Consider the following 57,539-nt stretch of genomic DNA (forward strand, 5'->3'; position numbering starts at 1 on the left):
GCCTGCCGGTGGAGCTGCTGCTCTACCTCTTCGGCCGGGAATCCCGTGCGGATGTGGAGGTGAAGGAGACGGATCCGCTGACCACGGACGACGACGCCCACGTGGAAGGGGCCACGACGGCGGAGATCGCGATCGTCGAGGAGGACCTGGGACAGGACGCGGAGGGCAAGCAGTGGCCGTCCTTCCTCTCCGGTCCCGGTGCCGGCAGGAAGGGGCCGCGCCGAGGGCCCGTCGTCACTCCGCCGGAGGGCTGAGCGGCTTCCGCTGGCTTTCCGCTGGCCTTCCGCCCATGTCTCACTCCACGTCGGTGAATGGCCCATTCGTCGACGTGGAGTGAGACATGAGCGGACGCTCTGCCCGGAGCTCGCCGTCCGTCATGGTGAGCGTCCGGTCGAACAGCGGCAGGAACTCCACATCGTGAGTGACCAGCAGGGTCGCCGTGCCCAGGGTGCGCGTGACCTCCAGGAGGAGTTCGACGATCTCCCGGCTCCGCGCGCTGTCCAGCGCCGAGGTGGGCTCGTCGACGATCAGCACGTCCGGTTCGCACATGAGCGCGCGGGCGATGTTCACTCGCTGCTGCTGACCTCCGGAGAGCGCATGCGGGCGGGCGCGGCGGTGGTCGGCCAGCCCCACGAGCTCCAGCAGCTCCTCCGCCCGGGTCCGGCGTGCGCGCCGTCCGGCTCCCCGTCCGCGCTCGCGGCCGTCCTCCTGTGAGCTTCTGCTTCCGCAGCCGCGTCCGAGCCCGTTTCCGCGCCCGTGCCGCTCTCCGCTTTCGCCGTTGCGCTCGCTGTTGCGATTGTGCCGCTCTTCGCCGCTGCGCCCGTGCCTGGCTCTGCCGTCCGCCCCCGAGGCCGGGGTCAGTTCCGCCATGACCCTCACCTGCTCCGCCGCGGTGAGGGAGGGCAGGAGGTTCGCCTGCTGGAAGACGATCCCCACCTTCTCCCTGCGCAGTGCGGCGGTCTCCGCCGGTGAGAGCCCGGTGGTCCGGATGCCGGCGATGCTCACGCTGCCGGAGTCCGGAGTGACGAGTGTGGACGCGAGCGCCAGCAGGCTCGACTTCCCGGAGCCGGAGGGCCCGGTGACCCCGGTGATGGTGCCGGAGGGCACCGTGAGCGAGGCGCGGTGCACGGCTGTCACGCGGGAGGCGCCGTCGGGGAAGGTGAGGGTGACGTCTGAGAGTGCGAGCATGAGGGCTCCTTGGATGAGGGGAGGAAGGACTCAGGGGCGCCTGTTGCGGGCAGGTGCCGTGGACGGCCGGGCGGATGCCGGGGACGGCCGCGCCCCCGCGTGGGGTTGCCGGCCGCGCAGCCGTGCTGAACTACCGGGCGCTGCCCAGCGCGGTGAGGGGATCGACGCGGGTGACCTGTCGCAGCGCGAACGCCGCGCCCGCGGCTCCCAGGACGACCATGAGCGCGGCCGGCAGCGCGGTCGTGTACCAGGTGACGACGAAGGGCACCGCAGTGCTGATCACCGTGCCGAGGGCCGCAGTGATGCCGATCCCTGTGAGCACACCGGCGACAAGCACCACGAGCGACTGCCCGAGAGCGTCCCTCAGCAGCGCGGAGGCGGGCGCTCCGAGGGCGCGCAGCACCGCCACGTCGGCCTGACGCTGCATCGTCCAGACGGTGAAGAAGGCGCCGATCACCAGCGCGGAGATGCCGAAGAGCATTCCGGCCATCATCAGCAGCGAGCCGATCTCCGACCGGAACGAGCTGATTGCCAGCAGAGCATTCAGCGGCGTGACGGCCTGGGTCCCGGTGGTTCGCTCCAGGTCCTCGATCCCGTCCTCGGCTGTGGCCCCGCCTTCCGCCGCCGTCGCCGAGCCGATCACCAGAGCGGTCGCCGCGGTCTCTGGCTGCCCCAGGCGCAGCTGCATCTCCTGCCAGTCCTCGAGGGTGAGATAGACGGCGGGAGTGTGCGCGTACCAGCGCTCCTCGTCCATGACGGTGACGCGGAGGTCGAGGCCCAGCACGGTGATCGTGTCGCCGTCGGAGGCGCTCAGGTCCTCGGCGGCGCCGGAGCTGAGGACGGCGCGGCCGCTGCCCGCGGGGGAGTCCGCGGTGCCGCCCAGCAGGGCCACGGAGCTGCCGGTCTCCCCGTGTTCGGCGGCGAACTGGGTGATGCCCACCGCCCGCACCCCGGACACGGCGCGGGCGTCCTCCCACGTGCGGACCTCATCCGCGCTGATCCGGGACTCGGAGAAGGAGGCGGGTTCCGCCTCGGCGGCGTCGCCGTCCGCGCCCGAGGCCGTTCCGGCGAGCACGATCCGTTCTCCGCCCAGTGCCTGCACGGCGGAGATGTTCTGCTGGGCGAGACCGCCCGTGAGCCCGGCCAGCAGTCCGATGAGGAGGGTGATGAGCAGGACCACGGCCGTGATGAGGGCGAAGCGGCCGCGGGCGAACCGCATGTCTCTCCAGGCGATGAACAAGGGAGCTCCTTCTGAGTGGTGCTGTCTCCGTGTGATGCCGTCGCAGTGCTGCGCCTCCGGCGTTGCGCTTCCGGCTCTGCGCCGTCGGCTCTGTGCGATGCGGTCGGGGCGAGGTGCGATGACACCATCCAGCTTCGTCGCCGGGCGGTGCCGGCACATCGGAGAGGGGATGGGTTCCCGGGCGCCGAGAGGCGGAGGCGCAGTCGTACTTTCGATGGATCTCCACGGCGTATCGCGGTCCTGCGGGGTGATCCCGCACCGCGACGCGGTGCAGCCCGCTAGCGTGGAGGAATGGTCTCCCCTCTCCGTTCCGGCAGGCGCAGCCGCGTCACGACCGGCGCGCGCAGTCAGTTCCTGCACGGCACTCCGCCCGAGGCGCTGCATGCGGAGAGTGCGTCGCCGCACGCTGCCGGAGCACTCGCCCCGATCTTCGCGACGATGAGCGCAGGACTGCACCTGCTCGTCGCGGGTCTGGGCGTGCTCGTGGTGGTGCGCGCTCTGGAGGGGGACGCGGTGAGCCCCGGAGCGGCCGTCGTCCTCACCTGCCTCTTCGAAGCCCTCTACTTCGCGGGGGTGCCGCTGCGTGCGCGGTTCGAGCGACGGGCCGCGGACCCCCGGGGAACACGGGGCATGCGAGCCGGGCTCCTGTGGCTGAGCGGTCTCGCAGTGCTGTGGGCGGTCCTCGTCGCGCTCGCCGCGGACGCGGCGTTCCTCGTGTTCCCGCTCTTCTTCCTCTGCCTCCACCTGCTGCCGGGCGGGTGGGGCCCGGTCGCCGTCCTCGTCTCCGCGCTCGTCTCCGTGGGCGCGCTCGCCGCCCACCGCGGTCTCACGGTGGGCGGCGTGACCGGACCGCTGGTGGGAGCCGCCGCCGCGATCGTGATCGGGCTGGGGTACCGGGCGCTGTTCCGGGAGGTGCACGAACGCCAGCGGCTGCTGGACGAGCTGCTGGCAGCGCAGTCGCAGCTGGCGGAATCGCAGCGCCGCTCCGGCATCGAGGCCGAGCGGACGCGCATGGCGGCGGAGCTCCACGACACCGTGGCTCAGGGCCTCTCCAGCATCCGCCTCCTGCTCAGTGCCGCGGAACGGCGCATGGACGTGGCAGCGGCACCGCATGCGGCCGCGGCTCAGGCCGGGACTCAGGAGGAGGCGCGGCCTGCGCCCCCGTCCGGGGACGGGTCTGAGCCGCGGCCCGAGCTCCGGCCCGAGTCCCGGCCCGATCCTCGGCCCGAGTCCCGATCCGCCGCTCCGGGCAGGGAGGAGATCGCACTCGCCAAGCAGACCGCGGCGGAGTCGCTCGCCGAGACCCGCGCCTTCATCCGTGCACTGGCCTCGCCGGCACTCGCGGTGCGTGCGCTGCCTGCCGCGCTGGAACGGCTCTGCGCCTCGGCGGATGCGACGGCACGCGCACAGGTGCTCTTCCGCACGGACGGCACCCCGCGGGAGCTGGCCCGTGCGGCTGAGACGACTCTGCTGCGCATCGTGCAGGGAGCACTGGGCAACGCCGTCGCACACGCGGAGGCCGCACGCATCGTCGTCACCCTCACCTATCTGTCACGTGGGGCTGCCGTGGACGTCGTCGATGACGGCATCGGCTTCGACCCGGCCGCGGTGCGCGTCCCGGCGGAGAGCGGTTCCTTCGGTCTGGGCATGATGCGGCAGCGCGCCGAGGAGGCCGGGGGCCGGCTGGAGGTGGAGTCGCGTCCGGGTGCGGGCACCGCCGTGAGCGCTGTGTTCGAGGACATGCCCACGACGGAGGCGGACGGGGCTGCGACGGAAGCGGGCGAGGGCGCAGCGGAGGCGGGCGAGGTCGCGGCAGGAGCCTGCGACCGCACCGCCCGTCCCACTGACGGGAGGAGGAGCGCATGAGCGTGAGAGTTCTGATCTGCGACGACCACCCGGTCGTGCGTGCCGGCATCGTCGCGCTGCTGGCCACGGCGGATCACATCGAGGTGGTGGGGCAGGCCGGTGGCGGCGAGGAGATCGTCCGCATGGCCGCCGAGGTCCCGGCCGACCTCGTACTCATGGACCTGCAGCTGGGGAACGCTCCCGGTGCCGTCCACGGGCCCGAGGCCACCCGCAGGATCCGTGCCGCTGCCGGTGCGCCCCACGTCCTCGTCCTCACCAACTACGACAGCGATGCGGATGTGGTGGCCGCCGTGGAGGCCGGTGCCGCGGGGTACCTCCTCAAGGATGCTCCCCCGGAGGAGCTGCTGGCCGCCGTGCGACGGGCGGCTGCGGGGGAGACCGCGCTCGCCCCGGAGGTGGGGTCCAAGCTCCTCGCCCGGATGCGTGCTCCGGAGACATCGCTCAGCCAGCGCGAGCTGGAGGTGCTGGACGCGGTCGCAGAGGGCCTGGCGAACGCGCAGATCGCCGCGCGGCTCTTCGTCTCGACCTCGACGGTGAAGACCCACCTGGTCCACATCTTCGAGAAGCTGGGAGCCCGCTCGCGCACGGACGCGCTGGCGAAGGCACGGGCGGCCGGCCTCATCCGCGGGTGAGGCCGTGTGCGCCTCGCGCTTGGCCGGCCGATCTCTGCCCGGCCGGTGACCGCGCCGGGGGAACGGGCAGATGCGCCGGCGGGCCGAGCCGCCGTACATCGGCGCAGAGAGAAGCCCGGGGGTGCCGGTGTGCGGCGCCCCCGGGCATGCTGCCTTCTCAGGCCGGGGTCAGCGGTCCTCGCCGGCGTCCTTGGCCCCGCCGATCAGCCCCTCGGCCTTGGCCTTGAGCCCCTCGGCGCCCTCCCTGAGCGAATCCGCGGCGTCGCCGGCCTTCTCGCGGACGGAGTCGGCGGCCTGACGGATGCCGGACTCGGTGCGGTCGCGCACGCCCTCGCCCTGCAGATCCGCGTCACCGGTCTTGTCGCCGATGAACTCCTTGGCCTTGCCGGTGGCTTCCTGTGCCTTGTTCCGGATGTCGTCTCCGATGCCCATGGGGCCTCCCTTCGTCCGGTGCGCATCCTCTGATGCGCGCGCAGCCTCCACGCTAGCGGCGAAGGCGGGCGAGGGGAACCGGCCTTGACGAACTCACGCCGCGCTGTCATCCGCGTCTCATTCCACGTCGCCGATCCGCCGGGGCGGCGACGTGGAACGAGACATGAGCGGCCGCTCTGCTCATGCTGAGGCACTGAGCCTGTCCGGAGCCGGACCGGCCCCTCAGCGACCGCCCGCTATGGCCTCGGCGACCGCCGCACCCAGCGCCGCGGTGGTGCCGCGGCCTCCCATGTCCGGGGTGAGCACCTCCGCGTCCCCACCGGCCAGCACGGCCTCGAAGGCGGCCTGGACGGCAGCGGCGGCCTCGGCCTCGCCCAGGTGATCGAGCATGAGCGCGCCGGACCAGATCTGGCCGACCGGATTGGCGATCCCCCTGCCCGCGATGTCCGGCGCGGAGCCGTGCACGGGCTCGAAGAGCGAGGGGAACGCACCCTCCGGGTTGATGTTGGCGCTGGGTGCGATGCCGATCGTGCCGGTGCAGGCCGGCCCCAGGTCGGAGAGGATGTCGCCGAACAGGTTCGACGCCACGACCACGTCGAACCAGTCCGGGTGCATGACGAAGTTGGCCGTGAGGATGTCGATGTGGTACTGGTCGACCTCCACCTCCGGGTAGGACTCCGCCATCGCGGCGACGCGCTCGTCCCAGTAGGGCATGGTGATGGCGATGCCGTTGGACTTGGTCGCGGAGGTGAGGTGCCTGCGCTGCGGCCGTCCGGTGCTGCCGGGCCCGCCGCTGCGCCGGTCCGCGAGCTCGAAGGCGTACCGCAGCACGCGGTCCACGCCGGTGCGGGTCATGACGGTCTCCTGGATGACCGTCTCCCGGTCCGTGCCCTCGAACATCTTCCCGCCCACGGAGGAGTACTCGCCCTCGGTGTTCTCGCGGACCACGAAGAAGTCGACGTCGCCGGGCCTCCGGCCGGCCAGCGGGGAGGGCACCCCTGCGAGCAGCTTCACCGGGCGCAGGTTCACGTACTGGTCGAAGTGGCGGCGGAACTGCAGCAGTGAGCCCCACAGGGAGACGTGGTCGGGCACGACGTCCGGCCAGCCCACCGCACCGAAGAAGATGGCGTCGAAGCCGCTGAGCGTGTCCTTCCAGTCGTCGGGGAGCATCGCCCCGTGCGCCTGCCAGTAGCCAGCCGAGGCCCAGTCGAACTCCTCGATCTCGAGCCGGAACCCGAACCGGTCCGCGGCGGCGCGCAGCGCGCGCAGGCCCTCCGGCATGACTTCCGTGCCGATCCCGTCGCCGGCGATGACCGCGATCCGGTAGGTGCGGTCCGCTGCCCTGGACGCCGGTGCTGCAGCGCTCTCTGTCATGGGGCTCCCTGTCATCTGGTCCTCATCCTCGGTTCTCGTGGGGTGGTGTGGTCGGGTGTGTGCCGTTCGCGTCTCACTCTGCATCGTTCCGCGGGCGGATTCTCGATGCGGGGTGAGACACGAGGGAGCGAGGGTCTATGCGGGCGAATCGTCCTCGCCGGGCCTCTGTTCCCCGGTCGGGTCCTCGCCGGACTGTTCGGCCCTGTACCTGCGGCGCTCCTCCTCGAGCAGGCGCTGGTCCTGCATCTCCTCGTAGCGTCTGCGGGTGGCGGCGCCGATGCGGGCCTCGGGATTCCGCACCGCCCGTACGATCAGCCAGCCGCCCAGTGCGAAGCACACCGCGAACGCCGCGACGATGACGAAGAAGACGAGGATCTGCGGTTCCTGCATGACTGCTCACCTCATCTCTTCTCGATCCGCCGCCGGTCGAACCAGTTGGCGTGGCGGACGGTGAGCGATCCCATCCCCATCTTCCCGCTCAGCCGGATGCGCGGCCGGCCGGGCTGCGGCAGTTCGCTCACCCTGCTGGTGACGGATCCCCACGACTTGCTGACCCCGTTGACGTCTGCGCCCCAGCCCTCCGGGACGACGATGACGAGCGTGCCCATGTCCCCGGAGACCTCGACGGAGATCTCCTGCGGCACCTGCGCCACCTCGAGGAAGTTCAGCTCGATGGTCCCCATCCCGGACTCCACGCGCAGATACGGCGGCACCCGCCAGTTGCCCCGGCGGTACTCCGTGTCCCACCCGCCCTTGAGGACGAGCGGGTCGTGCGGCTCCCAGCCGGGCTCGCCCTGGTAGGTGGGCACCAGAGGGCCTCCGCCCCCTGCCGGCACCACCGCGCCCGAGGCCGTCCCCGGTGCGGAGGGCCCCTCCACCGCGGCCGAGGGGCGGGGGACGGGCAGATCCTCGACGAGCGGGTCCAGGTCCGCGTAGGTCTTCGCCGCGGCGGCCAGCTCCATCCGCTCCGTGAGCTCCTCCACCGTCAGCCGGCCCTCTCCGGCGGCGGCGCTGAGCTGTTCGATCACGGCGTCGCGCTCGGCGTGTCCGATCCGCAGGCGGCGGGCCGGGATGTCGGGTTCCATGAGCGTCCTTACCTGTCTGTGCCTGATGCGTGGTGCCTGGTGCGTGGAGTCCCGGGCGGTGCCTCGCGCCGCCGGGCCCGCGGGTCCGTGCCTCCGCCGCCGGGGTGAAGCGGCGCGGCCGAGGGACACGTGTGTGCGATCGCACGGGGGCGGGGCACCGGCTCCGTGTTCTGTGTCCGTGCCTGACTATAGGCTGGGGGACGTGTCCACCGCACTGTACAGACGCTACCGCCCGGAGACCTTCGCAGAGGTCATCGGCCAGGAGCACGTGACCCGTCCGCTCTCCGCTGCGATCGATAGCGGGCGCATCAACCATGCCTATCTCTTCTCCGGCCCGCGCGGCTGCGGGAAGACCACGAGCGCCCGCATCCTCGCCCGCTGCCTCAACTGCGCGGAGGGGCCCACCTCCACGCCGTGCGGTCAGTGCCCCAGCTGCCGGGACCTGGCCAACGGCGGCCCCGGCTCGCTGGACGTCGTGGAGATCGACGCGGCCAGCCACAACGGCGTGGACGACGCCCGGGACCTCCGGGAGCGTGCCGTGTACGCCCCTGCGCGCGACCGCTACAAGGTCTTCATCCTCGATGAGGCCCACATGGTCACGGCGCAGGGCTTCAACGCCCTCCTCAAGCTCGTCGAGGAGCCGCCTCCGCACGTGAAGTTCGTCTTCGCGACCACGGAGCCGGAGAAGGTGATCGGCACCATCCGGTCCCGCACGCACCACTACCCGTTCCGGCTGGTGCCTCCGGAGGTGCTCACGCATCACCTCGAGGACCTGTGCGAGCGCGAATCCGTGCCCGTGGGCAGGGGCGTGCTGCCGCTCGTGGTGCGTGCGGGCGGCGGATCCGTCCGTGACACCCTGTCCGTGCTGGATCAGCTCATGGCCGGTTCGGACGCAGGCGGGATCGACTATGCCACGGCGGTGGCGCTGCTGGGCTACACGGATGATTCGCTGCTGGGAGACATCGTGGACGCCTTCTCCGCCGGCGACGGCGGGGGAGTGTTCCGCGTGGTGGAGCGCGTGGTGGAGTCCGGGCACGATCCGCGCCGGTTCGTCGAGGATCTGCTGGAGCGCTTCCGCGATCTCTTCGTCATCGCCGCCGCCCCGGACTCCGCGCAGGCGTTCCTGCCGGAGGTGCCCGCGGACCGCCTCGAGCGGCTCATGGTGCAGGCGCGTGCCTACGGCCCGGCGGAGCTCTCACGTGCGGCGGATCTGCTCAACGTCGGCCTCTCCGAGATGTCCGGGGCGACCTCGCCGCGGCTGCAGCTGGAGCTCATCTGCGCACGCATCCTCCTTCCCGCCGCAGAGGACTCCCGCCGTTCCGTGCTCTCCCGTGTGGAGCGGCTGGAACGGCGCGTGGGGATGAGTCAGTCCGGTCGCGTGCCGGAGGGGGCTGCTCCGCTGCCGGCACAGGCAGCCGCGCCCGAGGCCCCCGGGGTCACCGCCGGTACCCGTCCGGGTGCGGGTGACGCAGGGGTGAGCGCTCCTGGCGCGGGTGTTCCTGGCGCGGATCCTCAGGTCTCCGGCGGTGCAGGGGCGGACGGTCCCGGCGCGGGGGCAGCGGCGGGAACGCCGCAGGGCAGTGCCCCGCAGGGTGGTGCTTCGCAGGGCACAGGCGCCGGCGCCGCAGCACTCAGTGGGCGACCGTCCGGTGCAGGCAGCGCCGGTGGGGCCGGGATGGGCGGTGACCGCGGCACTGGTGCCGAGGACCCGTTCGCCGGTATGGCGGATGCGGTGGCGTCCGCCCGCTCGGTGCTGGGCGATGAGCCCGGGCGCGCTCCGAGCGCGCAGCGCCCTGGGGCCCCGGTGCCTTCGCAGGAGCCCGCGCAGGCGGACGAACGGCCGGAGCAGGCTTCCGCCCAGCAGACTGCTGGCGCAGAGATGCAGTCCTCTGCCGAGGCCCGGAACGCGGGGCCCCAGCAGATGCCGGTTCGTCCGGGCGGATCTGCGGGCCAGGGCGAAGCTGTGCGCCTGGACGGACCTACCGGCCAAGACGGATCTGTGCGTCAGGACGGACCGGTGCGCCAGGATGCTCCGGCACCGGAGGGCGGTGCCGTCCGAGGGAACCCGCCGGAGCAGGCTCGGCGCGGCCAGCACCCCGGTCAGATCTCGCAGCCGGGGCAGCCTCAGACATCGGTGACGGCCCAGACGCATGAGGGAGCACCCGCCGACGGCGGCGCACCGACGCCGGCGCAGTCTCCGGCAGCGCAGGCGCAGGCTCCGGAGGCACAGGCTCCGGCGGCGCAGACCTCGCCGACGGGTTCAGCTCCGGTGCATTCCTCCGCCCCCGCAGAGCCGGCTGGCGTGCAGAGCGCGGGTGCGCCGGCCACAGACGGCCCGGCCACGGGAGTCGGTGCGGAGATCGATGCCATCCGGCGAGGCTGGCCGGATGTCCTCTCCCGCCTGCAGCAGCTCCGCCGCCTGTCACACGCCATCGTGAGCGCGAACGCGTTCCCGCAGCGCTTCGCCGACGGTGTGCTCTACCTGGCGTTCAACAACCCGGGCTCCGTGCAGGGCTTCCAGCGAGGACCGCACGCGCAGTTCGTGTCCTCGGCGCTGGAGGACTCGCTCGGCATCCGTGCCCAGGTGCAGGTGGGCGACGACAATGCCGGTCCCATCCCGCCCGTCGGCGGAACGAGCGGCCCCGGCGCTCCGAGCGGCCCCGGCGGTCCTGGCGCTCCGAGCGGCCCCGGCGGTGCTGGCAGCTCAGGCGCTCCGGGCAACGCGGGCGGTCCCGGTTCCTCGAGCGGCCCGGGAGCCTACGGCGCTCCGGACCTCTCCGCGCCCGCGGACGGTTCCGCAGGCTTCGACGGTCCCGCTGCCGGTGGGCGCCCCGGCGGCGCAGCCTCCGGCAGCGCCGCTCAGCGCACGTCTCCTCGTCAGCCCACGCAGGAAGAGATGGATCGGGTCGTCGGCCCCCGTGAGGCGGACAGGGCGCCCGTCGACCACGAGCGGTTCTGGCAGACCGACGACGCCTCGCAGGCTCACCACGGCGGCCGGGAAGCCGCCGGCGACCAGGAGGCGGACAGTCCGGCGCCGCTGAGCGGTGGAGCAGGTGAGAGCACGGTCCCGGCCGTCGCCTCGGCTCCTGCCGCCGCCTTCGCACCCGCATCCGGGTACGCGGCTGCCTCCGAGCCCCTCGTCACCTCCGCAGAGACGGCGGAACCGGATCCCTGGGCTCCTGCGCCCGGGATCGAGAGCTGGCAGCCGGATCCGTCCGTCTCCGGGGAGAACGGGGAGAAGCACCCGGACGGTTCTGGACCTCTCGCGGATGCACCGGAACGGCCTCCGGCGGATGCAGGTGCCTCGGACCGGGAGCCGGAACGAGGCTCGTCCCACGCTCCCACACCGCGGTCCGCCGTGGCGGAGGACGAGGTACGGCAGCCTTCCCCGGAGGCCGCACCGGCTGTGCGGGAGCCCGTGGGTCCGGCAGCCGGTGAGGCGGAGAGCGATCCGTTGCAGGAGACCGCGGCCGGGGACGGTGCGGTGGACCTCGGCGCCGTCGTCGTACCTCCGCCGGTGGACCTCGAACCCGGCGGTCATGCAGAGGAGGCCGCACAGCCGCGTTCCGCGGTGGAGGACTTCGCGCCGGGTGAGCCTCCCTACGACCCGGAGTACGACGGCTACCGGCCGTACGAGGACGTGCAGTCCTTCGCGGACTATCCGACCCCCACAGGAGAGCGGGACAGGGGAGACCGGGCTGCGGCCCCGCACCCCTCGGATCAGGAGGAGCCCGGCCCGCAGCAGAACTCCGGCGGCACAGGACCGGCGGCAGCGTCCGGCGGTGGGAACAGCGGCGGCAGCCTGGACTTCCTGGGCGCCTACGCGGACGTGTCCATCGCCTTCACCGACAATCCGGGTCTCTCCGGCGCGTCCGAGCAGTCGGCCTCCGGGCAGTCCGAGGCGGACGGGGGTCTGGGGAAGTACGCTCATCTCGCACAGCGGCACAGCTCAGACGCCTCCGGCAGCGGCCCGAGCTTCGCGCCGGAACCGGTGGTGGAGGAGCACGTCCCTGACCCTGTGGAGAACTACGCGGACTACGACACCGCGGGCGACGCGGACCTGGACACGGCGGTGGAGGTCGGCCCCGCGGTGGTCGAACGGCTGCTGGATGCCAAGATCATCGAGGAGATCCACGAATGAGCCTGCTCTACGAAGGCGCGCTGCAGGACCTGGTCGAGGAGTTCGGCCGGCTGCCGGGCATCGGCCCCAAGTCCGCGCAGCGCATGGCCTTCTACATCCTCCAGTCCGATGCCGCGGACGTGGAGGCCCTCGCCACTGCGCTGCGCGAGGTCAAGCGCCGTGTGCACTTCTGCACGATCTGCGGCAACGTCGCGGAGGACGAGAAGTGCGTCATCTGCAAGGACGAACGCAGGGACAGGACGATCATCTGCGTCGTGGAGGAGCCCAAGGATGTGGTGGCGGTGGAGCGGACGCGGGAGTTCCGCGGCCTGTACCACGTGCTCGGAGGCTCGATCGATCCGATGGCCGGGATCGGCCCGGACGATCTGCGGATCAAGGATCTGCTGCCGCGCCTGCAGTCCGGCGAGGTCACCGAGGTGGTCATCGCGACGGACCCCAATCTCGAGGGCGAGGCGACCGCGACCTACCTCGTCCGCCTGCTCAGCAGCGTGGGACTGACCGTCACCCGGCTGGCCTCGGGGCTGCCGGTGGGCGGTGACCTCGAGTACGCGGACGAGGTCACCCTGGGGCGTGCCTTCGAAGGCCGCCGCATCGCGGTCTGAGCGGCTCAACCGGGCCCTGAGCGTCCGTCACTCCGCACACCCCTCGTCTGCACCCCTTGACTCCTTATCGTTTATCGGCAAACATGTTGTTTATCGATATATCGAAGAACGATAAGCGCAGGCCCGTGAGGCGTACGGTCTTCCGGGCCTGGGCCCAGGCATGAATCGCAGAGGAGTGATCGGAATGAACGCCGCCGACGAGGCCGGGACCACCGCGGCACCCGGGAGGAAGCGCCGCACCGGCAGCGAGGTCTTCCTCGTCTTCCCGCTCATCGCCCTCCTCAACTTCGCCGCCTCGCCTCTGTTCAGCATCTGGCTGTCGAAGACTGTGCCGGTGTCGCTCGACTTCTCCGAGCGGATCGAGGTGGAGCTGGCCGGCAGCCCGCTGTACGTCGAAGGTCTCTCGACGCTCACCGTTCCCGTCGAGGAGCTCAGCAGCTGGGCGGTGGGCCAGTTCATCGCCGCCAAGGTCGTCTGGATCGTCGGACTCTTCGTCGCCACCTGGTTCGCCGCTCGCGCGGTCTCGGAGCTGACGAAGGGGCAGCAGTTCTCGGACAGGATGTCCCGGAGTCTGGCGGGGCTGTCGTGGACCCTCGTCGCCGTGGGCCCGCTGTATGCGCTCGCACAGGTGCCCGCGGACAACCTCGTCATCCGCGATCTGGGTCTGCGCGACATGGGCGTGGACAACGGCGTGACCATGATGCTCGTCTACCTCTGGCTGGGCGGTGCCATCCTCGTCGAGATCCTGCGGCGTGCGGTCAAGCGCGGCCGTGCTGTCCAGGACGAGCTGGACGGTCTGATCTGATGAGCGAGATGCTTCCCGGGGCAGGGGGCTCGAACGATTCCTCGCTGCGAGTGGTCTGCCATCTGGACGCCGTGCTCGCCGCCAGGGGAATGACCCTCACAGAGCTGTCCAAGCAGGTCGACATCACGCTGGCGAACCTCTCCGTGCTGAAGAACAACAAGGCCAAGGCCGTCAGGTTCAGCACGCTCATCGCACTCTGCCGCGCGCTGCAGTGTCAGCCCGGAGACCTCTTCACGGTGCAGTGAGGGGAAGGGCCGCGAGCCTGAGGCATGGACGTGCTTCCGCCCCAGGCCCAGGCGGCCGGATGACGGGCCGCGCGGCGTGCGGCGGATCACGCCCCGTACAATGAACAGCGGCCCGGCGGCCCCGGCACGCCCCGCACGCGCGGGGACGTCCTGACCTCTCACGGTCGGGAGCGGGGCGGACGAGGATGCTCCGCACCTGCGGGATGTCCGAGTGCCGGGGCTCCTGAACGGGAGCCCCGACGTCGGCATGACAGCAGCGCCCGCGAGAGAAATGAGCTCATGAGTCTCGTTGTACAGAAGTTCGGAGGGTCCTCTGTCGCCGATGCCGAATCGGTGAAGAGGGTCGCGAAGCGCATCGTCTCCTACCGCGAGTCCGGTCACGACGTGGTCGTGGTCGTCTCCGCGATGGGCGATCAGACGGATGACCTCATCGACCTCGCCCAGCAGGTCTCGCCGGTGCCGCCCCCGCGAGAACTGGACATGCTCCTCACCGCGGGAGAACGGATCTCGATGGCCGTCCTCGCCATGGCGATCGCGAACCTCGGCTTCGAGGCGCAGTCGTTCACCGGCTCACAGGCCGGTGTCATCACGGACGAGTCGCACGGTCGCGCGCGGATCATCGACGTCACCCCGGGACGCATCCGCTCCGCCCTCGACGACGGCAACATCGCGATCGTCGCCGGTTTCCAGGGCGTGAGCCAGACCGCCAAGAACATCACGACGCTCGGCCGCGGCGGCTCGGACACCACCGCCGTCGCACTCGCCGCAGCGCTGAATGCCGACGTCTGCGAGATCTACTCCGATGTGGACGGCGTCTTCACCGCCGATCCCCGGATCGTGCCCTCGGCGCGCAAGATCGACCGGATCGGCTACGAGGAGATGATGGAGATGGCCGCCTCGGGCGCCAAGATCCTCATGCTCCGCTGCGTGGAGTACGCCCGCCGCTCCGGCGTGCCCATCCACGTCCGCTCGTCCTTCTCCCAGCACACCGGCACGTGGGTCACGGACGCAGAGATCCCCGAGCCCTTCAGGACAGAAACGCTCAAGGAGTCCCCAGTGGAACAGCCCATCATCTCCGGAGTCGCGCACGACCGCTCCGAGGCCAAGCTCACCATCGTCGGGGTCCCGGACGTCCCCGGCAAGGCGGCGGAGATCTTCAACCTCGTCGCGGAGCAGGAGATCAACATCGACATGATCGTGCAGAACATCTCCACGCGTGATCCCGGCCGGACGGACATCTCCTTCACGCTGCCCATGACGGACGGCGGCAAGGCGATCGAGGCGCTGGAGGCCCGCAAGGACACCATCGGCTTCGACCACCTCCGCTACGACGACCAGATCGGCAAGCTGTCCGTGGTGGGCGACGGCATGCGCTCCCACCCGGGCGTCACCGCGACCCTGTTCAAGGCGCTCAGCGACGAGGAGGTCAACATCGACATGATCTCCACCTCGGAGATCCGCATCAGCGTGGTGACCCGCAGCGAGAACCTGGACCGGGCGGTCCGCGCGGCGCACAGGGCCTACGGGCTGGATTCCACGGAGGAAGAGGCAGTGGTCTACGGAGGGACCGGACGATGAGCGCACGCAGCACCGGCACCGCACAGCAGGGCGTGCACCTCGGCGTCGTCGGCGCCACCGGCCAGGTGGGCGGCGTCATGCGTACCCTGCTGGAGGCCGACCCCGGCTTCCCGATAGCCTCGATCCGCTTCTTCGCCTCGGCGCGTTCCGCCGGCACCACCCTCCCGTTCCGCGGTGAGGACATCACGGTCGAGGACACCGCCGTCGCGGATCCCGCCGGGCTGGACATCGCACTGTTCTCCGCGGGCGGGGCCACCTCGCGTGCACAGGCGGAGCGCTTCGCCGCTGCCGGGGTCGTCGTCATCGACAACTCCTCGGCCTGGCGCGGCGATCCGGACGTGCCGCTCGTGGTGAGCGAGGTGAATCCGGAGGCGCTGCGGAACCTGCCCAAGGGCATCATCGCGAATCCCAACTGCACCACCATGGCCGCGATGCCCCCGCTGAAGGCGCTCCACGACGCCGCCGGCCTCGAGCGGCTCAAGGTCGCCACCTACCAGGCGGTCTCCGGCTCCGGCCTCGCCGGTGTGCGCGAGCTCTCCGGGCAGGCCGCCGCGGTGGTCGCGGACGCCGAGGCCCTGGTCACCGACGGTTCCGCCGTCGCCTTCCCGGAGCCCGCGGTCTACAGCGAGCCGATCGCGTTCAACGTCCTCGCGCACGCGGGGAACTTCGTGGACGACGGCGAAGGGGAGACGGACGAGGAGAAGAAGCTCCGCAACGAGTCCCGCAAGATTCTCGGCCTGCCGGAGCTGCTGGTGGCCGGCACCTGCGTGCGGGTGCCGGTGTTCACGGGGCACTCGCTGTCCATCCACGCGGAGTTCTCCCGTGACATCACGCCGGACGAGGCGCGTGAGATCCTCGCAGCGGCCCCCGGCGTGAGCCTCGACGAGGTGCCCACCCCGCTCAAGGCGGCCGGCCGGGACGCGAGCTTCGTGGGCCGCATCCGCCAGGACCAGTCCGTCCCCGGAGCCCGCGGTCTCGTGCTGTTCGTCTCCAACGACAACCTGCGCAAGGGCGCCGCGCTCAACACGGTGCAGCTGGCCGGGCTGGTCGCGGAGGCCAAGCTGGCCTGAGGGTCTGCTCCACGAAGGCTCGGGGCGCTCATGCAATTGCGTGACCGCCCCGAGCCTTCGTGCGTGCCCGCCGGGCGCGTGCACGAAGCCTCCGCCTGGGCGCGCAATTGCGTGTGCAGCCGGCGCTTTCGTGCACAGCCGTGAACGCATCGACATATCTGCATTAGTGCACATCGGTTCCGGGTCGTACTGTGAACGGCGTCCAGTCCACCCATCCGAAAGGGGCCCGGCATGCGCCGCCTGCCTGTCATCGCCACAGCTTCCCTCTCCGCGCTCGTCCTCGCCGGCTGCGGGACGGGTTCCGGGGATTCCGCGGAGGGCGGTGACGGCGTCACGGTGGTCACGTCCACCAACGTCTACGCCTCCCTCGCGCAGGCCGTGGCCGGAGACGCGGCGGAGGTCACCCCCATCATCTCCGATCCGGCGCAGGACCCCCACGAGTACGAGGCCACGGCGCATGACCAGCTCACGCTCTCCAAGGCGGACCTGGTGCTCATGAACGGCGGCGGCTACGACAGCTACATGACCACCATGCTCGAGGCGGTCGACGGCGAGCCGGAGGTCATCGACGCCGTGGGCATCTCCGGACTGCCCGGATCCGAGGACGCCTCCGAGGGTGCGCACGACCACGCACACGGTGACGAGGACGCGCACGCCGAGGACGAGGGCCACGACCACGCCGAGGGCGAGGGTCACGACCACGCCGAGGACGAGGAGGCCTCGGGCGCGGATGGGGACGGCCACGACCACGCGGACGGCGAGGCGGCCTCGGGCGCGGGTGAAGGCGACCACGCGGAGGACGGCCACGACCACGCTGAGGGCGACGACCACGCCGAGGGCACCGAGGCCGGCCACGAGGGCCACGACCACGGCGCCTTCAACGAGCACGTCTGGTACTCCGTGCCCACCATGGTGAAGGTGGTCGACGAGGTGGAGACGCACCTGAGCGAGCTCAGCCCGGAGGACGCGGACACCTTCGCTGCCAATGCGGAGACGGTGCGCGGCGAGCTCGACGGGCTCACCGGCCGCCTCGCGGAGATCAGGGACGCCCACGAGGGTGAGCGTGCTGCGGTCACGGAGCCCGTCGCGCTCTGGCTCTTCGAGGACATGGGGCTGGAGAACGCGGTGCCGGAGGAGTTCGTCTATGCGGTGGAGGCCGGATCGGACGTCTCGCCCATCGTGCTCCGCAATGCGACGGCCGCCCTGGAGGACGAGGACGTGAAGGTGCTGGCCTACAACACGCAGACCTCGGGCCCGGAGGCGGAGAGCCTCAAGGACAAGGCGGAGGAGCTGGACATCCCGGTGGTCGAACTCACCGAGACCGCGCCGGCGGATCAGTCGTACAGTGAGTGGATGTCCGCCAACATCGACGATCTGGAGCAGGCACTCTCGTGACAGACACCGGCGCACCCGTGCTCCGACTCGACGATGCGGAGCTGCGGTTCGGGGACCGGGTCGTCTGGCACCATCTCAGCCTCGCCGCCGAGGCGGGGGAGTTCATCGCCGTGTTGGGGCCCAACGGCACCGGCAAGACCTCGCTGCTCAAGGTGCTGCTGGGCCAGAACCGGCTGCACGCGGGCACTGCACGGGTCAACGGCCACCTGGCCCGTGCCGGTGACGACGACATCGGCTACATCCCCCAGCAGCGCGGACTCGACGGCTCCACGCCCATGCGCGGCCGCGATCTGGTCAGGATGGGGCTCGACGGTCACCGCTGGGGCCCCGGCCTGTTCAGCCGGAAGCGCCGGGAGCGTGTGGACGAGCTGCTCGAGGCCGTGGGCGCGCAGGAGTATGCGAACGCGCCTGCCGGCCTGCTCTCCGGCGGCGAGCTGCAGCGCCTCCGCGTCGCCCAGGCCCTCGTGGGCGAGCCCAGCCTCCTCCTCTGCGACGAACCGCTGCTCTCCCTCGACATGAACCACCAGAAGCGGGTGGCTGCGCTCATCGACGAGATGCGCCGGACGCGCGGCACCGCCGTCCTCTTCGTCACCCACGAGATCAACCCGATCCTGCCCTATGTGGACCGCGTGCTGTACCTGGCCGGGGGCCATTACAAGGTGGGCACGCCGGAGGAGGTCATCACCTCGGAGTCCCTCACCGAGCTGTTCGGCAGTCCCATCGAGGTGGTGGAGGTGGGCGACCGCCTCGTCATCGTGGGCGGCGACGACCACCCGCACCACCTGGAGCCGGAGCCCGCGGGCACGGACGGTCTCGGCCTCCTCAGCGGCCCGGGCGCGGCGAGCAGGGCGGCGATCTGACATGGACCTCCTCACTCAGTTCTTCACGTTCGAGGACTACGGCGAGCTGGTCGTGCTCCTGCGCAATTCGATCCTCGCCGCCGCGCTGCTGGGCGTGGTCGGCGGCCTCATGTCCGTCTTCGTCATGACGCGCGACATCGCCTTCGCCGTGCACGGCATCGCGGAGATGTCCTTCGCGGGAGCCGCGCTGTTCCTGCTGCTGGGCTTCGACGTGGTCAACGGGAGCTTCGTGGGCTCCGTCATCGCGGCTCTGCTCATCGCAGTGGGCGGGGTGAAGGACTCGCAGAAGAACGCGGTGATCGGCGTGCTCATGCCGTTCTGCCTGGGCCTGGGCATCCTGTTCCTGGCCCTCTACGACGGGCGCGCGGCGAGCAAGTTCGGTCTCCTCACGGGCCAGATCGTCGCGATCAGCTCCGATCAACTGCGGCTGCTCGTGGTGTGCTCGCTGGTGGTGCTCGCCGTGGTCGCGGTGGTCTGGCGCCCGCTCATGTTCTCCAGCCTGGACCCGGACGTCGCCCGCGCCCGAGGCGTCCCCGTGGGGGCGCTGCACATCGTCTTCATGCTCATGCTGGGTCTGGCGGTCGCGCTGTCCGTGCAGGTGGTGGGCGTCCTCCTCGTCCTCGCCCTCCTCATCACGCCGGCCGCGGCGGCCAGCCAGGTGACGGCCTCACCCGTGCTCACCCCGCTGCTGTCCGTGCTCTTCGCGGTGGTCTCCTCCGTGGGCGGGGTGCTCATCGCGCTGGGTTCGCCGGTGGTGCCCATCAGCCCCTTCGTCACGACCATCAGCTTCCTCATCTACCTGGTGTGCCGGATCGTGGGCAGACGCAGGATCACCCGTCATGTGCGCGCCCGCACCGCGCGCGAGGCCGACCTCCACGAGCACCCCGCCCTGGTGCGCTGACGGGAGGCCCTGACGCGGGAGGGCGTCGGCCTCGGCGAGGTGGGGGAGCACCTGCAGAGTTCAGTGAGGGGGCCGGCCTCGGCCGCCTGACATAATCAGGCGCATGTCTTCAGCCTCCTCTCCCGGCGTCCGCCTGCCCGGCACCCGTCTGCTCGCGGCCTCGGCGGCCGTCGCCGCTGCGGGTGCCGCCGGGCTCGCTTGGTCCGCGTACGTGGAGCCGCGCACGTTCCGGATCCGCCGCCACACGCTCCGGATCCTTCCGGCCGGCAGCGCACCCGTGACGATCCTGCACCTGTCCGATCTGCACCTGGCGAAGGGCCAGGAGTTCCGTTCGGACTTCGTCCGCTCACTGGCGGACCTGCGGCCGGACCTCGTGGTGAACACGGGAGACAACTTCGGTGGGGACACGCTCCCGGAGGTGCTGCACGCGCTGGACCCGCTGCTGGATGTGCCGGGCGCGTTCGTGTTCGGCTCCAACGACTACTGGGGTCCCACGCGGAAGAACCCTGCGCGCTACCTCCGGAAGCACACCACTCGGAACGAGGACAAGTCGAAGCACCCCACCCTGCCGGCGGCGGAGCTGGCAGAGGAGTTCCAGGCACGGGGCTGGAAGCGCCTGGACAATGCGCAGGCGGCGGTCGAGGTGAACGGGGTGCCCTTCGACCTCAGCGGGCTGGGTGATGCACACATGGACGCGGACAGGATCGACGAGACGCGCCCGTCCTTCGGCGCAGGCCCGCATCACGGGGACGGCGCGGTGCGCATCGGCGTCACGCATGCGCCCTACTCGCGCACCCTCGAGGCCTTCGCCGCTGCGGGCGCCCAGCTCGTCCTCGCCGGTCATACGCACGGAGGTCAGATCCGGGTCCCGTTCTGGGGCGCTCCCGTCACCAACTGCGACCTGGACAGGACCCGCGCCCGAGGTCTGTTCCCCTACCGCCGCATGCAGGTGAATGTGAGCGCCGGCCTGGGGTATTCGCCGTACTCGCCCGTGCGCTTCGCCTGCCTCCCGGAGGTGAGCCTGCTGCGGCTCGTGCCCCAGCGGTGACCGCGTACTCCTCGGCGCAGCGGATGTGCTCGGGCCGGTGGGGGTTGGTACGGGGTGTCCGGCATGGCGGGTTGTGGTGGCGGGAGCCTCGTCCCTGAGGCAGGGGTGAGCGTTCGCTGAGGCGTCCGGCTTGCGGCCTTGGGTACAATTCTCGGCATGGTGTCCTCTGCCCAGAAGAAGTCCACGAAACTCAGTGCGTTCGTGCAGTTCATCGCTGTCAGCTGCATTGCGGGAATCGTCAGCGCCGGCCTCGCCATCCCCTCCGTGGGCATGGCCGCCGCCGGTGCGGACACTGCCGTGGACGTATTCAACTCGCTCCCGGCGGAGCTCGAGGAGCGTCCGCTCGCGGAGAGCTCGCGGATGCTCGCCGCCGACGGCTCACTCATCGCGGAGTTCTACTGGCAGAACCGCAAGGAGGTGCCCTTCGACGAGATCTCGCAGGAGATGAAGGACGCCACCGTGGCGGTGGAGGACTACCGGTTCTACGAGCATTCCGGCGTGGACATCCAGGGCATCGCCCGTGCCGCGGTGCACAACATGCTCTCGCCCTCCAAGCAGGGCGGTTCCACGCTCACGCAGCAGTACGTGAAGAACGTGCTGGCGGAGAACGCCCACGCGGAAGAGGACGCGGAGGGCGTGGAGGCGGCCAAGGAGTCCGAGGGCGCCTCCGGCTACGCACGCAAGCTGCGCGAGGCCAAGCTCGCCGTCGCGGTGGAGAACAAGTACAGCAAGGACGAGATCCTCCACCGCTACATGAACATCAACAACTACTCGGGCTCACCGGCCGTGTTCGGCGTGGAGGCGGCTGCGCAGCGGTACTGGGGTGTGAAGGCGAAGGACCTCGACATCGCGCAGTCCGCGACGCTCGCGGGCATCGTGCAGAATCCCGTGGCGAACAACCCGCAGCGGTTCCCGGAGAAGGCGCTGGAGCGTCGCAACACGGTCCTCTTCCTCATGCACAAGCACGAGTTCATCACGGACGAGGAGTACGCGGAGGCCAAGGACACGGACCTGGACCTCGATATCCACGAGACTCCCAACGGCTGTGCGACGGCCGGGAACAAGGCGTACTTCTGCGACTACGTCACGAACGTCATCAAGAACGACGAGGCCTTCGGCGAGGACGCCGCTGAGCGGCTGCAGTTCCTCAACCGCGGCGGGCTCACCATCAAGACGACGCTGGACCCCAAGATCCAGAACGAGGCGGACAAGGTCCTCAAGGACCGGATCCCCGCTGACGACGCCTCCCACGCCGGCCACGCCGCCTCCACCGTGGAGCCGGGGACCGGGCGCATCATCGCCATGGCGCAGAACCGGAACTACACCGTCACGGAGACGGACTCCAAGGCGGACACCCAGATCAACTACAACGTGGACCGCAAGCACAACGGGACCAACGGCTTCCAGGTGGGCTCCACGTGGAAACCCTTCGTCCTCACCGAATGGCTCAAGGAGGGCAAGGGACTCGGCACCACCGTGAACGCCTCACGGCGGAACTTCCCGGCGGGATCCTGGCGCTATGACGGCTGCCCCAACATGGGCGGCGACTGGAATCCGCGCAATGCCGGTGACAGCAACGCCAGCTCCTCGATGTCCGCGCTGCAGGCGACCAAGACCTCGACGAACACCGCCTACGCCGCGATGGGCAACCAGCTCAACATGTGCGGGATCATGAACACCGCCAAGTCGCTGGGCCTCAAGTACGGCAGCGGCGACCCCCTCGAGACCCCGGATGAGAAGGGCTACATTCCCACCCTGGGGCCGGCTTCGATCCTCGGTGTCACCCAGGTCACTCCGCTGGACATGGCATCCGCGTTCGCGACCTTCGCCGCGGACGGCACGTACTGCAAGCCGGTCGCCATCGATTCGATCACCACCAATGAGGGCGAGGACGTCGAGGTGCCCAAGGACGAGTGCGAGGAGGTGCTCGCGAAGGAAGTCGCACAGGGCGTGTCCTATGCGATGAGTCAGACCTTCAACGGCGGCACCACCAGCGGCCTCGGCATCGGAGTGCCGGCGGCGGCGAAGACGGGTACCACCAACTTCGAGGTCGGTTCGACCACGTTCGCCGGGTTCACCCGCACCCTCTCCACCTTCGTGTGGACCGGCGATCCCGACCGCAACCGCGACTGGCGTACCGAGGGCGCGGGCTCCGTGCGCGGTTCCATCTTCGGTGCCACCATCTCCGGCAAGTCGTGGCAGAAGATCATGAGCCAGGCGGTCAAGCACACGGAGGGCAACAGCGGCTTCCCCCGTCCGGGCGGCAGCGCGAACGGCAGCCAGGGCAGCCATCAGCCGCCGAGCTCCGAGCGGTCCGGCGGCGGAGGCGGCAACGGCGGCGGTGGCGGTGGCAACGGCGGCGGCTCCGACAACGGCGGCGGTGGCGGAGGCGGCAACGGCGGCGGCCAGCCCGGCCTCGGCGGCAACTGACCAGAGCCGTCCACTGACTCGCATACACAATGCGGTCGCACCTGTGTGGGTGCGGCCGCATTGCGTATTCTGAACGGACACAGGCAGCAGACGAAAGGATCAGCCCCATGACCAAATGGGAGTACGTGACCGTTCCCCTCCTCATCCACGCCACCAAGCAGATCCTCGATCAGTGGGGCCAGGAGGGTTACGAACTGGTCCAGGTGGTGCCCGGTCCGGAGGGCAGCTCCAACCCCGTCGCCTACATGAAGCGCCCGATCCAGGGCTGAGGAGGTCAGACATGAGCCGCATCGAAGACGCACTCGTCGCACAGGGCTTCGAGCTCCCGCCCGTCGCCGCACCCGCCGGTTCCTACGTCCCCGCACTGCGTGTGGGCGATCAGGTGTTCACCTCGGGCCAGCTGCCGTTCGTCGACGGCGCACTTCCGCTCACGGGCGCCGTGGGCGGCCCCGTCTCCCAGGCGCAGGCCGCGGACCTGGCCGGCACCGCGGCGCTCAACGCCCTCGCCGCGGTCAAGGATCTCATCGGCGACCTCGACCTCATCGAGCGGATCGTCAAGGTCACGGGCTTCGTCAACTCCACCCCGGACTTCACCGGGCAGCCCGGTGTGCTCAACGGAGCCTCGGAGCTGCTGGGGGCCGTGTTCGGGGAGGCCGGGCGCCATGTCCGGTCCGCGGTGGGCGTGGCCGCGCTCCCGCTGGGCTCGCCCGTGGAGCTCGAGCTCACGGTGCGGCTGCGGACCGGAGCCTGAGCATGTCACCGGCAGGGCTGGCTGAGGACGGCATCGAGCTGGTGCGTGCGGACAACCCCTCGCCCATGACGCTCGAGGGGACCAACAGCTACGTGCTCCGGGCCCAGGACGGCGATTCCGCCCTCCTCCTGGACCCGGGGCCGGAGCTGGCCGCGCACAAGGACGCCCTCCTGCACGCCGTGGGTAGAGCGGAGCTCCGGGGCATCGTCCTCACCCACAGGCACGCGGATCACTCTGAGATGCTGGGCAGCGCGGGGGAATGGGCACCCGGTGTGCCGGTCTACGCAGTGGATCCGGCCTTCGCCTCCGGGGCGTCGCCGGTCGCGGACGGGCAGCTGATCGAGTTCGGCACCGCCGCCGGGGACGTCGTGGAGGTCGTGACCACCCCCGGGCACACGGATGACTCGATCTCGCTCATCCACGGCGCACGCCTGTTCTCCGGGGACACGATCCTGGGGCGGGGGACCACCATGGTCTCGTTCCCCGACGGGTCGCTGGGCGACTACCTGGCGAGCCTGGAGCGGCTGGCCGCACGCGCGGACGGCGGAGGTCTCACCTCCATCGCTCCGGCGCACGGAGAACAGCGTGCGGACGTGACGGAGCTGATCGAGGAGTACCTGCGCCATCGGCACGAGCGGATCGCCCAGGTGCGGGAGGTGCTGGCCTCCGGAGCCGCGAGCGCGGAGGAGGTGCGGGACATCGTGTACGCGGACGTGCCCGCGGGTGTGAAGCCGGCGGCCCTGCAGATCGTCCGCGCGCAGCTGGCCTACATCGACTCGCTCAAGGCGTGATCTTCGACCCCAGAACGCAAGTTACGTCTGCGTAGCGGCCATGTTGGGCGGCCGCTACGCAGACGTAACTTGTGGGGAGGCGCAGCGCGTCAGGAAGCGCGGTGGCGCAGGCGGTCCACGTCGAGGAGGACGACCGCACGGGCCTCCAGGCGCAGCCAGCCGCGCTGGGCGAAGTCCGCCAGGGCCTTGTTGACCGTCTCGCGGGAAGCGCCCACCAGCTGGGCCAGCTCCTCCTGCGTGAGGTCGTGAGCCACGTGCACGCCGTCCGGCGCGGGCTGACCGAAGCGGTCGGCCAGATCCAGGAGGGCCTTGGCCACACGGCCGGGCACGTCCTGGAACACGAGGTCGCCCACCGTGTCGTTGGTCTTGCGCAGGCGCAGGGCCAGGGCGCGGAGGAGGTTCATCGCCGCCTGGGGCCGCCCTTCGAGCCACGTCATGAGGTCCTCGTGGCGGAGGCTCAGCAGCTCGGTCTGCGAGATGGCGGTGACGGTGGAGGAGCGCGGACCGGGAGCGAAGAGCGTGAGCTCGCCGATGATCTCCGTGGGGCCGGCGACGGAGAGCAGGTTCTCGCGTCCGTCCGAGGACTCACGGCCGATCTTCACCTTGCCGGTCGCGATGATGTAGAGCTCGTCGCCGGCGTCGCCCTCGCGGAACAGGACCGTTCCACGGCGCAGGCTGCGCGGCTTCATGAACTTCAGCAGAGCGCTGGTCGACTCGTCGTCGAGCCCGGCGAAGAGGGGGGCTTTTCGCACGACTTCGATATCCACGGGGGAATCCTCCTGATAAGCAGATGCTGTCTGTCGTCAAATCTACCCGTTGGGCGCGCCATCTGCCCAGACTTGCGTGCGCGCGCTGCATCCGGGTGTGCCTCCGCGTCCGCCTGAGAGGGCAAGAGAGGCACCTTATAGACTGCCGAGGTGCTGTCAGTCGCAGAGAAGAGTGCGCGCCGGTTCCGGCAGGAGACCCCGCTGGGCCTCACGCGCAGAGCCAGGAAGATCGACCGGATCCTCGCGGAGACCTATCCGGACGCGCACGCGGAGCTGGACTTCGAGAACGCCTTCGAGCTCCTCATCGCCACCGTCCTGTCCGCCCAGACCACGGACATCCGGGTGAACTCCGTGACCCCGGCGCTGTTCCGTGCCTACCCGGACGCCTTCGCGCTGGCGGAGGCCGCACCGGGGGACGTGGAGGAGATCATCCGTCCCACCGGGTTCTACCGCGCCAAGGCCGCCAACATCATCAGGCTCGCGCAGCAGCTGGTCGAACGGTGGGACGGCGAGGTTCCGGGCGATCTCGCGGCTCTGGTGAAGCTGCCGGGTGTGGGGCGGAAGACCGCCAACGTGGTGCTGGGCAACGCCTTCGACGTCCCCGGCCTCACCGTCGACACGCACTTCGCGCGGCTGACGCGCAGGTTCGGCTGGACGCAGTCGGAGGACCCGCTGCGGATCGAGGAGGACGTGGCCGCGCTCTTCCCCGCCAAGCAGTGGACGATGCTCTCACACCGGGTCATCTGGCACGGCAGGCGCATCTGCCATGCCCGCAGGCCCGCATGCGGCGCCTGTCCCATCGCCGCGCTCTGCCCTTCGTTCGGCACCGGTGAGCTGGATCCGGACAAGGCGCGGAAGCTCCTGCGGTTCGAGCTCGCGGAGGAGGCGAAGTGACCGCGGGGGAGCGGCAGAGTGACCCGGTGCGCGCGCAGCTGGAGGCGCTGCTCACGGCGATGACACCGGAACAGTGGCTGCGCCGCAGCCAGGCCCCTGCGGGCATGCAGGTGCGTGCGGCCTCGGTCCTCATGCTCTTCGGCAGGGGTGCCGCGCCGCGCACCGAGGCGGGGGCGGGCGAGCTGGAACGACTGCGGCAGCTCGGTGTGGAGGACGTGGACGTGCTGCTGCTCCAGCGCGCCGCGACGCTGCGCCAGCACGCCGGCCAGCCCGCCTTCCCGGGCGGCGGCGCGGATCCGGAGGACGCCTCGGCGGTCCACACCGCTCTGCGCGAGGCGGAGGAGGAGACCGGACTGGACCCGTCCGGCGTCGACGTGATCGGCACGCTCGACCCGCTCTACGTGCCCGCGAGCCGGTTCGAGGTCACGCCGGTCCTGGGGTGGTGGAGCTCGCCCACTCCCGTGGACGTCGTCGACCGGGGAGAGTCCTCGCTGGTGGAGCGGCTGGCCATCGCGGATCTCGTCGCTCCCGCCAACCGCGGGGTCTTCGCTCCGCCGGACCGGCCCTGGTCCACACCCGTCTTCGACGTGGGCGTCATGCGTCCCTGGGGCTTCACCGCCGGCCTGCTCGACTGGGCGCTGAGCGCACTCGGCTGGGACCGCGAATGGGACCGCGGTCGCCAGCTCCACGTCGACTTCTGAGCTTGCCGACAGCAGCACGAAAGCTCGGGCCGGCCACGCAACAGCGCGCGGCCCGAGCTTTCGTGACAGGGGGAGAGGCGCTCAGGCGGTCGCGAGGCCTTTCCGCAGGCTGTCCCCGGCCTCGGCGTCGCCCACGAGAGCGCGCTGGCGGGCATCCTGCTCGCTGGGCTCGGCCCGGAGCACCTGCACGACGGCCGGACGCGGCAGGGTGAAGCTCCCGTCGCCGTCCGCGTCCACGTAGTCCGGGAAGGCCGAGCGCTGCGCCGTGTACTCCCCGTCCTCGCCGGGGTGCTGCACCGAGACGAACACGCTGCCGTCCTGGTCGTGGATCACCGGCCCGCAGGTCTCCGCGTCCACCGGCACGGAGAGGAACTGCTCCACCTTGCCGCGCTCCTCGCCCTCGAGGGTGACCTTGAACAGGCCGTCGTTGTAGCCGATGGACGAGGGCGCACCGTCGGTGGAGATCCACAGCGTGCCCGCCGAGTCGAAGGCGACGTTGTCCGGGCAGGAGATGGGCGAGACCTGGTCCGCGGGGAAGCCGCTGAAGTACGCGGAGTCGTTCTTCGCCGGATCGCCGCACACCAGCAGCAGCGACCAGTTGAAGGCGGTGCCGGTCTGGCCGTCGGCCTCGGTGAGCTCCACGACGTGCCCGTCCCGGTTCTCCGTGCGCGGATTGGCCTCGTCCGGACCGGCTCCGCCGCCCACACCGCGCTCGTCGTTGTTGGTGCAGGCCACGTACACCTTGCCGGTGGTGAGGCTGGGCTCCACGTCCTCGCAGCGGTCCATCTTGGTGGCACCGGCGGCGTCCGCGGCCAGCCGGGTGTTGACGAGAACCTCCTCGACGGAGAACCCGGACACCTGCGATTTCCCCTCCTGCACGAGGGGCAGCCACGTGCCCGTGCCGTCGAAGCCGCCGTCCTCCGGGAGGGCGCCGGAGCCGTCGATCTCGTCGTCCGAGGTGCCCGCGAACTGCGCGACGTAGAGGTCCCCCTCCGTCAGCAGCTGCTTGTTCGCCTCGCGGTCGCCCTCCTGGTACGTGCCCTTGGAGACGAACTTGTAGAGGTAGTCGAACTTCTCGTCGTCGCCCATGTAGGCGACCACGTGGCCGTCGTCGGCGACGATGACATTGGCGCCCTCGTGCTTGAAACGGCCCATCGCCGTGTGCTTGACCGGAGTGGACTCCGGGTCCCAGGGGTCCACCTCGACGATCCAGCCGAACCGGTTGGCCTCGTTCTCGTAGCCTTCGTTGCGGGTGTCGAAGCGCTCGAGGTCCTGCTCCCAGCCGGTCTCGGTGGGCTCCGAGAGCATGCCGTAGCGCTTCTCCGCCTCCGAGGCGGCAGCGGAGACGAAATAGGTGTTGAAGTTCTCCTCGCCGGAGAGCAGGGTGCCCCACGGGGTGAGTCCGCCGGAGCAGTTGCCGAGCGTGCCCTGGGCCCTGTCCCCCTCGGGGTAGTCCTTGGTCTGCAGGAGGGAGGAGCCGGCGGCCGGGCCGGTGAACTCGTACTCGGTCTCGATGAGGAAGCGGCGGTTGTGCTCGCCGTCGACGTTCACCTGCCACGGCTGCTCGGGGCCTGAGCGCGTGAGGTCCACGACGGAGAGGCCCTGCGCCTGCCTGGCGACTGCGCGCGCGACGGCCTGGTCCATGTCCGGCGGGAACATGATCCCGGGGTTGACGTACTCGTGGTTGGCGAACAGCACCGCCGCGTTGCCGTCGGAGTCCGGATCGATCTGGATGGCGGAGTAGTCGTTGTTGTAGCCGAACTGCCGGGCCTGCGCCTCCGGGGTCTGCGCGGCCGGGTCGAAGGCGGGGGAGTCGGGGAAGAGACCGTCGCCCCAGCGCAGGATCGGCACCCAGGTGAAGCCCGCGGGGACGACGAAGGCGTCGACCGCGGCGTCCACGGGCGCGATGGGTTCGAAGTCGAGCTTCATGCCGTTCTGGCCGAAGGTGCCGGGGTCGCCCACGGCCGTGGTCTGCTCGGCCGGGGTGCAGGCCGCCACCGCGACGGCGAGGGCACCCGCTCCGGAGAGGCCGAGCATCGCCCGGCGGGACATCGCCTTCGAGGCGATGTCGCGGAAGTACCCGTTGTCGCTGGTGTTGCACACGCCCCGGGCGCAGGCGTTTCCGCATTTGAGAGCACAGGTGACGGGGCTGCGCTTGCCCTTCGTGCGGTGGAACATGGGGAGGAGCTCGAAGCGGGGCATGACGTCCTTTCCGACGGCTGCGTGCTGATGGCGACGCCGACACCGTTTCAGGGACGGGGGACGGAGACGCGACCGGCGGGTGAACAGCGGGGAACGCGGAGGGGACGGGAGGTGGGCCCGCACGGAGCGGAGGGGTGCGACTGCGACTGCGACCACGACTGAGACCACGGCTGCGGGCTCGGGGTGCGGGAAGCCGGGGGCAGTCGGGAAGGAACGGCTGGAGATCGCGGCCTCGGGAGCGGGCTGCGGAGACAAATCGGGCCGCGAGAGCTCACGCGGCCGCGGCTGGACATGCGGCGGGGTGAGCTCTCGCGGCCCGGGACGGCGGCCGCCGTAGAGGTCAGTAGCGGGGGCCGCCCGGATTGGACAGCGCGCGCTTGAGCGCGGCGATCGCGGACTTGCCGCTGGCGATCGCCTGGCCGGGCACGGGGTTGCCCTTCTTGAACAGCGGGATGGCCACGGCCACCAGGATGAGCGCGATCACCGCGAGGATCGCGAACACCACGAGGAAGCTCAGCCACCAGGCCCAGCCCAGGCCCTCGTGGAACGCCGCCGCGACGGTGAACATCACCATGAACGAGGAGAGGAAGAGGAGGAACAGCGCGCCGATGGCGAGACCGGCGCCGATGCCGAGGTTCTTGGCGCCTTCCGCGGCCTCGGACTTGGCCAGCGCGGTCTCCTCCTGCGCGAGCGCACGCGAATCCGCACCGATGTCCTCGATCAGCTTGGAAATGGACCTCTCAGCCATGGAAGGCTCCTTCGTGCCGGATGACGTTTGCAACTGCGTCCAACCATACTGCCTGCTCGGCGCGGTCGCACCGCACTTCGGGTGTGTCAGCAGGCGGCGGGGGGGGCGGGGGNNCCCCCGCCCGCTCCGCGTCCGGGCCGTTCGATCTGCCCCTCCCGGCGCCTCGTTTGCCGGGGAACCGTGCCTCAGTCGTCGGAGGAGGTGGACTCCACCTGCTGCGAGATGACGTCCATGACGGAGGAGTCGGCCAGGGTGGAGGCGTCGCCCACCGTCCGGTTCTCCGCCACGTCCTTGAGGAGGCGCCGCATGATCTTGCCGGAGCGGGTCTTGGGCAGCTCGTCCACGACGTGCACGCGCTTGGGCTTGGCGATGGGACCGATGTCCGCGCCCACGTGCGCCCGCAGCTCCTCCGAGATGCCCTCCCGCGCCTCGACCCCCTGGCGGAGGATGACGAAGGCGATGACGGCCTGGCCGGAGGTCTCGTCCGCGGCGCCCACCACCGCGGCCTCGGCCACGGCATCGTGGGCCACCAGCGAGGACTCGATCTCCGCGGTGGAGAGGCGGTGACCGGAGACGTTCATGACGTCGTCGACCCTGCCGAGGAACCAGATGTCGCCGTCCTCGTCGTACCGCGCGCCGTCACCGGCGAAGTACGTGTTCTCGAAGCGCGACCAGTAGGTGTCCTTGAAGCGCTGCGGATCGCCGTACACGCCGCGCAGCATGGCGGGCCAGGGCTCCGTGATGACGAGCAGACCGGGATCCGTGCCCGCGATGTCCGCGCCCTCGTCGTCCACCACCTTGACCTCGACGCCCGGGATGGCCCGCTGTGAGGAGCCCGGCTTGGTGGCGACCACTCCGGGCATGGGTGCGATCATGTGCGCACCGGTCTCCGTCTGCCACCAGGTGTCCACTATGGGGCAGCGGCCTCCGCCGATCACCCGGTGGTACCAGAGCCATGCCTCGGGGTTGATGGGCTCTCCCACGCTGCCCAGCAGACGCAGCGAGGACAGGTCGTACTGCGCGGGGATGTCCTCGCCCCACTTCATGCAGGTGCGGATGGCGGTGGGAGCGCAGTAGAGAGTGGTGACCCCGTACTTCTCGATGACGCTCCACCAGCGGCCCTTGTCCGGCGTGTCCGGGGTGCCCTCGTACATCACCTGGGTGGCACCCGCGGAGAGCGGGCCGTAGACCACATAGGAGTGACCCGTCACCCAGCCCACGTCCGCCGTGCACCAGAAGACGTCCGTCTCCGGCTTGAGGTCGAAGCTCGCGAACATCGAGTAGGTGGCCTGGGTGAGGTAGCCGCCCGAGGTGTGGAGGATGCCCTTGGGCTTCCCCGTGGTGCCCGAGGTGTAGAGGATGAAGAGGGGGTTCTCTGCCTCGAAGGCCTCGGCCTCGTGCTCGGCGGGCGCCGCTGCGAGGAGCTCGCTCCACTTCTTGTCGCGGCCCTCCGTCCAGTCCACCTCCTGTCCCGTGCGCTCGACGACGACGACGTGCTCCACCGGAGTGTCGCCGCCGGCCACGGCCTCGTCAACGGCGGGCTTGAGGCTCGAGGGCTTGCCGCGCCGGAACCCTCCGTCCGCGGTGATGACGACCCGGGCCTCGGCGTCCATGATCCTGGACTTCAGCGCATCCGAGGAGAACCCGCCGAAGACCACGGAGTGCGCTGCTCCCAGCCGGGCGCAGGCGAGCATGGAGATGGCCGCCTCCGGGATCATGGGGAGGTAGATGGCGACGCGGTCGCCCTTGCGCACGCCGAGGCTCGCGAGCATGTTCGCGGCCTTCTTCACCTCGTCCGTGAGCTGGGCGTAGGTGAATGTGCGGGTGTCGCCGGGCTCGCCCTCGAAGTGGAGCGCCACGCGCTCGCCGTTGCCCGCCGCCACGTGACGGTCCAGGCAGTTGTGCGCGACGTTGAGCCGTCCGTCCGCGAACCACCGGGCGAAGGGCGGGTTCGTCCAGTCGAGCGTCTGGGTGAAGGGGGTGTCCCAGTCCAGGAGCGTGCGCGCCTTCTCCGCCCAGAACCCCAGCCGGTCCTCACGCGCGCGCTCGTACTCCTCCGCCTGCACATTCGCGGCGGCGGCGAAGTCCGCGGGCGGCGGGAAGGTGCTCTGCTCGTGGTCGTGCTCGACTGCGTTGCGTCCAGCCGTATCAGTCATGAATTCCTCCGGCTTCTTCGATGGAGTGGCCGCGCAGCGGGTGCGCGGGAACTGTTCCGTCTGCGCGAGAAACATTACCTGACGAGGTGATGCGCCCCACAGCTCCTGAGACTTGCGTAAGAACTGTTCGCCCGGCGATGCATCCGGCCGCGGTGCGGATGCAATGATGGGATGAACACAAGGGCAAATACCGTGCCGATCACCTGCGAAAGTCGCAGGGGAATAAGGAGTACCGATGAGCATGCCCAACCAGCCCCAGTACGGCTCGGGCTCTCAGCAGTGGGGGCAGGAGGGCACCGGGAGGCCGGACCTCGGTCAGGACGGCGCACAGCAGCAGGGCTATGGTTCGCAGTCCCAGGGATACGGCGCGCAGCCGGAGGGTTACGGCGCGCAGCCGGACCCCTACGCGCAGCAGCCCCACTCCGCGCAGGAGTTCGGAGGCCAGGCGTACGGGCAGGCCCCTCAGGCCTACGGTTCGCAGCCGGCCTACGGCGTGCAGTCGCCGGCACAGGAGTACGGCTCGCAGCCGCAGGGCTACGGTGCGGCCCCGCAGGGCTTCGGCGCGGATCCCCAGGGCTACGGCCAGCAGGGCTACGGTGCTCCGCAGGCCTACGGCCAGCAGGGTGGCGCGTCCTACGATCCGCAGGGCTACGGCCAGGACGCTCAGGCGCAGGCCGCGCAGCAGCCGTACGGCCAGGAGGCCTACGGCCAGCAGGGCTATGACCCGCAGGCGTACGCCGCGCAGCAGCCGGGATACGGCCAGCAGGCCTACGCCGCGCCTGCCAGGGCCAAGGCCCCCGGAGCGATCGCAGGTCCGCTGAGCCTGCGCGATCTGGCGCTGTTCGCCGCGGCGCTGTTCGCCATCATCGCGGTGTCCACGCCGTTCCACAGGTTCGGCGACGAGTACTTCGGCGTGACTCCCATGTGGATCTGGCACTGGGGCTTCCTCTCGGTGGGCCTCCTGGTCCTCGGCGTGCTGCCGCTGCTCGCCGCGGCGGTCCTCGCGCTCCTGCAGAAGGTGGTGACCGGATTCCCGGCGCGGATCGGCTCGCTCAGCGTCGACCAGGTCATCTCCGTCCTCGCCTCCGTCTCCTTCGCCGTGAACCTCGTGCATCTCGTGACGATGGCGACCTCGTTCCACATCGGCGCGTTCTTCGTGTTCTTCGGTTCGCTCATCGCCTTCTTCTTCGGCGTCTTCACGTTCCTCCCCTTCCTCTCCGCGGAGTTCGACGCCAGGCCCGAGGCCGTGGCCCACGCCAAGGCCCGCCCGGCCGCCGGTGCCTCGACGGGCGTGGGCGCGGCTGCGGGTGCGACGGCTGCCGGTGCAGCCATCGGCGCGGGTGCAGCCGCTGCGGGCGCGCAGGCCCACGGCTCGCAGGGACAGGCCTACGGCTCGCAGCCGCAACAGTACGGTTCCCAGCCCCAGGCCTACGGCGCAGTTCCCCAGACGGACGGCGAGCAGCATTCCGGTGCGGACGCCCAGTTCCAGCAGTACGGTTCCCAGCCCCAGGCCTACGGCTCGCAGCCTCAGGCCTCGTTCGGTGAGCAGGGCCAGTACGGCTCGGCCCCTCAGGCGTTCGGCTCCCAGGGGCAGACCCACGGAGAGCAGTTCGGCCAGGAGGCACCGCAGTACGGTTCGCAGCCGCAGGCCTACGGCGTCGCGCCGGAGCAGGCGGTCGCGCCGGAGCAGGCGCAGGGAGAGACGCAGTCCAGCACGGCGGACGGTCAGGCCTACCTGGGCGACGGGTCCGCCGAGGCTCCCTCCTATTCCCAGGCGGAGCCCACGCAGGCCTTCGCCGCCGGTGCGTTCGGCGAGCCCGCGCCCGCTCCGGGGTCCGCTCCGCAGCAGTCGTGGCCGGACAGCTCCGGTCAGCCGGAGGGCTCCGGCCAGTACGGTGCGGGTGCATCGGACACGGGCGCCGAGGCGTCCGGACAGGATGCGTTCGCCGCCCGGGCCGAGGACCCGGAGGTCGCGAACCCGGCCACCGCCACCGGTGAGGTTCCGCTCGTGGAGCAGGAGAGCACGTCTCCGGAAGCTGGCACGGCAGATCCCGCCGCGGACACCTCGGCAGCGGCCTCCGGTGCGGTCGACCCCTCCGCCGGCACCGGGCAGCCCCAGGCCGAGGCTGCGGACGGCGCCGCTCCGGCGGACTCCGGGCAGCACTCGGGCTCCGCGCCGAACCCGTTCGCCGCGTTCGCGGCCGCACCGTTCGAGTCCTCGACGGAGACCCCGGAGAGGGGCTCGCAGGGCGCTGAGGAGCACCAGGGAACCGCGGATCCGCACGCGGATGCCGCATTCCGTGGGGCAGACGCCGCCGCGGCAGCGGGCCCCTCCGCAGCCGCCGATCCCTCGGCAGGCGAGGACGCGACCAGCTCGGCGGGAACCCGGCTGCGCGGTGCGGAGCCGGCCGGGGACTCCCCGGACGAACCCACACAGTGGTTCAGCGCGGCGGACAGCGGCGCCGGCGCTCACACAGCCGAGCAGGCAGCGGTGACGCCGGAGGAGACCGGCGCCGGTGAGGCACAGGCGGCACCCGCATACGAGTCCGGTGAGCCCACCCAGGCGTTCAGCCCGCTGCACGCGCAGGCGGAGAACGGCGCTGCACAGGCAGAGGCTGCCCCGGCGCAGCAGGAGCCGGTTGCCCAGGCGCCTGTGAACCAGATGTTCTGGTTCGCGGTCCCGGAGCCGCGTCCGGCCGTGGACGCGGTCACGGGGCAGGAGCTCTTCACCGTCACACCGGGCGAGTGGTTCCTGGCGCTCGAGGACCACGGCACCTTCTTCAAGGTCCGTGACTCCCGCGGTGCGGAGGGCTACCTCAACAACGTGGAGAACATCACGCGCGGCTGAGACCCCGGTCGTGCGCCGCTCCGCCCCGGATGCTCCTCGGAGCTCCGGGGCGGAGCCGTGTCCGCGGGGTGCAGGGCGTCCCAGGCCGTCCTGACTCCGGGTCACAATTCACCGCGGTGGAGGCGGGCACTCTGCGTCACACCGGTACCGGCCTTGCCTGCGGCCGTCCACAGGTGCATGGGAGGCCATTCACCTCCGTCAGCGGGGGCCGCAGGGTGAGGACATGTCTCGCATCGCACTCATCTCGCAGCTGCCCAGTCTCATGGAGCAGTGCTCCGCCCTCGCGGACGGTGCCGGCGTCCCGCTCGACGTGACCGCGCCCTCCGGCGGGGGCTGGCAGGACGCGGTCCTCGTCCTGGTGGGGGAGGACGTGGTCGAGGCGCCCGCCGGCATCGCCGCGCCCATCGTCCTGATCGGACATTCGGCGGCGGAGGTGTGGAGGAGCGCGGCCCGGATGGGCGCCGAGCACGTCGCACTCCTGCCGGATGCGGCCGAGTGGCTGACCCAGCGCATGATCTCCGCGGTGGAACCGCCCGCGGCTCCGGCCACCACCGTGGGAGTGGTGCCCGGTGCGGGAGGGGCGGGGGCCTCCGTGCTGGCGGCGGCGCTGGCCGTGCGCGCACAGCAGGACGGTCTGCGCACGGTGCTTGTGGACGCCGACCCGCTCGGCGGCGGCATCGATCTCCTGCTCGGTGCTGAGACGGCCGACGGTCTGCGCTGGCCGGAACTCACGGAGTCGAAGGGGCGTCTGCGGCCGTCCGCCCTCGTGCACGCGCTCCCCCAGGTCGAGGGTCTCGCACTCCTCTCCTGGGACCGCACGGTGGCCGAGGAGCAGCCGCCGGAGGTCTTCGACACCGTGCTCGCCGCCGTGCAGACGGCCTTCGACCTCGTGGTGGTCGACCTGCCGCGGCACGCGCCTCTCAGCAGTGTGCGGATCTGCCACCATCTGCTCCTCCTCGCTCCCGCGCGGGTGCGCGCGGCAGTGGCGGCGGCCCGCGTGGCCGCCCGGCTGCGCGGCGTGCATCCGGGAGTGGGTCTGGTGGTGCGCAGCCCGGAGCGTGGCGGGATCAGCGCGGAGGACATCGCCGGGGCGATCGGCGTGCGGCTGCTGGCCCAGCTCCGGGACGACCGGGGTCTCGCCGGGCGTGCCGATCGCGGAGAGGGTCTGCTGGGCTCGCGGCGGTCGTCGCTGAGCGCCGCGGCGGGAGCACTCCTGGGGGAGTGGTTCACGGACGGGGCACCCGTGGGGCGGGCCGGTGGGGGAACCGGCGGCGGAGAGAAGCACCCGGCTGTTCCCGGGGGAGTCGGTGGCGCGGGAGACGGTCCTGGTGGATCCGGGACGGGGGAGGAGGCGTTCGCGCATCGTCGCGGCCCGCGTCTGCGCGGCAGGCGCACGCCCGGCCCGGATCTTCCGGGCCCACGCCCGAGAGCTGCGGCCGGGAGGCGAGGATGAGCGCGGGAGGGCATGCCGCCTCGGCGGCGGGGAGCGGATGGCTGGACCCGAGCCTGGTGGCGCAGGTGCGTGACGACCTCCTCGACCACCCGGGTCCGCTCACGGAGGCCGCCGTGGCCCAGGCCGTGCGGCGCACGGGGCGCGTGCTGGGGTCCGCGGCGATGCTGGAGCTGGTGGGCAGGCTCACCGCGCAGCTCTCCGGAGCGGGACCGCTGCAGCCGCTCCTCGACAGGCCGGGCGTCACCGATGTCTTCGTCAACGGCCCGCAGGAGGTGTGGGCGGACGCCGGCGGCGGGATGGAGCCGGTGGCGATGAGCCTGGGCGCGGAATCGGACGTGCGGGCGCTGGCGGTGAGGCTCTCGGCGCTGGGAGGGCGCAGGCTCGACGATTCCTCACCCCTCGTCGACGTGCGCCTGCCGGACGGCATCCGGCTCAACGCCGTCATCCCGCCGCTGTCCGGGGAGACCACCGTCATGAGCTTCCGCGTGCCCCGCGCGCGGGGCTTCACACTCGAGGAGCTGCAGGCGGACGGGTTCGTGCCGCCGGCGCTGGTCTCGCTGCTGGAGGAGACCCTGGCGCGGCGCTCGAACTTCCTCATCTCAGGTGGTACCGGATCCGGAAAGACCGCGCTCCTCGGCGCAATGCTCTCCGGTGCGGATCCCGGCCAGCGGATCATCGCGGTGGAGGACTCCCGCGAACTCGTGATCGCCCATCCCCATGTGGTGCAGCTCGCCTCCCGCCAGGCCAATGTGGAGGGCAGCGGCGAGGTGCCCATGAGCATGCTGGTGCGCAACGCCCTGCGGATGCGACCGGACCGGCTGGTGGTGGGAGAGGTGCGCGGTGCGGAGGTGCGGGACATGCTCACGGCGCTGAACACGGGCCACGAGGGCGGATGCGGGACGGTCCACGCCAACACGTGCGCCGCCGTGCCCGCACGGCTGGAGGCGCTGGGAGCGCTCGCCGGGATGAGTGCGGCGGCCGTGCACGCACAGGCCGCCTCGGCGCTCGACCTCCTCGTGCACCTGCGCCGGAGCGGTGGGGGAGCGGGCGCTGCGGTGGGCGGGGAAGCGCACACCGGGAGGAGCGGCGGAGACGTCGCCGTCGCCCGGGCGGAGGGGCGGAGGGATGCCGCAGGCAGCGTCGGCTCCGGTGCGGGGCCGCGCGCTGGCGCTGTGCGGGAGCGGGATTGTGTGTGGGACGCAGGCCGTGAGCGGGGTCAGGACCCGGCGCAGGACGTGGATCGCAGCCGGGGGCAGGACCGCGCCCGGAGGCAGGACCGTGCCCGAGGCCCGGGCCGGGAGATCGCCGAGGTCGCCGTTCCGGTTGTCGTCGAGGGGACGGTGCGCACACAACGGGTCTGGGACCGTGAGCAGGGGTTCTGCGCGGAGGGTGTGACCCTGCTCCAGCGGGTGTTCGCAGAGAGGGAGCGGTCGTGATACTCCTGCTCATCGCCGCACTGCTGGGCTGCGCAGGCGTTCTGCTGTTCGCGAGGGACACGGCGGCCGCCCGTCTGCGGCGTGTGCTTCCGCGGGGTCGTCCCGGCGGCGGCCACGGACCGGGCACGGCGCTCGGGACCGTCGGAGCGGAATCCGGTCCCGGCCCTGCCGCGGACGGACGCGTGCCGCGGACCGGCGGTGAGCGGGACGCGGACGAGGGGGACGCAGGCGTGGGGGACACAGGCGAGGCGGCGGACGCGGCCCTGCCCGCGCACCTCACGGGGCCGGAGGATCCCGTCCGTGCCATCACCGTGATCGATCGCGCGGCGGAGCTGCTGCGTGTGGGGCTGCCTCCGGCGGATGCCCTGTCGCAGCTGGCGGAGCTCAGCGATCCGGAGATCGCCCGCGTGCTGGCCCGCGCGGCACGCTCCCTGCGGCTGGGGGACGATCCCCGCACGGCGCTCGGCCGTCATGCCCGCACGCTGCCGGGTCCCGTCGCCGAGGTCCTCACCGGGATGGGCGCGGTCTGGTACGTCGCCGAGGCCGCAGGTGCCCCCGCGGCGGACATGCTGGAGCGATTCGCCGTGAGCAGGAGGGAGGTCGCGGATGCGGAGCGCGAGCGCGCGGTCGCGCTCGCCGGCCCGAGGGCGACCGTCACGGTCCTCACCTGGCTGCCGGCGGCGGGCCTGGGGCTGGCGCTGCTGATCGGAGCGGACCCGCTCACGCTGCTCGCCTCCGGCCCGGGGCTGGTCTCCCTGGTGAGCGGAGCGGTCCTCCTTGCGGCCGGACGGCTGTGGATGACTCGTCTGCTGCGGAGAGCGCAATGAGTGCCGGGGTGCTGCTGGTCCTCGCGGCGGCGCTGACGGCGGCGGGGGCATGGCTGCTGAGCGCTTCACCGGAGCGCTCCCGCCTGCGGCGTCTCACGGGGAGGGCCGTGGCCGGTAGAGGGGCGTGCCCGCGGGCCGGGGGAATCGCGCGCCTGATGCCTGAGGCCGGGGGGATGGGACGTCCGGGGGCTGAGGCCGAGGGAAGGGTACGTCCGTGGCCCGAGGCCGGCGGACGGATGCGGGGATCTGGCAGCGCGGACCAGCGCGGCGGGTCTGCGCAGTGGGACGGTGCTGACGGGCCGTCCGCAGATGCTGCCGGCAGTCTGGACGCGCTCGCCTTCGATCTCGACCTCGTGGCCATCTGTCTGCTCGCCGGTCTGCCCGCGGACAGGGCTCTGGAGCACGCGGCCCAGGCCTCGGCGGACCGATCCGGGCTGGCACTGGTGGCGCGTGCTCTGCGCCTGGGCACGGATGCGGTGCGCGGTCTGCGGCCGGAGCTGCAGGTCGTCGAGACGCTCATCCGCTTCTCCGGACGCACCGGCGTGGCGCTCGCTCCGCTGCTGAGCGCGCATGCGGCGGAGCTGCGAGCCAGCGAGCACCGGCGCCGGCAGATCGCCGCGGCGCGGCTGGGCGTCGTCCTGGTCCTCCCGCTGGGAGTCTGCGTGCTGCCCGCGTTCATCCTGCTGGGTGTGGTGCCGGTGCTGCTCACGCTGGTGGGCGATCTGCTGCCGGCGCTCGGCGGCGGACGCTGAGGGGTTCCCGCAGGAGGTCACAGTGCGTGCTCTGCCGGCACTGACTCCGCGTCGGTCGTCCTGTGGACGATCGGATCTCCATCCACAGATTCCGTGAGGGGGTTCCCCCGGTCTCTTCCGCCGTGAAGTGTCTGGGGCACGGCGCTTCCCGGCGTCGCGAGGAAGGGCACGGTCGAGCGATCCGTGCGCCGGAGAGGAGAGGTGATGGAGACCGAGGACAGAGACATGACCGCGGGGGTCCCGGAAGCCGCGACGGGAGCGGCGGCCGAGCCGGAGGCCGGCCGGAACGTGACGGAGCCGGGCAGCATCCGGGAATGCCTCGCGGACGACACAGGCGCAACCACGGCTGAATATGCGATCACCACGCTTGCAGCCTGTGGGTTCGCCGCCCTGCTGGTGGTCGTTCTCAAGAGCGACCCGCTTAAGGAGATGATCACGGGCGTCATCACGGGTGCGCTGGGACTGGGCGGAGCCTGAGATGCACGGTGACGGCACCCGCGAGGAGGGCGCGCGCACCGTGCGGGGTCGCGACGAGGGCGCGGCCGCGGCGGAGTTCGCGATGGTCATGCCGGCGCTGGTGCTGGTGATCGGCCTCGTCGTGGGGGCCGGAGCCGTGGGAGCGGTCCAGCTGCGTGCGCACGATGCGGCGCGGGGCGCGGCGCGTGAAGCCGCACGCGGGGAGCAGTCCGCGCAGATCGTCGAGGAGGCGGAGAAGCGCGCGGGCGCGGGCGCGCGGGTCCGCGTTGCGCAGGAGGGAGGCTATGCGGAGGTCACCGTTGAGGTGCCCCTGCCTCGGGCGCTCGCCCCGTGGCTCGAATCTGTGAGCGCGCAGGCCACCGCCCGGCGTGAGGGCTGACCGGCACGGGGAGAGGACGCTGAGGTGAACGGGTGTGGACAGCGAGCCGAGCTGCGCAGGGACGAGGGATCGAGCACGGTGATCGGCCTGGGGACGGCCTCGCTCGCGGTGGTCTTAGCGCTGGTGGTGGGAGCGGTGGGGATGGGCCTGCGCGCGAAGTCCCAGGCGGACGCCGCTGCAGATCTCGCCGCACTCGCGGCGGTGCAGGCACTGACGGCGGGTGAGGGCGAGCCGTGTGAAGTCGCGGAAGAGGTGGCGGAGCGGAACGGAGGTTCAGTCACGGAGTGCATCGTCCGCGCGGATCTGCAGCGGTCCGCCCTGGAAGTGGAGGTGCCCATTGAGCTGCGGATCCCGGGGCTGGAGCGCAAGCCGGTGATGAAGGGGGAAGCCGTGGCGGGCATCGCAGGTCCCTGACCGCTGAGGACGGGCGCGCCGCACTCTCCCAGGCCGCGGCGTTGCATCGCAGTGCTGTGAGCGTGCTGAGGAACCGCGGGCCCACCCCGGCAGATGGCGCCGCAGTGCTGGGCATCTCCCGGCAGCGGGTGCAACAGTTCGAATCGGTCTGAGCAGTGCGGTCCCCTGGTCCGCTCAGTGCCTGTCAGTGCTTGTGCCCGGAGTGTGGTGGCGGCCGCGTTCCCCACTGCGGAGGGGCACCGGCTGCGGAGCCGCGGGAACGGCGGCACAGGAACGGAGATGCGGGACGGGAGGTATGGGAGCGGACGGCCTCGTCAGCCGAGGATCGCGGTGAGCAGGCGAGCCGCGGGGTACTTCTCCAGGGGCTCGTTGCCGTTGCCGCACTTGGGCGAATGCACGCAGGAAGGACAGCCGGTGAGGCAGCCGCATGCCTCGATGGCGTCCCGCGTGGCCGTCTGCCACTGTTCGAATGCCCGGAAGCCGCGTTCGGCGAACCCGGCACCCCCGGGCTGACCGTCGTGGACGAAGACCGAGGGCAGTCCCGTATCCGCATGCCGTGCTGTGGACACTCCGCCGATGTCCCACCGGTCACAGCCGGCGAACAGCGGGAGGAGGCCGATCGCCGCGTGTTCGGCGGCGTGCACCGCTCCGGGCAGGTCGGCGGGCGTGACATAGGCGGAGTCCACGAGCGCATCCGGTGCGGACCACCACACCGCGGTGGTGCGCAGCACCTGTTCGGGCAGATCCAGGGGATGCTCGCCCATGACGATGCCGGAGCCCAGCTGGCGCATCCGGTAGCCCGTCACCTGCGTCGTCACGTCCACCACGCCCCAGCTCACCCGGGCGCCGGAGGGCAGCGTCCGCGACTCCGTGGTCTCCACGATGCTGATCTCCGTGACGGACTGCGCCTCCGTGCTGTAGTCGACGGTTACCGGTTCCACGAGCGCCACCCGCCGGTCCGTGTCCAGCTCCAGCACCGTGAAGGTGCGGCCCTGGTGCACGTAGACGGCGCCGGGATGGCTCTGATGGTGGCTGCCGGCGTCGTCCACCGTGCCCAGCAGAGCACCTGTGGAGGACTCGACGAGCCGGACCGTGCCGCCGCCGGTGCGGATGTCCGAGAGGTCCGAGGCCTTCTCGGACTTCGCCCAGAACCAGCCGCCCGGGCGCTGCCGCAGCATCCGGGCCTCCGTGAGCTGCGCGACGACGGCCTCCGTGCCCGCCGGGAAGCGGGCGAAGTCCTCCCGGGTCAGAGGCGTCTCCGCTGCGGCGGCGCAGAGATGACCGGCGAGCACGTACGGGTTGCCCGGGTCGATGACCACGGCATCGACGCTGCGGTCGAAGATCGCCTCCGGGTGATTGACCAGGTACGTGTCCAGCGGATCGTCGCGGGCGATGAGCACGGCCAGCCACTCCTGCCCGGCGCGGCCTGCGCGTCCCGCCTGCTGCCAGAGCGAGGCCAGGGTGCCGGGCCAGCCGGCGATCGCCACGACGTCCAGCCCGGAGATGTCGATGCCGAGCTCCAGGGCGTTCGTCGAGGCCACCGTGAGCAGGCGGCCGTTGCGCAGCCCCGTCTCCAGCAGCCGCCGCTCCTCCGGCAGGTAACCGCCGCGGTAGGCGGCCACGGTCCGCACCAGTGCGCCGTCCACCCGGGAGACCTGGTCCTTGACCATGGAGGCCAGGGCCTCGGCACCGCGGCGGGAGGCGATGAAGCCGATGGCGCGGCGACCGGCGCACGTGGTGTCCGTGAGGATGTCCGCGACCTCGGCGAGAGAGGACCTGCGCGCGGTCTCCTCCGGCCAGACGGACTCCGGGGGCAGCACATCGAGCTCGGCCGCCGGCACGGCGGAGCTGTCCTCCCAGGGGTCGGTGACCGCGCTGTCCGCCCACGGATCGGCGAGTCCGGCCTCGGCCCAGGGGTTCGTGCCCGTGCTCTCCGGCGCCCGTTCCGCGGACGGATCCCCGGCATCGGCCCGGTCCCGGACCATGCCGAACGGCTCCCCGCCGACTGAGCCCTCACCGAAGGGGTCCTCGTCGAGCGCGTCGCGTCCGCCGGTGGGCAGGAGCGGCGGCTCCCACAGGACGAACCGTCCTGCTGCGCGCGGCGAGGCGTCCTCCGTGACGGCGACCGCGTCCTCGCCGATCAGCCGGGAGAAGACCTCCGCCGGATCGCCTGCCGTGGCAGAGGCGCCGATCACCACGGGGTCCGCGCCGTAGCGGCGGGCCAGCCGCAGCAGCCGGCGGAGGATGAGCGCCACGTGCGAGCCGAACACGCCGCGGTACTGGTGGGCCTCGTCGACCACCACATAGTCCAGCCGCTTGAGGAGGGAGGAGAAGCGCTGGTGGGAGGGCAGGATCGACCGGTGCAGCATGTCCGGATTGGTGAGGAGGACATTGGCGTGGCGACGCGCCCAGTCGCGGTCGGCCTGGGCGGTGTCGCCGTCGTAGGCGGAGGGCCGCAGCCCTCTGAGCACCAGATGCCGGAGGGTGTCCGCCTGGTCCGCGGCGAGGGCCTTGGTGGGGGAGAGGTAGAGGGAGACGGAGCCGCGGCCGCTCGGGTGGGCAGTTCCGCGCACGGCCGCGTGGAGAACGGGCATGAGGTAGCCCAGCGATTTGCCCGAGGCGGTGCCCGTCGCCGCGATCACGTGCCTGCCTGCGTGGGCGTGCTCCGCGACGGCGGCCTGATGCGTCCAGGGCCGGGGAATGCCCGAGGTGATGAAGGCCTGGCGCACCTCTTCGTCGAGCCACGCCGGCCAGTCCGCCGTGACGCCAAGACGCGCGGGCATGGCCTCGACGTGTGTGATGCGGTCATTGCGCTCGCCGAACCGCGTGATGGTGTCGAGGAGGACCGAATCGGAGAAGTCGGGGAGACGGTCCTGGTGCATGAGGGCTAGTCTATCCGGCTGCCGCGGGCGAACCCCCTGCCGTGAGGCGCTGGGGGCCGCCAACGCATATGATGCGTAAATCGCAACAGACGGGGACGGGTGAGGATTTCGTTCCCGTCTGCGGATTCGCCGGGAAAGCAGCCGCGCGCCGGCGAATCCGCAGACGGGAGCAACCTCTGCAGCCGTTCCCGTCTGCTCCGGCCTGCCGCCCCGTCTGCCGTGCTGCGTCGCCTGTCTGCGGCGAAATCGGGACTGGTAGCGTCGATGCCAAGCTGCACTGACGATGTCCGCCCCGATGACGAGGAGACCAGCCCGATGGCGCACTTCCCCCAGCCCTCCGTCGAAGTGTCGGATTCCCGCAGTACCGGTCTGCTCCGGTGCCGTGTGCGCACGTTCAGTCGGCGCCGGCTTCTGTCGCCACCGTCAGGGCCGCGCCTGGGCGGCGGCCCTCGGTCCGATGCGGCTTCCGGTCGCAGTGTGCGTCGGTATGGCGCCGCGCTGGCTCTTGCCGGCGTGTTCGCCGCGGCCGGCTGCGCCGGGGGAGGCCCGGGAGACTCCTCTGAAGGCGCCGGCGGCGCGTCGCAGAGCGAGGAGGTGGAGCTTCCGGGCACTCCTGCAGGGGAGGCCTCGGCGGAGGTCCTCGACCTCCTCAACGGAGATGCCGAGATCGTGCCGGGGGACTTCGACGGCCGCCTCGCGCCGATCTTCCGGGAGGAGCTGCCGGAGGAGGAGCTCGCGGAGCTGCTGAATCAGCAGTTCCGGCCGGCGCAGCCGTTCACGGCCACGGACTACCAGGGAGACGAGAACCTCGCCTCCACCCGGCTGGAGACGCCGCACGCAGACACCGTCGACATGACGGTGAGCATCGATGAGGACGGACTCATCGACGGCCTGCACTTCGTCCCGGCGGGCTGAGCATGGGTGTGAGGCTACAGCACGCGGTCGGCTGGCTGGGTCTTGCCGTCTTCGCCCTGGCGCAGGTCTGCATCTGGTTCGCCGGACCGGACTCGGTCGTCTCGCACGTGGGCGCCGGCGGCGAGCCCGATGCGTGGATGCCCAAGGGGAGGAGCGTCGGAGTGTCCTTCCTCATCGGTGCGATCATCGTCGCCGTCATCCTGCTCTGCCGCCTGCTGGTGCGTGTGGTTCCGGCTGGGCTCGTGAACATCCCCTCTGCCCGGGCCCATCGCTACTGGACGTCCCCGGAGCACCGCCCGGAGTTCAACGCACGGATGAATGCGTGGCTGAGCATGGTGGGAGGCGCGGTGCTCATGGGAGTGGCGTGTCTGAATCTGGAGCTGGCCTTCGCTCTGCCCGCGGGAAGGCCTCCGTTCGTCGCCGTGCACCTCGGCTGGGTGATACCCGCGGTGGTGCTCGGGTGCGCCGCATACCTCTGCCTCTGGCTGGTGAGAATCCCGGCGCGGCGTGGTGCGTGAACCGAAGCAGACGGGAACGGGTGCGGGTTTCGTTCCCGTCTGCGGATTCGCCGGAAAATCGGCCGCAAGGCGGCGAGACCGCAGACGGGAGCGGCCTCGGAAGCCGCTCCCGTCTGCTGCGGGACTCAGAACAGGGTCTCGCCCACGAAGCCTCCCTCCTCACATCCGGGCGGGATCGCGAACACCGCTGAACCCACCGGTGTCGTCCACTGGTTGAGGATGTCGAGTTCGTCCAGCCGCCGCTGCACCGGTACGAATCCGGTGTCCGGATCCCGCTGGTAGGCGGCGAACAGCAGTCCCGCGTCGTCCCCGGAGTCCTCCTCGTAGTTGTAGGAGCGCCGCAGCATGGTGGGCCGGGCGTCCCCGCCGTTGGCGCGTGCCACGTGGGAGAACTCCGGGATGACGGGAAAGCCGTTGGAACCCTCCGCCTGGAAGTCCGGCGGATCGAACTCGTCCTCCCCGGTGAGCGGTGCCCCATCCGACTGCCGCCGGCCCAGCGCGCTGTCCCGCGCAGAGCGGTCCACGCGGTCCCATTCGTCCAGGTCCATGCGGATGCGGCGCAGCACCAGGGAGGTTCCCCCGGCCATCCACCCGTCTTCCGCCCACACGGTCGAGGCGAAGTCCTCGTCGTCCGGCCGCGGATTCACGGTGCCGTCGACCTGGCCGAAGAGGTTGCGCATCGTGGTCCCCGGCTTCTCCGCCCCGCGCGACCGCCGGAAGCCCGACTGCCGCCACCGCAGCGAGGTCCACGCACGTGAGTTCTTCAGCAGCACCCGTGCGGCGTGCGCCAGTGTGACCTGATCGTCGCAGCCCACCTGCAGCAGGAGATCGCCTCCGCTCCAGCGCTCCTCCAGCCGGTCGATGCCGAACTCCGGCAGCGGCTTCAGCCATGCCGGCACGGCCGTCTCCCCCGCTGCGCGCCGCACGAACTCGGGGCCGAAGCCGAAGGTCACGGTCAGCCGGGCCGGAGAGACGGCGAGCTCCGGTTCCGTGTCCGCCAGCGCCCCTCTGCCCTGGGTGAGGCGGACCGCATCGTCGGTGAGGACCCACAGCAGCCTGCGGATCTCCTCCGTGCCGGCCTCAGGATCGAGGTCGAGTGCGAGGAAGGAGGCGAACGCCTGCGGTTCCGTGCTCACACCGGCCTGGTGCGCACCGTGGAAGGGCACCGTGTCACCGCCCACCGGGGCGTCCCGCAGCGCCTCCGCCGGGGAGAGCGCGGCCGAGGCCCCGGTTCCGCGGGTGCGTCCGTCGCCGGTGCAGCCGGTCAGGAGCAGGCCGCCCGCTCCGGCCGCGGCGCCCCCGGCCAGCACGCGCCTCCGGGAGAGGGCGCTCATGCGGACTCGTCCCCGGACCCGGATTCGTGCTCCTCGGAGGAGTCCGCGCCGTGGCCGCCGTGCTCGCCATGCTCCTCGTGGCCGCCGTCGCTGTCATGGCCGTCGTGCTCGTCTGCGGAGCTGCCGTCCTCGTCCTCCGTGGAGCCGCCGTGTTCGTCGTCCATCCCGCCGTAGTTCTCCTGCGCCCCGGCGAAGTCGCGCACGTCTGCCGTGACCTCCACGCGGGAGTCGTCGCTGAACACGAGGGTGAGCTGTGTGGTGGTGCCGTGCTCGAGGGGTTCCGCCAGATCCATGAGCATGATGTGCTGCGCGCCGGGCTCCAGCACGAGGATCTCCTGCGGCTGGATGGGGAAGCCGCCCTCCTGCTCCTCCATGGACATGCCGCCGGAGCCGTCCTCGGTGGTCGTGTGCAGCTCGACGTCCGCGGATGCCTCGGACTCGACGGCGACGAGGGTGACCTCGTCCTCGCCCTCGTTGTCGACCCTCCCGAATGCCGAGGTCATGCCCTCGTCCGCGGCCTTGACCCAGGCATCGGTGACGGTGACGGAATCGGCGGCGGAGGCCTCGGGAGTGGGAGAGTCCCCGGAGCCGCAGGCGGTGAGCAGCAGCGCGGAGGCGAGTGCGGCGGGCAGCGCCAGGGGCCGGTGACGGAGGGATCCGGGCAGGGTGAAGCGTGTGCGCATGACAGCGCCTTTCTGTACAGGGGTTCGCGAAAGGACCGCACCGGCTCCTGTGCCGATGCGGGTGAATGGCCGAGCGAGTGCTCAGCCCGCGAAGGCCGGCGGCCCCCTGTCGAGGTGTGCGCAGCGGAGGACGCCCAGCGGCACCAGGGTGCGGGTGGGACGGGTCCGGACGGGGCCTCGGCGGCGGGGTGCGGAGGGTATGGACACCGCGCCCGAGGCCAGCGCGGTGAGCCGTCTCCCCACCATCCGCAGGAGGTCGCGGAGGGAGGCGAGCGCCCGTTCCGCGTGACGAAGGACGGCGATGGTGAGGACGGCGGCCGCCGCGTGTGCGAGCAGCATGAGCGATCCGCTGTGGGAGGCCCCGGTGTGCAGCAGATGGCCGGAGTGCGCGGCGGCTCCCGCGAGGTCCGCATGTCCGGCGAGGTCTGCGCCGGCAGACTGCCCTGCGCCGGCATGGCCTGCGTGCCCGGAGGCGGCTCCCGCGCCGGCGGAGCCGGAGAAACCGGCGGAGGAATGGAGAGCGTGGGCGCGTGCGGAGAGTCTGGCACCTGCGGAGTCGCCGGACGCCGCAATCCCTCCGGCCACCACCGCGCCGCCGCTCACGGCCTGGGCGACGGCCGCCGCGGAGAAGACCCAGTGGAAGCACAGCTGGCTGAGGCCCACGGAGACGGTCAATCGCAGCAGTGAGCTCCGGAGACCGGCGAGGATCGTGCAGATGACGAGGGAGAAGAAGAGCGGGACTGCCACGCCCAGGAACGGGGGTGTGGGGCCGCCGCCGGCCATGTGCGAGAACAGCGCGACGAAGGTGGCGACCAGCGCTGCGGCCGAGCCGCGCGCAAACCGCCTGCGCACCTCCGAGGTCCTGTCCCGCATCAGCGTCATTGTCGCCTGCCCGCCGGGAGGCGCGCAGGCAGTCCGGCATGCGAACAGTCCGCGCTCGCTGGGTGGGCGTGGGGAGGCAGGCACCTGCCGGCCGGACAGTCCGCCGGGCTGCCGGCTCGCCCGCACCCGCGGGTCCGGGCCCACACGCGGGTCCGCGTGCACCGGTGCCTCCTGACCACAGGGCTGCCGACTGACCACAGTGCTGCCTCCTGACTACGCTGAGGGGGTGACGTCACTCCCCTCGGTCCCCACACTGCCCCGGTCCCTCGCGCACGCCCTTGCCGCCGCGCTCCACGCCGCCTCCTACACGCCCACGGCTCTGCGCGGGATCTGGGGCGTGGATGCGGACGCCGCGCTCGAGGCCAATGACCCGGCCCCGGCCCGGCGCGCCTGCGCGCGGCTGCTCGGAGACAGCAGGGGGACGAGGACAGCCGCGGCCGGAGACGGGGCGGAAGCCGGAGGCGGAGCGGAGACCGCAGGCGGAGGGGAGACCGCAGGCGAGAGCCGGGAAGGCCGTGATCTCGCCGCGCTCGCCTCCGTCTTCCTGCTCGACCGGCCCGTGCGTCGCGGTGGGCTGACCCGCGCGCTGGGTGAGGAGCTCGTCACCGGTCTCACGGAGGCGGGCCTGTTCGAGGAGGTGGCGGCCCCGCCCACCGCGTCGGCCGCGTCCGCCTCGTCAGCCGAGAACGCCCCGCCCGCCTCGCCGGTGCCACCCGCCGAGGCCCGCCTCCGCTCCGTCCTCGCGCTCACCTGCCACGCACTGCCGGTGGGGGTGCCGCGTCATCTCCGCCCGGGCGACGACACCCTCCTGCTCGTCAGCGACCACGGCACCCTCACGACGGAGGGGCCCCTGGACGGGGACTACGTGCTGGGCCACGGGGGAGCCGGCCGCACGCTCGCGGAGATCACGCCGCGCCATCCGGTGGGGCTGGCCGCGGACATCGGCACGGGCTGCGGCATCCAGGCGGTGCTCCTGGCCCGCCACGCCTCACGCGTCATCGCCACAGACGTCTCCCGCCGTGCGCTCGCCTGCGCCGCCCTCACCGCACAGCTGGCCGGAGTCGAGGAATCCGTGGAACTGCGCCACGGCTCCCTCTACGCGCCGCTGCCGGAGACCGTGGACCTCCTCGTCTCGAATCCGCCGTTCGTCATCACCCCGCGGACGCGCACCGGGAGCACGAGCTCCGGAAGTGCGGACACCGAGAGCACGAGCTCCGGGAACGCAGAGACCGCGAGCACAGACGCCGTGAGCACGGAGGCCGGAACCACGGAAGCCGGAAACGCGGAGGCCGACGAGGCCTCGGGCGTCTTCGAGTACCGCGACGGCGGCCGCACCGGCGACGCGATCATGCACGAGATCCTCGAGGGCGCTCCGGCACACCTCAACCCGGACGGGCACGCGGCCTTCCTCGGCAACTGGGAGTACGGCGAGGGACGCCGGCAGCCGCACGAATGGCTCGCCGCGCAGGCGGACGCACCGCATCCGGGCACCACCGGGGACTCCCACACGGCGGCCTCCACCTCGGTGATGGTGATCGAACGGCAGCGCATGAGCCCGGCCGAGTACGCCCGCACCTGGATCCGGGACGGCGGCGTCCCGCGTGCGGGAGCGCGCTGGCAGGCGGACACGGAGGCCTGGCTGGACGACTTCGAGGCGCGCGGGGTGGAGCGGGTGGGCTTCGGCTGGGTGCGCCTGCACAGACTGGCCGCGGACGCCGAGGCGGCCGCAGCCCCCAGCAGCGTCCCTGCACCGGACGCCGTGGCACCGGACGCTCTCGCACCGGACGTCCCCGCACCGGGCGCGTCGGGGCAGGCCCACGCGGAGCCGGCCTCGGCGACGGCTCCCGTTCCCGTGCGCAGCTTCAGCCGCATCGACACCGGCCCCGGGTCCAACCCCGCGGGCCTCGCCTCCTTCCTCGACGTGCGGCTGGGCCTCCTCGAGTGGCTGGCGGAGGCCGATGACGCGGAGCTGGCGGACACCGCGTTCGTGCTCGCAGGCGACGTCACGGAGCACCGGCACCTGCGGCCCGGTGCGGAGGACCCCACCATGCTCACGATCGAGCAGGGTGCGGGGCTGGCTCGGACCTTCCAGGCCGATCCGGCGCTCGCCGGCTTCCTGGGAGTGTGCGACGGTTCGCTCACACTCGGGCAGACCGCGGCCGCGCTCGCGCAGCTCCTCGGCGCGGATCCACAGGCCCTCACCGGCCAGCTCGTGGGCCAGGTGCGCGCCCTCGCGCCGGAGGGGGTGCTCACACCGGCACCGGCCTGAGCCCGGCACGGGGGCGCTCAGCAGTGTCCGGGGCCAGTGCTACTGTGTGCACAAATCCCACCGTTCGGGTGCGGGAGCACGCCAGCACCAGCGCGGATGCGCCGGGGGCGGGGAGCTGCGGAGACCGCGGCGAACCGCAGGGTCCAGGCGCTCGCCCCGCATCCGGACACCGCTCCTCCACCGGACTCGGCAGGCGGGTGCGGCCTGTTCCAGGCCCGTGCGCGCACCGCAGTTCCACAGGGAAAGGAACCTATGGCAGCCTCCGGAACCACCCCACGCCGCCTCGTCATCGTCGAGTCGCCCACCAAGGCCCGCACCATCGTGGGGTATCTGGGCGACGGCTATGACGTCGAAGCCTCGGTGGGGCACATCCGCGACCTGCCCCAGCCCTCGGAGCTGCCCGCGGACATGAAGAAGGGGCCCTACGGCAAGTTCGCGGTGGACGTGGACAACGGCTTCGACCCCTACTACGTGGTCGCCCCGGACAAGAAGAAGAAGGTCACGGAGCTCAAGAAGCTCCTCAAGGACGCGGACGAGCTCTACCTCGCAACGGATGAGGACCGGGAGGGCGAGGCGATCGCCTGGCACCTCCGCGAGGTGCTCAAGCCCAAGGTGCCCGTCAAGCGGATGGTGTTCCACGAGATCACCCCGGAAGCCATCGAGCGCGCCCTGGAGAACACCCGTGAGATCGACGACGACCTCGTCGATGCGCAGGAGACCCGCAGGCTCCTCGACCGCCTCTACGGCTACGAGGTCTCGCCCGTGCTGTGGCGCAAGGTCCGCGCGGGCCTGTCCGCGGGCCGCGTGCAGTCCGTCGCCACCCGGCTCGTGGTGGAGCGCGAACGCGAGCGCATGGCCTTCGTCTCCGCGGACTACTGGGACCTGGACACGGAGCTCGCGGCGGGTGCGGGCACCGGTGCTGCCGGCTCCGCACCGTTCAAGGCCCGGCTGGAGAGCGTGGACGGCACCCGCGTGGCCACGGGCCGCGATTTCGACGACCACGGCAGGCTGAAGAAGTCCGCCCAGGTGCAGGTGCTGGACCAGGCCCGGGCGGAGTCGCTGGCGGCGGCTCTGAGCGGGTCCGCGAAGGAAGCGCTCACCGTCTCCTCGCTGGAGACCAAGCCGTACACGCGCCGGCCCGCCGCGCCGTTCACCACCTCGACCCTGCAGCAGGAGGCCGGCCGCAAGCTGCGCATGTCCTCCCGGCAGGCGATGCGCGTGGCGCAGTCCCTGTACGAGAACGGCTACATCACCTACATGCGTACGGATTCCACGCAGCTCTCCGGCCAGGCGGTGGCCGCCGCCCGCCGGCAGATCGGTGAGCTCTACGGCCCGGAGTACGTGCCCGGCTCCCCGCGCGCCTACGGCTCCAAGCAGAAGGCCGCTCAGGAAGCGCACGAGGCGATCCGTCCCGCCGGTGACCACTTCCGCACGCCCGCGCAGGTCTCCGGTGCGCTCCGTGCGGACGAGTTCCGTCTGTACGAGCTCATCTGGAAGCGCACCGTCGCCAGCCAGATGGCCGATGCCAAGGGCCGCACCGCCACGATGAAGATCGCCGCGGACCTCAGCGGTGCCGCCGGTGAGCTGGAGGCGGGCAGCTGGGAGAAGACGCCTGCGGCGGCGGGCTTCACGGCCTCGGGCACCGTGATCACCTTCCGCGGATTCCTCGCCGCCTACGAGGAGGGGCGCGACGTGGAGCGCTACGCGGAGGGCAAGGACGGCGAATCCCGCCTGCCCAACGTGGAGGAGGGTGAGGCGATCGCCGTCGAGCGCGTCGAGGCGGACGGCCACACCACGGCACCGCCCCCGCGCTACACGGAGGCCAGCCTGGTCAAGCGGCTCGAGGAGCTGGGGATCGGCAGGCCGTCGACGTACGCGGCGACGATCTCCACGATCCAGGACCGCGGCTACGTGACCAACCGCGGCAGCGCCCTGGTGCCCAGCTGGCTGGCGTTCTCCGTCATCCGGCTGCTCGAGGAGCACTTCGCCGGGCTCGTGGACTACCAGTTCACCGCCGGTCTGGAAGCGGACCTGGACGAGATCGCCGGCGGCCGCGAGGACCGCACCAAGTGGCTGCACGACTTCTACTTCGGCCCGAGCGGAGAGAGCACGGGCGAGGCCGCGGCCGCGACCCCGGGTCTCAAGAGCATCGTCGACGACCTGGGCGACATCGACGCCCGCGAGATCAACACCGTTCCCATTGCGGACGGCATCGTGCTGCGCGTGGGCCGCTACGGTCCGTACCTCGAGGTCGCTCCGTCCGTCACCGGCGGTGCGCCGGAGGACCAGCCCGGCCGTGTGTCCGTCCCGGACGACCTCGCACCGGACGAGCTCACGGAGGCCAAGGCTCGCGAACTCATCGCCACGCAGGGCACCGGCGACCGCGAGCTGGGCACGGACCCGGAGACCGGTCACACCATCGTGGTGAAGTCGGGACGGTTCGGCCCCTACGTGACGGAGGTGCTGCCGGAGCCGGAGGAGAAGCCCAAGCGCGGGCAGAAGAAGCCCAAGCCGCGCACGGCCTCGCTGTTCAAGTCGATGGAGCCCACCACGGTCACCCTCGAACAGGCGCTCCGGCTGCTCACCCTGCCCCGCACGGTGGGCGAGGACGCGGAGGGCACACCCATCACCGCGCAGAACGGCCGCTACGGCCCGTATCTCAAGAAGGGCACGGACTCGCGCTCGCTGGAGCGGGAGGAGCAGATCTTCTCGATCACCCTCGAGGAGGCGCTGGAGATCTACTCCAAGCCCAAGCAGCGCAGGGGACAGACGGCTGCCGCACCGCTCAAGGAGCTGGGCGAGGACCCGGAGTCCAAGAAGCCGGTGGTGGTGAAGGACGGCCGGTTCGGTCCGTACGTCACGGACGGGACCACCAACGCCACCCTGCGCAAGGACGACTCCGTGGAGGAGATCACCCCGCTGCGGGCGTACGAGCTGCTGGCGGAGAAGCGCGCCAAGGCGCCGGCCAAGAAGAAGACGACGACGCGGAAGACGACGGCGTCGAAGACGAGCGCAGCGAAGAAGTCCACGGCGGCGTCCAAGACGACGGCCGCCAAGAAGACGACTGCGAAGTCGACCGCCTCGAAGTCCACGGCCTCTGCGGCGAAGAAGTCCACGGCGGCGTCCAAGACCACTGCCTCCAAGACGACGACGGCGGCGAAGAAGACGACGACGCGGACGACAGCCGCGAAGAAGACCGCGGCCTCTGCGGCGAAGTCCGAGCCGGCCGAGTCCACGTCCGCCGCGAAGAAGAGCACAGGTCCCACGACGCCCTGATCCGCGGCGAGGACGTGAGCAGGCACGGGTCCGGAGAGTCCGGGAGGACTCTCCGGACCCGTCGTCCGTGGTGGAGCACCGCGGTCCGGGCAGCGTGCCGCGGTCCGGGCAGCGGACCTCCGGGAGCGGCGCCTCGCTCCGTGCAGCGTGCCGCAGGCAGGGGGCTCCGCAGGTGGCTGTCTGCCCCGAGGCCGGCCGCAGCGGCTCCGCTGCGCTCAGAGGAGGTGCTTGGGCACGTATGCGGCGGCGGCCTCCGCGTCCGCTGACGTGAGCGCGCCCTCCACCAGGTCGTACTCCCGGGCGTAGGCGGCCAGCACCGCCTCCTCGACGGCCTCGGCGGTGACCCCGGGGTGCCGCTCGCTGATCGCCCCTCCTGTGCGCGGATCCCAGCCCACACGCAGGGCGTCCTGCACGGCGGTGAGCACGCTGCGGATGGGTGCCGGGTCCTCGACGATCACCGAGGAGGAGAACAGCCACGCCCCGCTGACCACCCGCTGTGCCGTCCCGATCGCCTTGATCCGGCCGCCCACGTTCACGCTGTGCTCACCGGGACAGTACTCTCCGGGGATCTCACCCATCCGCGCATCGATCCCGATCGTCCGGAGGGCCTGCGCGTACATCTCCCCGAACCGCACGAACCGGTCCTGCGTCTGCGTGAGGAACTCGCCGGTGGGTTCGATGTGGTCGATGACCAGGCTCCCCGGATGGTAGGCGGCGATCCTCCCACCCAGGGTCCGCAGTGCGGGAGTGAATCCGTGTGCGCGCGCTGCGGCGACGGCGTCCGGGAACCCCTCGAGGAACCTGTCGCGCGCACCGAAGGCGGCGGTGGGCGCCGGCCGGTAGATGCGGAGGAGCGGTCCGCGGGCGCCGGACTTCACGGAGTCCAGCAGCGCGCGGGCCGTGGCCAGGTCCGTGAGCGCGTCTCCGGGCCCGTGGCGCAGCAGGGTGAGCGGGAGTTTCACCACTTCAGGGTAGCCGGTGCGCGCATCGGCACCGCGCCGTGTCTGTACCCCCTAGTACCCTTGCAGATGTGAGCGAACAAGGATCTGCCAACCCCGCCCCCGCGCTGGGCGCCCAGCAGCCCGCAGCCGTGGCCCCGGTCGTCGTGGAGGCCGGTGCCTGGCTCGCCATGCTCGCCCTCGCGGGCCTGGCATTCAGCCTGGCGGGAGCGTTCGGTCTGACCGGCAGGGCGGACCCGTCCATGCTCACCGGCATCCGTGAGGCCGCCGCCGGTGGTGACTTCGCGCTGCGCACGGCCGTCATCGCCTACGCCCTCGTGGGCATCGTGGCCGCAGCGGGGGTCTTCCTGCCGGTGCGGCGCTGGGGCGGGAGCCTCTCTCTGCGCATAGCCGCCGGCGCGGCGCTGGTCGCCGCGGTGCTCTCCTTCGTCCTCCTCTTCGTGCTCACCGCGTGGCTGAGCATCCTCACGGCGGCAGTCGCGGGAATCGCCGTCGTCATGGTGCTGGGCGTCCTCAGCAATCCGCACCGCAAGCCGTGGCGCAGCGCGGGCATCCCGGTGGTCCTCCTCCTCGTGGTCACCTACGGGGCGCAGCTCCTGGGCGGGGTGGGTGCCGGGCACACGGTCCTGCGGTGGATGGCGGTGCTCGGATGCCTCGTCGTCCTCGTGGGCGTGCTGCTGCTGCTCACCGGCAGGGCTCCCCAGCCGGGTGAGGCGCCGCAGATCGGAGCGTTCCCTTCCGCTCCCCGGATGTCCGTGCGTGAGGCGGTGCCGGTGAAGAACGCCTGGGCCTGCCACTTCCTCTTCTTCGTCCTGGGCGCAGTGGGCATCCTCGCCCAGCCTGCCGTCGCGGAGCTGGGCTTCGGCCAGGCGGGCACGGCGCTCATCGTCTGCGCCGTGCTCCTCGGCTGGGCGGTGGGCTTCGAGACGGGCCCCACCTTCGCCCCCGGCATGTCCCGTCCCCGGCTCACCTCCTTCGCGCTCATCGCCGCAGGCGTCCTCACCATCGGCGCAGGAGCTCTCACGGAGCTGTCCGGCAAGGCCGTCCTCTCCGGTGCCGTGGCATTCCTGGTGGGCCTGGGCGTGCGGGCACAGGACTACGCCTTCTCCAGGCGTGTGGGCGCCGGACTGGGCATGCTCGCCGGTCTGCTGCTCACCCTCGCCGGCGTGAGCGCGGAGATCCCGCTCAGCGATGCGGCGAGCTGGAACCTCACCTCCACGGAGTTCGCCTACGAGGTGGTGGGCGTCGTCGCGCTGATCGCGGGCATCGCTGCTCTCTTCGCCTTCGGACCGCATGGCATCCACGGGATCGGCGTGGACGTCGTCCATGCCTTCCGCATCCCGGCGGTGCGGACGGAGGACCGCACCGCTTCCGAGGCGACGGAGGACACCCTGCGTTCCACCGATGCGGCTGCCCCCGGCTCTTCCGAGGCGCTCCTCGGATCCACGGGGGACGACGCAGGCCCGGCCTCGCCCCCCGCACCCGGGGACCTGAGTTCGGCACTCACCGTCCCGACCGCCTCGGCCGCCTCCGCCGGCGGCGCGGGAGGGGCGGGACGCGGTCTGTTCATCGCGCTGGAAGGCGGGGACGGCACCGGCAAGAGCACGCAGATCCACCTGCTCGCCGAAGCCCTGCGGGAGCGCGGCATCACGGAGGTCGTCACCACCAGGGAGCCGGGAGGCACGGAGCCGGGCGGCCGGCTGCGCTCCGTGGTCCTCGACGGCGACGGCGTCAGCCCGCGTGCGGAGGCCCTCGTCTTCGCCGCGGATCGCGCACATCACGTGGCGACCCTCGTCCGTCCCATCGTGGAGCGCGGCGGGGTGGTCATCACCGACCGCTACATCGACTCCTCCCGGGCCTACCAGGCCGCCGGCCGTGCGCTCGGGGACGAGGAGATCGCCGCCCTGTCCCGGTGGGCGACGGAGGGCCTGGTCCCGGACCTCACGCTCGTCCTCGACGCAGATCCCGCCTCCCTCGCGGGGCGGCTCAGCGCCCGGGGGGAGCAGAACCACCTCGACCGGGAGGACGCCGCGTTCCGGGAGACGGTGCGTCGCTCCTTCCTCGAGTACGCGGCGCAGGAGCCGGAGCGCTATCGCGTCATCGACGCCGGCGGCTCGGTGGACGACGTCGCCGCACGTCTGCTGGAGGCGGTGACCGCCGTGCTCGACGGCGCCCCCGCGGCACGCCCTGCTCCTGCGGAGGACGGCACCGCGGGCACGTACTCGGACGAAGCGCCCACCGTGGTCTCCCCGGCGGTGCGTTCGGCACAGCCCTCCGCCGGAAGTCCGCACCAGGGCGACGGCGGCCGTGCCGCAGCGCAGCCGCTCCGGGACGCGGACGAGGCCCCCACGCTCGTCCACCGCGTCGCAGCACCTCCCGCCGGACCGACGGCACCGGAGGCGGACACGGCGGCGGAGCCCAAGCCTGCCGCACCCCGGCAGACCAGCCGGGAACGCCTGCGCGCGCAGGCGGAGATCGAGCGGCAGGCGCGCGAGCGCCTCCGTTCCCAGCGGGACGGGCGGCAGCCGTGACGGCGGCTCAGGGGACGGTCGCGGAAGGTTCGGCACCAGCGGGCACCGGCGAGGCGGGCACACCCGCGGAGACGGGTGTGTGGAGCGAACTCGTGGGGCAGGACCGGGCGATCGCACAGCTGCGCCGTGCGGCGGTGCCCGGCAGCGGTTCGATGACGCATGCCTGGCTCCTCACCGGCCCGCCCGGTTCCGGCCGGTCCAACGCCGCCCGTGCGTTCGCGGCGGCGCTGCTCACTCCGGACCACGGCGAGAGCCGGAGTCCGGCCGCGGAACGCGCTCTGCGCGGCATCCACGAGTCCATGACGGTCCTGAGCACGCAGAAGTCGGTCATCACGATCGACGAGGTCCGCGAGCTGGTCGCCACCGCGCATCAGTCTCCCGTGAACGCGCCCTGGCGCGTGGTCATCATCGAGGACGCGGACAGGATGTCCGAGAGGACCTCGAACGTTCTCCTGAAGGCGATCGAGGAGCCGCCGCCGGCCACCGTGTGGATCCTCTGCGCGCCCAGTCAGCAGGACGTGCTCACGACCATCCGGTCCCGGTGCCGCAGCGTCTCCCTCCGCGTGCCGAGCGCGGATGCGGTCGCACAGCTGCTCGTCCGCCGCGACGGGGTGGATCCGCAGACGGCGCGGTGGGCTGCCCATGCCTCCCAGAGCCACATCGGCCGGGCCAAGCGGCTCGCCCTCCATCCGGATGCGCGCACGGAGCGTGAGTTCACGCTCGGCATCCCCGCACATCTCACCTCAGTGGGATCCACTGTGCGCATCGCGGCGCGGATCGTCGATGTGGCCAAGGAGCGCGC

General features: G+C 71.5%; 48 protein-coding genes (2 of these 48 running past the window's edge). 33 read left to right on the plus strand and 15 right to left on the minus strand.

Translation table 11 applies throughout. The features are described from left to right. On the plus strand, window positions 1–254 hold the final stretch of the coding sequence (locus ABD240_RS10195; protein WP_291793937.1) for a TIGR03085 family metal-binding protein. 523 nt of this gene lie to the left of the window's left edge; the window shows 254 of its 777 coding nt (coding positions 524–777); the start codon falls outside the window, past its left edge; the stop codon is at window positions 252–254. Between the two features lie 40 nt (window positions 255–294). On the opposite strand, the gene ABD240_RS10200 is transcribed toward ABD240_RS10195, so the two are convergent. Further along, window positions 295–1,188 carry an ABC transporter ATP-binding protein gene (locus ABD240_RS10200; protein ID WP_344337075.1) on the minus strand — a complete coding sequence of 298 codons (894 nt, stop codon included), beginning with the start codon at window positions 1,186–1,188 and terminating at the stop codon, window positions 295–297. A 130-nt stretch (window positions 1,189–1,318) separates the two neighbouring features. After that, complete coding sequence (locus ABD240_RS10205) at window positions 1,319–2,428, minus strand: ABC transporter permease (protein WP_344337076.1); 1,110 nt, start codon at window positions 2,426–2,428, stop codon at window positions 1,319–1,321. Window positions 2,429–2,719: 291 nt separating this feature from the next. Between ABD240_RS10205 and ABD240_RS10210 the strand changes: the two genes are divergently transcribed. Next, on the plus strand, window positions 2,720–4,294 hold the full coding sequence (locus ABD240_RS10210; RefSeq protein WP_344337077.1) for a sensor histidine kinase: 1,575 nt from the start codon (window positions 2,720–2,722) through the stop codon (window positions 4,292–4,294). Further along, window positions 4,291–4,926: a response regulator gene (locus tag ABD240_RS10215; protein WP_291795654.1), complete on the plus strand. Its 636-nt coding sequence runs from the start codon at window positions 4,291–4,293 to the stop codon at window positions 4,924–4,926. The genes ABD240_RS10210 and ABD240_RS10215 overlap by 4 nt, the downstream gene beginning before the upstream one ends. Window positions 4,927–5,094: 168 nt before the next feature. Here the strand turns inward: ABD240_RS10215 and ABD240_RS10220 are convergent, their stop codons facing one another. The 4 genes from ABD240_RS10220 to ABD240_RS10235 form a co-directional block, all read right to left on the minus strand. Then, on the minus strand, window positions 5,095–5,358 hold the full coding sequence (locus ABD240_RS10220) for a CsbD family protein (RefSeq protein WP_291795651.1): 264 nt from the start codon (window positions 5,356–5,358) through the stop codon (window positions 5,095–5,097). 222 nt (window positions 5,359–5,580) lie between these two features. Beyond that, the gene (locus ABD240_RS10225) at window positions 5,581–6,732 is read right to left on the minus strand and encodes a tartrate dehydrogenase (RefSeq protein ID WP_291795648.1); all 1,152 of its coding nucleotides are present in this window, start codon (window positions 6,730–6,732) and stop codon (window positions 5,581–5,583) included. Between the two features lie 135 nt (window positions 6,733–6,867). Beyond that, window positions 6,868–7,122, minus strand: coding sequence for a hypothetical protein (locus ABD240_RS10230; RefSeq protein ID WP_344337078.1), 255 nt, complete (start codon window positions 7,120–7,122; stop codon window positions 6,868–6,870). Window positions 7,123–7,133: 11 nt separating this feature from the next. Beyond that, window positions 7,134–7,817 (minus strand): DUF1707 SHOCT-like domain-containing protein, encoded by a 684-nt coding sequence (locus ABD240_RS10235; protein WP_291795643.1) that lies wholly within the window; start codon window positions 7,815–7,817, stop codon window positions 7,134–7,136. A 202-nt stretch (window positions 7,818–8,019) separates the two neighbouring features. Between ABD240_RS10235 and ABD240_RS10240 the strand changes: the two genes are divergently transcribed. The 14 genes from ABD240_RS10240 (at window position 8,020) to ABD240_RS10305 (ending at window position 24,434) form a co-directional block, all read left to right on the plus strand. Beyond that, the gene (locus tag ABD240_RS10240) at window positions 8,020–11,958 is read left to right on the plus strand and encodes a DNA polymerase III subunit gamma and tau (protein ID WP_344337079.1); all 3,939 of its coding nucleotides are present in this window, start codon (window positions 8,020–8,022) and stop codon (window positions 11,956–11,958) included. Then, window positions 11,955–12,560 carry a recombination mediator RecR gene (recR, locus tag ABD240_RS10245; protein WP_291795636.1) on the plus strand — a complete coding sequence of 202 codons (606 nt, stop codon included), beginning with the start codon at window positions 11,955–11,957 and terminating at the stop codon, window positions 12,558–12,560. Before ABD240_RS10240 ends, recR begins: the two co-directional genes overlap by 4 nt. A 184-nt stretch (window positions 12,561–12,744) precedes the next feature. Continuing rightward, window positions 12,745–13,365: a DUF2975 domain-containing protein gene (locus ABD240_RS10250; protein WP_291795633.1), complete on the plus strand. Its 621-nt coding sequence runs from the start codon at window positions 12,745–12,747 to the stop codon at window positions 13,363–13,365. Continuing rightward, entirely contained in the window at window positions 13,365–13,610 is a 246-nt protein-coding gene (locus ABD240_RS10255) for a helix-turn-helix domain-containing protein (RefSeq protein ID WP_291795630.1), read from the plus strand. The genes ABD240_RS10250 and ABD240_RS10255 overlap by 1 nt, the downstream gene beginning before the upstream one ends. A 279-nt stretch (window positions 13,611–13,889) precedes the next feature. Further along, on the plus strand, window positions 13,890–15,188 hold the full coding sequence (locus ABD240_RS10260; RefSeq protein ID WP_291795627.1) for an aspartate kinase: 1,299 nt from the start codon (window positions 13,890–13,892) through the stop codon (window positions 15,186–15,188). Beyond that, window positions 15,185–16,258, plus strand: a complete 1,074-nt coding sequence (locus tag ABD240_RS10265) for an aspartate-semialdehyde dehydrogenase (protein ID WP_344337080.1) — start codon at window positions 15,185–15,187, stop codon at window positions 16,256–16,258. The genes ABD240_RS10260 and ABD240_RS10265 overlap by 4 nt, the downstream gene beginning before the upstream one ends. Before the next feature lie 231 nt (window positions 16,259–16,489). Next, window positions 16,490–17,653: a metal ABC transporter solute-binding protein, Zn/Mn family gene (locus tag ABD240_RS10270; protein WP_344337081.1), complete on the plus strand. Its 1,164-nt coding sequence runs from the start codon at window positions 16,490–16,492 to the stop codon at window positions 17,651–17,653. Continuing rightward, window positions 17,650–18,513 (plus strand): metal ABC transporter ATP-binding protein, encoded by an 864-nt coding sequence (locus ABD240_RS10275; protein ID WP_291795618.1) that lies wholly within the window; start codon window positions 17,650–17,652, stop codon window positions 18,511–18,513. The genes ABD240_RS10270 and ABD240_RS10275 overlap by 4 nt, the downstream gene beginning before the upstream one ends. Window position 18,514: 1 nt before the next feature. Next, window positions 18,515–19,414, plus strand: coding sequence for a metal ABC transporter permease (locus ABD240_RS10280; RefSeq protein ID WP_291795615.1), 900 nt, complete (start codon window positions 18,515–18,517; stop codon window positions 19,412–19,414). Window positions 19,415–19,517: 103 nt separating this feature from the next. Next, the gene (locus ABD240_RS10285) at window positions 19,518–20,462 is read left to right on the plus strand and encodes a metallophosphoesterase (protein ID WP_344337082.1); all 945 of its coding nucleotides are present in this window, start codon (window positions 19,518–19,520) and stop codon (window positions 20,460–20,462) included. A gap of 156 nt (window positions 20,463–20,618) precedes the next feature. After that, window positions 20,619–22,892 carry a transglycosylase domain-containing protein gene (locus ABD240_RS10290; protein WP_291795609.1) on the plus strand — a complete coding sequence of 758 codons (2,274 nt, stop codon included), beginning with the start codon at window positions 20,619–20,621 and terminating at the stop codon, window positions 22,890–22,892. Window positions 22,893–22,999: 107 nt separating this feature from the next. Continuing rightward, on the plus strand, window positions 23,000–23,161 hold the full coding sequence (gene sp36, locus ABD240_RS10295) for a Sp36 family protein (RefSeq protein WP_291795606.1): 162 nt from the start codon (window positions 23,000–23,002) through the stop codon (window positions 23,159–23,161). Between the two features lie 11 nt (window positions 23,162–23,172). Continuing rightward, window positions 23,173–23,643 carry a RidA family protein gene (locus ABD240_RS10300; RefSeq protein ID WP_291795603.1) on the plus strand — a complete coding sequence of 157 codons (471 nt, stop codon included), beginning with the start codon at window positions 23,173–23,175 and terminating at the stop codon, window positions 23,641–23,643. A 2-nt stretch (window positions 23,644–23,645) separates the two neighbouring features. Continuing rightward, window positions 23,646–24,434 carry an MBL fold metallo-hydrolase gene (locus tag ABD240_RS10305; RefSeq protein WP_291795600.1) on the plus strand — a complete coding sequence of 263 codons (789 nt, stop codon included), beginning with the start codon at window positions 23,646–23,648 and terminating at the stop codon, window positions 24,432–24,434. 89 nt (window positions 24,435–24,523) lie between these two features. Here the strand turns inward: ABD240_RS10305 and ABD240_RS10310 are convergent, their stop codons facing one another. Further along, window positions 24,524–25,201 carry a Crp/Fnr family transcriptional regulator gene (locus ABD240_RS10310; protein ID WP_291795598.1) on the minus strand — a complete coding sequence of 226 codons (678 nt, stop codon included), beginning with the start codon at window positions 25,199–25,201 and terminating at the stop codon, window positions 24,524–24,526. Window positions 25,202–25,351: 150 nt separating this feature from the next. Between ABD240_RS10310 and nth the strand changes: the two genes are divergently transcribed. Then, window positions 25,352–26,095: an endonuclease III gene (nth, locus tag ABD240_RS10315; RefSeq protein ID WP_291795595.1), complete on the plus strand. Its 744-nt coding sequence runs from the start codon at window positions 25,352–25,354 to the stop codon at window positions 26,093–26,095. Continuing rightward, complete coding sequence (locus tag ABD240_RS10320) at window positions 26,092–26,796, plus strand: NUDIX hydrolase (RefSeq protein ID WP_291795592.1); 705 nt, start codon at window positions 26,092–26,094, stop codon at window positions 26,794–26,796. Before nth ends, ABD240_RS10320 begins: the two co-directional genes overlap by 4 nt. A gap of 81 nt (window positions 26,797–26,877) precedes the next feature. On the opposite strand, the gene ABD240_RS10325 is transcribed toward ABD240_RS10320, so the two are convergent. From ABD240_RS10325 to acs, 3 genes are all read right to left on the minus strand, one after another. After that, window positions 26,878–28,998: a PhoX family protein gene (locus ABD240_RS10325; RefSeq protein ID WP_344337083.1), complete on the minus strand. Its 2,121-nt coding sequence runs from the start codon at window positions 28,996–28,998 to the stop codon at window positions 26,878–26,880. A 340-nt stretch (window positions 28,999–29,338) separates the two neighbouring features. Then, a complete protein-coding gene (locus ABD240_RS10330; protein ID WP_344337084.1) occupies window positions 29,339–29,746 on the minus strand; it encodes a phage holin family protein in 408 nt (135 codons plus the stop codon). A gap of 185 nt (window positions 29,747–29,931) precedes the next feature. Then, entirely contained in the window at window positions 29,932–31,902 is a 1,971-nt protein-coding gene (gene acs / locus ABD240_RS10335; RefSeq protein ID WP_291791886.1) for an acetate--CoA ligase, read from the minus strand. 235 nt (window positions 31,903–32,137) lie between these two features. Between acs and ABD240_RS10340 the strand changes: the two genes are divergently transcribed. The 8 genes from ABD240_RS10340 (at window position 32,138) to ABD240_RS10375 (ending at window position 40,488) form a co-directional block, all read left to right on the plus strand. Next, window positions 32,138–34,750 carry a hypothetical protein gene (locus ABD240_RS10340; protein WP_344337085.1) on the plus strand — a complete coding sequence of 871 codons (2,613 nt, stop codon included), beginning with the start codon at window positions 32,138–32,140 and terminating at the stop codon, window positions 34,748–34,750. Between the two features lie 223 nt (window positions 34,751–34,973). Then, window positions 34,974–36,203 (plus strand): septum site-determining protein Ssd, encoded by a 1,230-nt coding sequence (ssd, locus tag ABD240_RS10345; protein ID WP_344337086.1) that lies wholly within the window; start codon window positions 34,974–34,976, stop codon window positions 36,201–36,203. Beyond that, a complete protein-coding gene (locus ABD240_RS10350; RefSeq protein ID WP_344337087.1) occupies window positions 36,200–37,639 on the plus strand; it encodes a TadA family conjugal transfer-associated ATPase in 1,440 nt (479 codons plus the stop codon). Before ssd ends, ABD240_RS10350 begins: the two co-directional genes overlap by 4 nt. Next, a complete protein-coding gene (locus ABD240_RS10355; RefSeq protein ID WP_344337088.1) occupies window positions 37,636–38,466 on the plus strand; it encodes a type II secretion system F family protein in 831 nt (276 codons plus the stop codon). The genes ABD240_RS10350 and ABD240_RS10355 overlap by 4 nt, the downstream gene beginning before the upstream one ends. A gap of 236 nt (window positions 38,467–38,702) precedes the next feature. Beyond that, window positions 38,703–39,218 carry a type II secretion system F family protein gene (locus ABD240_RS10360; RefSeq protein ID WP_344337089.1) on the plus strand — a complete coding sequence of 172 codons (516 nt, stop codon included), beginning with the start codon at window positions 38,703–38,705 and terminating at the stop codon, window positions 39,216–39,218. A gap of 204 nt (window positions 39,219–39,422) precedes the next feature. Further along, a complete protein-coding gene (locus ABD240_RS10365) occupies window positions 39,423–39,695 on the plus strand; it encodes a DUF4244 domain-containing protein (protein WP_291797581.1) in 273 nt (90 codons plus the stop codon). 1 nt (window position 39,696) lies between these two features. Then, entirely contained in the window at window positions 39,697–40,074 is a 378-nt protein-coding gene (locus ABD240_RS10370; RefSeq protein ID WP_291797578.1) for a TadE family type IV pilus minor pilin, read from the plus strand. Window positions 40,075–40,098: 24 nt separating this feature from the next. Next, window positions 40,099–40,488 (plus strand): Rv3654c family TadE-like protein, encoded by a 390-nt coding sequence (locus ABD240_RS10375; RefSeq protein WP_344337090.1) that lies wholly within the window; start codon window positions 40,099–40,101, stop codon window positions 40,486–40,488. A 314-nt stretch (window positions 40,489–40,802) separates the two neighbouring features. Here the strand turns inward: ABD240_RS10375 and ABD240_RS10380 are convergent, their stop codons facing one another. After that, the gene (locus ABD240_RS10380; RefSeq protein ID WP_344337091.1) at window positions 40,803–43,370 is read right to left on the minus strand and encodes a DEAD/DEAH box helicase; all 2,568 of its coding nucleotides are present in this window, start codon (window positions 43,368–43,370) and stop codon (window positions 40,803–40,805) included. Between the two features lie 477 nt (window positions 43,371–43,847). Between ABD240_RS10380 and ABD240_RS10385 the strand changes: the two genes are divergently transcribed. Together ABD240_RS10385 and ABD240_RS10390 are read left to right on the plus strand one after the other, a co-directional pair. Continuing rightward, a complete protein-coding gene (locus ABD240_RS10385; protein ID WP_291797865.1) occupies window positions 43,848–44,285 on the plus strand; it encodes a Cpe/LpqF family protein in 438 nt (145 codons plus the stop codon). 8 nt (window positions 44,286–44,293) lie between these two features. Next, window positions 44,294–44,803, plus strand: a complete 510-nt coding sequence (locus tag ABD240_RS10390) for an SdpI family protein (protein WP_344337092.1) — start codon at window positions 44,294–44,296, stop codon at window positions 44,801–44,803. Window positions 44,804–44,928: 125 nt separating this feature from the next. Here the strand turns inward: ABD240_RS10390 and ABD240_RS10395 are convergent, their stop codons facing one another. From ABD240_RS10395 to ABD240_RS10405, 3 genes are all read right to left on the minus strand, one after another. Then, window positions 44,929–46,137 carry a Dyp-type peroxidase gene (locus tag ABD240_RS10395; protein WP_291797871.1) on the minus strand — a complete coding sequence of 403 codons (1,209 nt, stop codon included), beginning with the start codon at window positions 46,135–46,137 and terminating at the stop codon, window positions 44,929–44,931. Then, the gene (locus ABD240_RS10400) at window positions 46,134–46,820 is read right to left on the minus strand and encodes a copper chaperone PCu(A)C (protein WP_291797874.1); all 687 of its coding nucleotides are present in this window, start codon (window positions 46,818–46,820) and stop codon (window positions 46,134–46,136) included. Before ABD240_RS10400 ends, ABD240_RS10395 begins: the two co-directional genes overlap by 4 nt. An 81-nt stretch (window positions 46,821–46,901) precedes the next feature. Next, complete coding sequence (locus tag ABD240_RS10405; protein ID WP_344337093.1) at window positions 46,902–47,693, minus strand: hypothetical protein; 792 nt, start codon at window positions 47,691–47,693, stop codon at window positions 46,902–46,904. 235 nt (window positions 47,694–47,928) lie between these two features. Here ABD240_RS10405 and ABD240_RS10410 point away from each other — a divergent pair, with 235 nt between their 5' ends. Both ABD240_RS10410 and topA read left to right on the plus strand, forming a co-directional pair. Continuing rightward, the gene (locus ABD240_RS10410) at window positions 47,929–49,971 is read left to right on the plus strand and encodes a methyltransferase (protein ID WP_344337094.1); all 2,043 of its coding nucleotides are present in this window, start codon (window positions 47,929–47,931) and stop codon (window positions 49,969–49,971) included. 252 nt (window positions 49,972–50,223) lie between these two features. Next, window positions 50,224–53,247, plus strand: coding sequence for a type I DNA topoisomerase (topA, locus tag ABD240_RS10415; RefSeq protein WP_344337095.1), 3,024 nt, complete (start codon window positions 50,224–50,226; stop codon window positions 53,245–53,247). 215 nt (window positions 53,248–53,462) lie between these two features. Here topA and ABD240_RS10420 read toward each other — a convergent pair whose 3' ends face one another. After that, a complete protein-coding gene (locus ABD240_RS10420; protein WP_344337096.1) occupies window positions 53,463–54,209 on the minus strand; it encodes a lipoate--protein ligase family protein in 747 nt (248 codons plus the stop codon). Between the two features lie 68 nt (window positions 54,210–54,277). On the opposite strand from ABD240_RS10420, the gene tmk reads away from it, so the two are divergent. Next, complete coding sequence (tmk, locus tag ABD240_RS10425; protein WP_344337097.1) at window positions 54,278–56,737, plus strand: dTMP kinase; 2,460 nt, start codon at window positions 54,278–54,280, stop codon at window positions 56,735–56,737. A 77-nt stretch (window positions 56,738–56,814) separates the two neighbouring features. Next, window positions 56,815–57,539 carry the 5' portion of a DNA polymerase III subunit delta' gene (locus ABD240_RS10430; RefSeq protein WP_344337422.1) on the plus strand. 415 nt of this gene lie beyond the right edge of the window, so the window shows 725 of its 1,140 coding nt (coding positions 1–725); it begins with the start codon at window positions 56,815–56,817; the stop codon falls past the right edge of the window.

The sequence above is a fragment of the Brevibacterium salitolerans genome (assembly GCF_039531405.1).
Lineage (GTDB): Bacteria > Actinomycetota > Actinomycetes > Actinomycetales > Brevibacteriaceae > Brevibacterium > Brevibacterium salitolerans.

Excerpts from the sequence above, each read along its gene's own strand:
- ABD240_RS10300 (WP_291795603.1), top strand. The coding sequence starts at position 23,173 with ATGAGCCGCATCGAAGACGCACTCGTCGCACAGGGCTTCGAGCTCCCG.
- ABD240_RS10380 (WP_344337091.1), bottom strand. The coding sequence starts at position 43,370 with ATGCACCAGGACCGTCTCCCCGACTTCTCCGATTCGGTCCTCCTCGAC.
- ABD240_RS10350 (WP_344337087.1), top strand. The coding sequence starts at position 36,200 with ATGAGCGCGGGAGGGCATGCCGCCTCGGCGGCGGGGAGCGGATGGCTG.
- ABD240_RS10370 (WP_291797578.1), top strand. The coding sequence starts at position 39,697 with ATGCACGGTGACGGCACCCGCGAGGAGGGCGCGCGCACCGTGCGGGGT.
- ABD240_RS10285 (WP_344337082.1), top strand. The coding sequence starts at position 19,518 with ATGTCTTCAGCCTCCTCTCCCGGCGTCCGCCTGCCCGGCACCCGTCTG.
- ssd (WP_344337086.1), top strand. The coding sequence starts at position 34,974 with ATGTCTCGCATCGCACTCATCTCGCAGCTGCCCAGTCTCATGGAGCAG.
- ABD240_RS10340 (WP_344337085.1), top strand. The coding sequence starts at position 32,138 with ATGAGCATGCCCAACCAGCCCCAGTACGGCTCGGGCTCTCAGCAGTGG.
- ABD240_RS10270 (WP_344337081.1), top strand. The coding sequence starts at position 16,490 with ATGCGCCGCCTGCCTGTCATCGCCACAGCTTCCCTCTCCGCGCTCGTC.
- ABD240_RS10325 (WP_344337083.1), bottom strand. The coding sequence starts at position 28,998 with ATGCCCCGCTTCGAGCTCCTCCCCATGTTCCACCGCACGAAGGGCAAG.
- ABD240_RS10280 (WP_291795615.1), top strand. The coding sequence starts at position 18,515 with ATGGACCTCCTCACTCAGTTCTTCACGTTCGAGGACTACGGCGAGCTG.
- ABD240_RS10395 (WP_291797871.1), bottom strand. The coding sequence starts at position 46,137 with ATGAGCGCCCTCTCCCGGAGGCGCGTGCTGGCCGGGGGCGCCGCGGCC.
- ABD240_RS10200 (WP_344337075.1), bottom strand. The coding sequence starts at position 1,188 with ATGCTCGCACTCTCAGACGTCACCCTCACCTTCCCCGACGGCGCCTCC.
- ABD240_RS10365 (WP_291797581.1), top strand. The coding sequence starts at position 39,423 with ATGGAGACCGAGGACAGAGACATGACCGCGGGGGTCCCGGAAGCCGCG.
- acs (WP_291791886.1), bottom strand. The coding sequence starts at position 31,902 with ATGACTGATACGGCTGGACGCAACGCAGTCGAGCACGACCACGAGCAG.
- recR (WP_291795636.1), top strand. The coding sequence starts at position 11,955 with ATGAGCCTGCTCTACGAAGGCGCGCTGCAGGACCTGGTCGAGGAGTTC.
- ABD240_RS10360 (WP_344337089.1), top strand. The coding sequence starts at position 38,703 with ATGCGGGGATCTGGCAGCGCGGACCAGCGCGGCGGGTCTGCGCAGTGG.
- sp36 (WP_291795606.1), top strand. The coding sequence starts at position 23,000 with ATGACCAAATGGGAGTACGTGACCGTTCCCCTCCTCATCCACGCCACC.
- ABD240_RS10215 (WP_291795654.1), top strand. The coding sequence starts at position 4,291 with ATGAGCGTGAGAGTTCTGATCTGCGACGACCACCCGGTCGTGCGTGCC.
- ABD240_RS10265 (WP_344337080.1), top strand. The coding sequence starts at position 15,185 with ATGAGCGCACGCAGCACCGGCACCGCACAGCAGGGCGTGCACCTCGGC.
- ABD240_RS10400 (WP_291797874.1), bottom strand. The coding sequence starts at position 46,820 with ATGCGCACACGCTTCACCCTGCCCGGATCCCTCCGTCACCGGCCCCTG.
- ABD240_RS10225 (WP_291795648.1), bottom strand. The coding sequence starts at position 6,732 with ATGACAGAGAGCGCTGCAGCACCGGCGTCCAGGGCAGCGGACCGCACC.
- ABD240_RS10210 (WP_344337077.1), top strand. The coding sequence starts at position 2,720 with ATGGTCTCCCCTCTCCGTTCCGGCAGGCGCAGCCGCGTCACGACCGGC.
- ABD240_RS10260 (WP_291795627.1), top strand. The coding sequence starts at position 13,890 with ATGAGTCTCGTTGTACAGAAGTTCGGAGGGTCCTCTGTCGCCGATGCC.
- ABD240_RS10230 (WP_344337078.1), bottom strand. The coding sequence starts at position 7,122 with ATGCAGGAACCGCAGATCCTCGTCTTCTTCGTCATCGTCGCGGCGTTC.
- ABD240_RS10235 (WP_291795643.1), bottom strand. The coding sequence starts at position 7,817 with ATGGAACCCGACATCCCGGCCCGCCGCCTGCGGATCGGACACGCCGAG.
- ABD240_RS10405 (WP_344337093.1), bottom strand. The coding sequence starts at position 47,693 with ATGCGGGACAGGACCTCGGAGGTGCGCAGGCGGTTTGCGCGCGGCTCG.
- ABD240_RS10255 (WP_291795630.1), top strand. The coding sequence starts at position 13,365 with ATGAGCGAGATGCTTCCCGGGGCAGGGGGCTCGAACGATTCCTCGCTG.
- ABD240_RS10290 (WP_291795609.1), top strand. The coding sequence starts at position 20,619 with ATGGTGTCCTCTGCCCAGAAGAAGTCCACGAAACTCAGTGCGTTCGTG.
- ABD240_RS10305 (WP_291795600.1), top strand. The coding sequence starts at position 23,646 with ATGTCACCGGCAGGGCTGGCTGAGGACGGCATCGAGCTGGTGCGTGCG.
- ABD240_RS10330 (WP_344337084.1), bottom strand. The coding sequence starts at position 29,746 with ATGGCTGAGAGGTCCATTTCCAAGCTGATCGAGGACATCGGTGCGGAT.
- ABD240_RS10220 (WP_291795651.1), bottom strand. The coding sequence starts at position 5,358 with ATGGGCATCGGAGACGACATCCGGAACAAGGCACAGGAAGCCACCGGC.
- topA (WP_344337095.1), top strand. The coding sequence starts at position 50,224 with ATGGCAGCCTCCGGAACCACCCCACGCCGCCTCGTCATCGTCGAGTCG.
- ABD240_RS10250 (WP_291795633.1), top strand. The coding sequence starts at position 12,745 with ATGAACGCCGCCGACGAGGCCGGGACCACCGCGGCACCCGGGAGGAAG.